The following is a 57,671-nucleotide window of genomic DNA, read 5'->3' as shown; positions in this document are numbered from 1 at the left end:
CGGCTCGATGAAGATCTGGCCCTCGTCGTTGGAGGCCGAGCCGATGACGTTGCCGTGGAAGTCGTACGCGCGGCGGAACCACGCGCCGTCCCAGCCGTGCTCGGCGATGGTGCCGGCCATCTTCTCCGCCGCGTTCTGGTAGCCGGTCGGGTCGTCGCCCTTCTGCAGCGCCAGCCCGGCGAGCTCCTTCGCGGCGAGGACGAACTGCCCGGCGATGAACACGGACTCCGCGACCCCGCCGGTGGCGTTCTCGGTGGTCTGGAACGGCTCGCCGGGCGTGTCGGAGAAGCAGTTGAGGTTGAGGCAGTCGTTCCAGTCGGCGCGGCCGATCAGCGGCAGGCCGTGCGGGCCGAGGCGCTCCAGGGTGTACCGCAGGGACAGCTTGAGGTGCTCGTACAGCGACTGCTCGCTGCCGGGCGCGTTGTCGAACGGGACCGGCTCGTCCAGGATGCTCAGGTCGCCGGTCTCCTTGACGTACGCCGACACGCCGAGGATCAGCCAGAGCGGGTCGTCGTTGAAGCCCGACCCGATGTCGTTGTTGCCCCGTTTCGTGAGCGGCTGGTACTGGTGGTACGCCCCGCCGGTCGGCAGCTGGGTCGCGGCGATGTCGAGGATCCGCTCGCGGGCCCGCTCCGGGATCATGTGCACGAAGCCGAGCAGGTCCTGGTTGGAGTCGCGGAAGCCCATGCCGCGGCCGATCCCGGACTCGTACAGCGAGGTGGACCGGCTCATGTTGAAGGTGACCATGTTCTGGTAGGCGTTCCAGATGTTCACCATGCGGTCGGTGTCGGTGTCCGGGGTCTGCACCCGCAGCCCGCCGAGCAGCTCCTCCCAGCGCGCCGCGAGGGCGGCGAAGCCGGCGTCGACCGTCGCCTGGTCGAGCCACTCGGCGATCTTGGCCTGGGCGCCGGCCTTGTTGATGGTCTGCGAGCCGGGCGGGTCGAACTTCGCGTCGCGGGGGTTCTCCCAGTACCCGAGGACGAAGCCGATCTCGCGGGTCTCCCCCGGCTGGAGGGTCAGCTTGACGTGGTGGGAGCCGTGCGGCTGCCAGCCGTGCGCGATCGAGCCGGTCGACTCGCCGCGTTCGACGACGAGCGGCCGGTCCCAGGAGCGGTACGGCCCGAGGAACGCCTCCCGCGCGGTGTCGAAGCCCGCCAGGGGCTCGCCGCAGGCGAAGTAGGCGAAGTGGTCGCGGCGCTCGCGGTACTCCGTCTTGTGGTAGATGACGCCGTCGACGACCTCGACCTGGCCGGTGCTGAAGTTGCGCTGGTAGTTGGTGGCGTCGTCCTGGGCGTCCCAGAGACAGAACTCGATCGAGGAGAAGGCGGACAGGGTCACCGCGGTGTCGCGCTCGTTGGTGACCTTGAGCCGCCACACCTCGAGGGTCTCCCCGAGCGGCACGAAGTAGAGCGTCTCGGCCCTGATCCCGCGGTACCGGGAGGCGATGCGGGTGTACGACAGCCCGTGGCGGCACTCGTAGTCGTCGAGCTCGGTCTGCGTCGGCTGCCACGTGGGCGACCAGAAGGTCTCCTCGTCCCGCAGGTACAGGTACCGGCCGCCGAGATCCATGGGGGCGTTGTTGTACCGGTAGCGGGTGAGCCGGCGCAGGCGGGCGTCACGGTAGAACGAGTAGCCGCCGGCGGTGTTGGAGATGATGCCGAAGTACGCCTCGGTGCCGAGGTAGTTGATCCAGGGCAGCGGGGTGTCTGGTCGGTCGATGACGTACTCGCGGCGTTCGTCGTCGAAGTGGCCGAAGCGCACGGGGTGCCTCCTGCTGGGGGTAGAGACTGCGCTGGACACGGCCCCGGTCAGGCCGACTCGCGGACGACGAGGTGCGTGTCGAGGACAGTCGAGTGGGCCGGCCCGCCGGCGATGCGGGCCAGCAGGAGCCTGGCCATCTCGCGCCCCATGCCCTCCACCGACTGATGCACGGTGGTGAGCGGCGGCTGGGTCTGCCGGGCCACGGCGGAATCCTCGAACCCGACCACGGCCACGTCGGCGGGCACCCGGCGGCCCAGCTCACGCAGGGCGCGGATGGCGCCGGCGGCCATCAGGTCGGAGGCGGCGAAGACCGCGTCGAGACCGGGGTTGAGATGGATGAGGCGGTGCATCGCGTCGGCCCCGCTCGCCTCGCTGAAGTCGCCGTACGCGATGAGTCGCTGATCGTTCGGCAGGGACGCCAGGCGCAGCGCCTCCCGGTAGCCACGGAGGCGGGCGATGCCCACCGCCATGTCCTGCGGTCCGGCGATCACCGCGATGCAGTGGCGGCCGAGACCGATCAGGTGCTCGACGGCGGTGCGGGCACCGCCCTCGTTGTCGTTGTCGACGTAGGCGACCTCGTTGTCACCGTTGTCGTCTTCCGCCTCGAGCATGTGCGCGGGGCGGCCGCCGAGCACGGTCGGCAGTCCCCGCTTGGTCAGCAGCGCCGGCAGCGGGTCGTCGTCGTGCAGCGACAGCAGCAGTACCCCGTCGACGTGCTGGTCCGACAGGTGCCGCTCGACCATCAGGCGCTGCGACGGCGACTGCGCCATGGCGAGCCACAGCTGCAGGGACGTGTCGGCCAGGACGTTGCTGACGCCGCGGACGATGCCGGCGAAGAACGGCTCGCCGAAGACCCGCTCCTCCGACTCGGACACCACGAGGGCGACCGACTCGGTGCGGCGGGTCACGAGGGCGCGCGCGGCCCGGTTGGGCACGTAGCCGAGCTCCTCCACGGCGCGCGCGACGGCGGCGCGGGCCTCCGGGCTGACCTGCGGCGAGCCGTTGATCACCCGGGAGACCGTGCCCCGCCCGACGCCGGCGAGCGCGGCCACCTCGTCCAGCGTCGGGCGGCGCACGTTACTCGCCGAGACCGTTGTGCTTGATGACCTCGCGGAACCGGTGGCCGCTGGCCTTGATCGTGCGCTCCTGCGTGTCGTAGTCGACGCGGATCATGCCGAAGCGCTTCGTGTAGCCCCACGCCCACTCGAAGTTGTCCAGCAGCGACCAGGCGAAGTAGCCGCGCAGCGGCGCCCCGGCGGTGATCGCGTCGTGGCAGGCCCGGAAGTGGGCGTCGAAGTAGGCGACCCGGTCGGTGTCGTCGACCGAGCCGTCGGGGCCGACGGTGTCGATGTACGCGGCGCCGTTCTCCGTGATGTAGAGCGGGACCGCCGGGTAGTCGCGGGCGACGCGGGTCAGGGTCTCGGTGAGCCCTTCGGCGTCGACCTCCCAGCCCATGTCGGTGACCGGGACCCCGGGGCGCTTCAGGAACCGGACGGTCTCGCTGCCCGGCCACGACGTCGGTGCCCGCCAGTACGGCTCGGCGGGGACGTCGGGGTCCTCGCCGGCGACCACGTGCCGGCTGTAGTAGTTGATGCCGAGCAGGTCCAGCGGCTGCGCGATACGCGCCATGTCGCCGTCGCGGACGAAGCCGAAGTCGCTGATCCCGGCGAGGTCGGCGACGACGTCGGCGGGGTACGAGCCGAGCAGCACCGGGTCCAGGAAGATCCGGTTGGCCAGGCCGTCGATGCGGCGGACCGCGTCGAGGTCGTCGGGCTTGCGCTCGTCCGCCGCCGAGATCGCGTACAGGTTGAGCGTGATGCCCAGCTGCGCGCCCGGGTCGGCCGCGCGGATCGACTCGACCGCCTGGCCGTGACCGAGCAGCAGGTGGTGCGTCGCGGCCAGGGCGTCGGGTGCGTGCTGGCGGCCGGGCGCGTGGACGCCCGACGCGTAACCGAGGAACGCCGAGCACCACGGCTCGTTGAAGGTGGTCCAGTGCCGGACCCGGTCGCCGAGCGCGCCGTGCACGAGCATGGCGTAGTCGGCGAACCGGGCCGCGGTGTCCCGGGCGGGCCAGCCGCCCGCGTCCTCGAGCTCCTGGGGCAGGTCCCAGTGGTACAGCGTCACCCAGGGGGTGATGTCGTTCGCCAGCAGCTCGTCGACGAGCCGCCGGTAGAAATCCAGGCCCTTGGCGTTGGCCGGCCCCGACCCGCCCGGCTGCACGCGGGGCCACGCGATGGAGAACCGGTAGGCGTTGACGCCCAGGTCCTTCATCAGCCCCACGTCCTCGCGGTAGCGGTGGTAATGATCGCAGGCCACGTCGCCGGTGTCCCCGCCCAGCGTCTTGCCCGGGGTGTGGCTGAACGTGTCCCAGATCGAGGGGGTGCGGCCGTCCTCCTTGGCCGCCCCCTCGATCTGGTACGACGCGGTCGCCGCACCCCACACGAAACCGGGTGGGAACGTCAGCGGGTCGATGCTGGTCACGCCTTGACCGAACCTTCCATGATGCCGCCGATGATCTGACGGCCGAACGCGATGAACACGAGCAGCAGCGGCACGATGGCCAACGCTGTCCCGGTAAAGACTTGCACGTAGTCGGTCTTGTAGTAACCGGTCGCCAGGATGTTCAGTGAAACTTGCACGGTCGGGGTGTCGCCGTTGAGCACGACGTACGGCCACAGGAAGTCGTTCCAGGTCTCCATGAACGTCAGCAGGCCCAGCACCGCGGCGGCCGGACGCAGCGCCGGCAGCACCACGGACCAGTAGGTCCGCCACGTGGAGGCGCCGTCGACCCGGGCGGCCTCGATGAGCTCGTCGCTGATCGCGGACTCCGCGTACTGCCGGATCATGAACACGCCGAAGCCCTTGACCAGGAACGGCACGATGACCGCCTGCAGGGTGTTGGTCCAGTCGAACTTCACCATCAGCAGGTACAGCGGGATGATGTTGACCTGGGTCGGGATCATCATCGTGAGGATGATGATCAGCAGCAGGGCGTTCTTGCCGCGGAACTTGAGCTTCGCGAACGCGAACCCGGCGAGGGTGGAGAAGAACACCACCGACAGGGTCACGCACGACGACACGATCGCGGAGTTGATCAGGCCGTAGACGAAGTTCGCGTCGGTGTTGTCCAGCACGCGCGAGGCGTTGTCGAAGAAGTTCGGCCCGGGCGTGAGCGGCGGCGGGATGTCCGTGACGGCGCTGTTGTCCCGCGAGGCCACGATGAACGACCACACGATCGGGAACACCGACAGCACGATCGTGATGATCAGCGCGAGGTACGTCAGCGGGCTGGCGTCCCACAGCGCGGCCGAGGCGCTGCGGACCTTGCCCCTCTTCCCCGACGGCGGCGTGCCCGGCACGCTCCGGGGCCTCGTCATGGTCGTGCTCATGAGGTCTGCCCCTTCACGGACCGGCGCACCAACGCGAAGTTGATCAGTGCGAAGATCAGGATGATCACGAACAACAGCCAGGAGATCGCGGCGCCGCGGCCCACGTTGTAGTTGTTCGTGAACGTGGTCTCGTAGATGTACATCGCGACGGTCTGGAACTCGTTGAGCGAGCCACCCTGGATGCGGCCGTAGTTGAACAGCAGCGGCTCGGTGAACAGCTGCATGCCGCCGATCGTCGAGATGATCACGGTGAAGAGGATGGTGGGCTGGATGAGCGGCACGGTGATCCGCCAGAACCGGCGGGCCGCGGACGCGCCGTCCAGCGACGCCGACTCGTACAGCTCCTTCGGGATCGCCTGCATCGCGGCCAGGTAGATGAGCGCGTTGTAGCCGGTCCAGCGCCAGTCGACCATGAACGCGATCGCGGTCCACGACGACCAGCGGTGGTTGCGCCACTCGACCGCGTCCAGCCCGACGGTCTGCAGCAGCCAGTTGGCCAGGCCGTACCGGTCGGCGAAGATCAGGCCGAACACGATGCCGACCGCGGCGACCGAGGTGATGTTGGGGATGAGCACGCCCATGCGGATCGCGGTGCGGGCCCGCATCTTCTTGTTCAGCCAGCTCGCGATGAGCAGTGCCAGCACCAGCTGCGGCACGGTCGCGACGATGAACAGGCCGAACGTGTTGTAGATGACGATCCAGAAGTGCTCGTCCATCAGGATCTTGCGGTAGTTCTCGAGCCCGACGAAGCCCGCGTCGCCGCCGGTCAGCGTGTTCTTGCGGGTCGAGAGGATCGCGGTGTAGATCAGCGGGTACGCGCCGAACACCGCGAACAGCACGAAGAACGGTGCCACGAAGAGGTACGGCGACAGTCGCAGGTCGAGCCGTCCGACCCGCACGGAGCGCCGCGACGGCTGCTTCGACGGCCCGGCGGGTGCGCGCCCGTGGCGAGGTCCAGCGACCTCGCCGACGTTGGTTGCCATGGGGGGTGGATCCCTTCCGATCAACGGGCTATGTGGAGGACGGAGGCGGCGTCAGGTTCGACGCCGCCTCCGCCGTCAACGTTCGGATCAGCCTTCGGCGAGTGCCTTGCTGTCCTTGATGGCCTTCTCCCAGCCCGCCTGGGCGCTCAGCTTGCCCTGCTCGGCGGCCTGCATGGCCGGCTCGAACCCGTTCTCCCACAGCGCCTGGTGCTTCGGGCCGAGGTAGATCGGCTTGAGGTCCTTCGCGGCGGCGGCGTAGATCTTGCCGACCGGCGCGTTGTTGAAGTACTCGTTCTTCGCCTCGGTGATCTTCGGGTCGTCCAGCGCGGCGATCGACGAGGGCAGCGGGCCCGCCTCGGCGAACGCGTCCAGGCCACCCTGCTTGCCGGTGATGAACTTGATCAGCTCGAAGGCCTGCTTCTTGTGCTTGCTCTGCTCCGGGATCGCGAGGTAGGAGCCGCCCCAGTTGCCACCCTTACCGGGGATGGTCGCGATGTCCCACTTGTTCTTGCCGGCGTCGCCGGCGCGCTCCTTGATGACACCCGTGTACCACGGCGGGCACGGCACGGTCGCGAACGCGGCGTTCTTGAACGCGGCGTCCCAGTCGGCCTGCCAGCGGGCGAGCTTGGCGGTCAGGCCCTTGGCGGCCATGTCCATGCCCAGGTCGTAGGCGTCCTTGACGGCCTTGTTGGTGTCACCGATGTACTTGTCGCTCTTGTCGTAGAACCAGCTGTCCGCGTTCTGCATGATGTACGGCTGCATGACGCTGGTGGCCGAGTCGGTCCAGGCCGCGCCGGTGTTCTTCGACTTGAAGATCTCGCCCTGCTTGACGTACTCCTGCCAGGTCGGCCACAGCTTGCTGACCGCGTCGCGGTCAACCGGCAGGCCGGCCTTCTGGAAGAGGTCCGTGCGATAGCACATGGCCAGCGGGCCGACGTCGGTGCCCAGGCCGACGAGCTTCTTGCCGTCCGCGGTGAAGGCGTTCTTCCACTTGAAGGACAGGTAGTCCTTCTCCAGCGACGCCGCACCCAGGTCGAGCAGGTTGGCGAAGCCCTTGTTGTCCTTCAGGTACTGCAGCAGCATGCCCTCTTCGAGCATGACCACGTCACTCGCGCCACTGCCGGCGGAGATCCACTGGGCGAGCTTCGGCGCGAAGTCCTTGGTCTGGCCCTCGTTCTTGACGTCAACCTTGATGTTCGGGTTGGCGGCCTCGAAGTCCTTGACCGCCTGGTTGAAGCCCGGCGTGCCGAAGTAGGACAGCGAGATGGTGACCGGACCGGTGCCGTCCGCACTCGGCTCGTCGTCCTTCTTGGCGCTGCATGCGGTCATACCGAGGGTAAGACCCACGGTGAGCGCGGCCGTGGCGATCGAACGCAGACGGCGCGAGGTGACGCTCATCCTGACCCCTCTCTCAGGTCGTGATGGGTGTGGTGGGGGTGTGATGCATCGACGGCGGACCCGGGTGTGAAGTCCGTCGTTCGGGTGTCGCGGGTATGGCGGGTCGAGCATTTGAGTGGCTCCCATGGCCGCGGGGTGTGTCACCGGCCACAGCCACGGGAGCGCTCCCATGAGACTGGCGCCTCGCCCGCCACGTGTCAATGGGGCAATGGGAGCGTTCCCATTTCGTTACCGCAAGATTTCAGGCAGTTGATTTGTCCGCCTTTACCGCGATATGCGCGCTCTATGTCCGCGACACGGAGCGACCAGCATCAATCCGGGCCCGCCAGGCGCTTCCATCGATCTCGATCACGCCCGCGTCATTTCATGAAAGGAACACCCGTCGATCTCCGGCGCCGCGTGGACATCGACGGTGGCGAGTCACCCGAACGGCACCCGGCGCAGCGGGCACCGGTCAGGACCGACCCGCGCTCACGTCATGCGGCGCAGCAGGGTGCTGGCCAGGGAGGGGTCGAACGCGTCCGGGTCGAAGGGGCGGCCGAGCCACTCGCGCATCGCCGCGTGGTCGGGGTGGGCCGGGTCGGCCAGGGCGGCCACGAGGTCGCGGTACCCGTCCGGGCCGCCCACGTCGTCGGGCGGGCAGGCGCGCTCCCCCGCCACGCACGCCGGGTACGCCGCGTCCAGGTCCGCCGGGTACACGTCCTCGACGGTCAGCTCGTGCTCCCACCAGTCGCCGAAGTCGTACGTGTACCGCAGCCGCCCACCCTTCTGGGCCACGGCGTCGAGGCGGGTGTCGAGCTCGTCGCGGACGTCGAGCAGGCCGTCGGGGTCGGGCACTCCGTACTGCATACCGTCGATGTCGAAGACGTGCAGGTGGCGGTCGCCCCAGCCCATCGCGAACTGCACGACCCGGTGGACCCGGTCGAGGGTGAACCCGCCGGGGACGAGGACCCGACGCCAGACGGTCGGCTCGACGCCGTCGAGCGTGATGCGGAGTTGGATGATCGCGCGCGCCATGGTGCAGTCATTGTTGACCGGGCCGGCGCCGCGGCGCACGCTGAAGTCGTGATCTGTCCTGCGTGTCGGGAGAAACGGCATGCCGACTGCCCGGGCGGCAACCGGTGCGACTGCCAGCACCGCACGCCGGCACCCACGCCACCGGTGACGGGACCACCCGGCGAGTGAACGTAGGGTTGCTGGGTGCAGCAGCTGTACCCGGAGCCGGGCCCCGTCGACCAGGACACCCTCATCGACCTGTACGCGCCGCCGCCGGATCCCTCGCTGCGGGTGAACTTCGTGTCGAGCCTCGACGGCGCGGGCACGCTGCGCGGCAGGTCGGCCGGGCTGTCGGGACCCGAGGACAAGCGGGTCTTCGGGATCCTGCGGATGCGCTGCGACGCGCTGCTCGTCGGCGCCGGCACGGTCCGCGAGGAGGGCTACCGGGCGCTGCGCCTGGACGAGCAGCGCCGCCGCTGGCGGCTGGCGCACGGCATGAGCGAGTTCCCGACCCTGGTCGTCGTCTCCGGCCGGGCCGACCTGGACCCGGCCCAGCCGGCGCTCGCCGACGCCCCGGTGCGGCCGGTCGTCGTGACGACCCGGCAGGCGGACGCGGGGCCGCTGCACGACGTCGCCGACGTCGTCCGGGCGGGTGACGGGCACGTCGACCTCGCGGCGGCCGTCGCGGCACTGCGCGAGCGCGGGCACGCGCACATCCTCAGCGAGGGCGGCCCGACCCTGTTCGGGTCACTCACCGTGGCGGGGCTCGTCGACGAGCTGTGCCTCACGCTGTCGCCGTTGCTCACCGGTCCCGGGGCGGGCAGGATCACCGCCGGACCCGAGCACGACGTCCCGGAACACCTCACGCTGCGTCACGCCCTGCTGGCCGATGGTCAGCTGCTGCTGCGGTACGCCCGCTGACCCACATCCACATCGTTGTCCACAGACCTGTGGACAAAGGTCCCCAACCTGTGGACAGCCGACTGGTTTGCCCCGTTTTGGTGGCGTGAACGCCCGTGAACGCATCCACAAGCGGGCGTGGTGACTTCGATCCGCCGGTGGTCTTGGGGCACGATGCACAGGCGAACACATGTACTGGGGGTCGAGCATGGAGCCTGGCACGGACGCGGCGAAGGACGGGCCGATCGTCGGTCGGGTCCTCGGCACGGCCGACGCGACCCCGCTGACGTTCTGGGTCGCCGTGAACGAGGACGCGTACCTGCAACTGGACGACGTCGTCATCACCGAGCGTGAGCTTCCCGGCCAGCCGCCGGTGAAGATCGCCGGGGTGGTCACCGCGGTCCGGGCCCGGCACGAGGGGGTCGTGTTCGACTCCGACGTGTTCCTCGTGGCCGACGGCACGCTGCCGGCGACCGTCCAGGAGGCCGCCGAGATCACCACCACCCGGGTCGACCCCGAGGTGTACGTCCCGCCGACGCCGGGCGCCGTCGTGCACCGGGCGCAGGGCGACGCGCGGGCCGGCGCGCTGTACTTCGACCGGATGGACCGCACGATCCCGATGGGCTTCGGCCGCGACGGCGCGGCGATGTTCCTCAACGCGGACTTCCTCGACGGCAGCCGCGGCGCGCACGTGTCGATCTCCGGCATCTCCGGGGTGGCGACGAAGACGAGCTTCGCCACGTTCCTGCTCTACTCGGTGTTCCGGTCCGGCGTGCTGGGCGGCGCCGGCGAGACCGCCAACACACGGGCGCTGATCTTCAACGTGAAGGGCGAGGACCTGCTGTTCCTCGACCACCCCAACAGCCGCCTCGACGCCACGACCGAGGAGCAGTACGCCCGGCTCGGCCTGGTCGCCGGGCCGTTCCCCGACGTGCGGGTCTACGCGCCGCCGCGGGCCGGCGACTCCTCCGGCACGCCCGACGTCAGCAGCCGGCTCACCGGCGTCGACAGCTTCTACTGGACGCTGCAGGAGTTCTGCGCCGACCGGCTGCTGCCGTACGTGTTCGCCGACGCCGACGACGAGCGCCAGCAGTACACGATGGTGGTCCATTCGGTGACGGCACACCTGGCGCGCGTCGCCCAGCCCGCCGAGGGCGGCGTCGCGGTGGACGGCACCCGGCTCAACTCCTACGCCGACCTCGTCGACTTCCTGGTCGAGCAGCTCAACGACGACGCGACCCGCGGGCAGTGGGCGGGCAGCGCGGTCGGGCTCGGCACCGTCAACGCGTTCGCGCGCCGGCTCATCGGCAGCAAGAAGGACCTGTCCCGGCTCATCCGCGGCGACCTGGCCACCCGCCGGCCGCACGCGGTCAACACCGCCGAGAGCGCCCAGGTGACCGTGGTCGACCTGCACAACCTGCCGGACCGGGCGCAGCGCTTCGTGGTCGGCGTGACGCTGCGCAGCGAGTTCGAGCGCAAGGAGAAGGCCGGCACCGCCAAGCCGCTGCTGTTCGTGGTGCTCGACGAGCTGAACAAGTACGCGCCGCGCGAGGGCACCAGCCCGATCAAGGAGGTGCTGCTCGACATCGCCGAGCGCGGCCGCTCCCTCGGCGTGGTCCTGATCGGCGCGCAGCAGACGGCGAGCGAGGTCGAGCGGCGCATCGTGGCCAACTCGGCGATCCGCGTCGTCGGCCGGCTCGACCCGGCGGAGGCGTCCCGGCCGGAGTACGGGTTCCTGCCGCCCGCGCAGCGGCAGCGGGCCCTGCTCGCCAAGCCCGGCACCATGTTCGTGTCGCAGCCGGAGATCCCGGTGCCGCTGTGCATCGAGTTCCCGTTCCCGTCGTGGGCGACCCGGCCGGCCGAGGCGGGCCCGCCACCCAGCGCGACGCTGCGCTCGATCGCGCAGGCCAACGACTCGTTCGCGGTCGTCGCGAGGGTCGGCGGCGGCGGTATCAGCGACGACGAGATCCCGTTCTAGAGAGGACAACCACCGGTGCGGATCCTGCACACCTCGGACTGGCACGTCGGCAAGGTCCTCAAGGGACAGTCGCGGGCCAACGACCACATCGCGGCCCTCAAGGCGATCGTCGACGTGGCCGAGGCCGAGCAGCCCGACCTGGTGATCGTCGCCGGCGACCTGTACGACTCCGCGAGCCCGCCCGCCGACGCCACGAAGATCGTGACGCGCGGACTGTCGGCGCTGCGCAAGACGGGCGCCGACGTGGTCGTCATCGGCGGCAACCACGACAACGGCCAGGCCCTCGACGCGCTGCGGCCGTGGGCGGAGGCCGCCGGGATCACCATCCGCGGCGCGCTGACCAGGCCCGAGGAGCTGCTGCTGGCGGGGTCCACGAAGGGCGGCGAGCAGTGGCGGCTCGCCGCGCTGCCGTTCGTGTCGCAGCGGTACGCGGTCCGCGCCGCCGAGATGTTCGACCTGAGCGCGGCGGAGAGCGCCCAGTCCTACGCGCACCAGATCGGCGGCCTGCTCGCGACCCTCGCCCAGGGCTTCGGCCGGGACACGGTCAACCTGATCACGGGGCACCTGACGGTGATCGGCGCGACCATGGGCGGCGGCGAGCGCGAGGCGCACACGATCATGGGCTACGCGGTGCCGGCGTCGGTCTTCCCGTCCTCGGCGCACTACGTGGCGCTCGGGCACCTGCACCGCGCGCAGGCCGTCAACGGCCCCTGCCCGATCCGGTACAGCGGCAGCCCCCTGCCGATCGACTTCGGCGAGGAGGAGAACTTCTCCGCCGTCGCCGTCGTCGACGTCACCACGGGCACCGCGGCGCGGGTGCGGGAGGTGTCGCTGCCGGTCGCGACCCCGCTGCGCACGGTCCGCGGCACCCTCGCCCAGCTGGCCACGCTGGACACCGGCGACGCGTGGCTGCGGGTGTACGTGTCGGAACAGCCCCGGGCGGGGCTGCGCGAGGAGGTCCAGGAGCTGCTGCCGAGGGCCCTGGAGGTGCGCATCGACCCGAAGCTGCTGCCGGATTCGGCCGCCGCCGGGCGCGCCGCCGCCCGGGCCGGCCGCTCCGCCGGCGAGCTCTTCTCCGACTACCTCGGCCAGAAGGGCCACGCCGACGAGGCCACGGTGCGCCTGTTCCACCGGCTGCACGACGAGGTCCAAGAGGCCAGGAACTGAGGGTGAGGAGCTGACATGCGGCCCATTCGTCTGGACATGGACGGGTTCACCGTGTTCCGCCGGCCGACCACGGTCGACTTCACCGACACGGACTTCTTCGCCCTCGTCGGCCCGACCGGCTCCGGCAAGTCGACGATCCTCGACGCGATCACGTTCGCCCTGTACGGCACCGTGCCCCGGTGGGGCGACCGGCGGGCCATCGCCAACGCGCTCGCGCCGTCGGCGACCGAGGCCAGGGTGCGGTTCGTGTTCGAGTCCGCGGGCGTGCGCTACGTGCTGGCCAGGGTGGTCCGCCGGGACGGCAAGGGCGCGGTCACCACGAAGCACGCCGGGCTGGAGGCGCTGCCGCACGGCTTCGACCTGTCCCGGTTCGACAGCGGGCTGAGCGCCGAGGACATGGGCACCGTGCTCGCCGGCACCCCCAACGAGGTCGACCTGGCGGTGCAGAGCGTGATCGGGCTGCCCTACGAGCAGTTCACCAAGTGCGTGGTGCTGCCGCAGGGCGAGTTCGCGGCGTTCCTGCACGCCAAGCCGGCCGAGCGGCAGAAGATCCTGGTGAATCTGCTGGGTCTGGACGTGTACGGGAAGATCCGCGAGCGTGCGACCGCCCTCGCCGGCACCGCCGAGGCGAAGCTCAAGGTGCTCACCGAGCAGCTCGCCGGGATGGCCGACGCGGACGACGCGGCGCTCGCCGCCGCGCTGGCGCGGGCCGCCACGCTGCGGTCGCTCACCGACGACGTGGACCGGGTCGGCCCGCAGCTGGCCGACGCGGCAAAGCTCGCGGTCGCCGCGGCGCAGACCCTGGCCGGCCTCGACGCGGAGATCGGCCGGCTGACCGGGCTGCGGGTCCCGGCCGACGCGGGCACCCTGGCCGCCGGCGCGGCCGCCGCCCGCGGCGCGGTCGCCGCCGCCGTCGACGCGGCCCGCGCCGCCGAGGAGCGCGAGGACAAGCTGCGCGGCGAGCTGCAGGCGGCCGGGGACCAGACCGCGCTGCGGCGGCTGCTGGACGCGCACGGCGAGCGCGAGCGGCTCGCCGCCGAGGCGGCCACCGTGCACGAGACCGTCGCCGCCGCCGAACGCGAGCACGGCAAGGCGGCCGGGGCCCTGGCGACCGCCCGTACCAAGGCGAAGGACGCCCTCGACGCGCTCGAGGCCGCGCGGGAGGCCTACCAGACGGCGGTCGCCGTGGACCGTGCCGCCGCGCTGCGCCCGCACCTGCGGGTCGGCGACGACTGCCCGGTGTGCACCCAGCCGGTGCGGGTCCTGCCGGAGCTGCCGCACGAGCCGGCGGTCGCCGCGGCCAAGGCGGCCGGCGACGCCGCCCGCAAGCGCAGCGACGCCGCCGAGCGGGTCGTCGCCGAGCAGGACAGGATCGTGCGGGACCTGGACCGGGGGCTCGCCGCCGCCCGGGCGCACGCCGAGCAGGTCGACGCCCGGCTGGCCGGGCTGGACCGGGCGCTGGACGGCGCGCCGCCGCCGGACGCCCTGCGCCGCGACCTCGAGACGATCGCGAAGCTCCACAGTGGACTGGAGCGGGCCGGCGCGGAGGTCCGCAAGGCCCGCGAGGCGCACCGCAGGGCGGCCGGCGCCGCCGACCGGGCCGAGGACCAGCTGCGGGCGGCGTGGAAGGCGTTCGACGCGGCCCGCGACGCGCTCGCCGCGTTCGGTCCGCCGCCCGCCGACCGGGACGACCTCGCCGAGGCCTGGGCCACGCTGACCGGCTGGGCCGGCGCCGCCGCCGGTGAGCGGCAGGCCCGCCGCCCGGCGGCGGTCGAGGCCGTCACGGCCGCCGAGGCGCGGGTCGACACGGTCCGCGCCGAGCTGCGCGCGCTGTTCGCCGCGGCGGGGCTGCCCGCACCCGGCGGCGACCCGGCCCGGGAGGCCGCGATCGCCCTGGAGCGCGCCGAGGCCGCGCACCGACGGGTCGAGGAGCGCCGCGCGGACGCGGCGCGGCTGCGCGAGCAGCGCGACGAGGTCGTCAAGGAGGGCCAGGTCGCCAAGGCCCTCGCCCAGCACCTGCGGGCCGACCGGTTCGAGCGGTGGCTGCTCGCCGAGGCCCTCGACACGCTCGTCGAGGGCGCGTCGCGGACCCTGCGGGAGCTGTCCGGTGGGCAGTACGACCTCGGCCACGAGAAGGGCGAGTTCTACGTCGTGGACCACCACGACGCCGGTCTGCGCCGGGCGGTGCGGACCCTGTCCGGCGGCGAGACGTTCCAGGCGTCGCTGGCGCTGGCGCTCGCGCTGTCGGAGCAGCTGGCCGGCATGTCGACGTCGGCGGCGAGCCTCGAGTCGATCGTGCTGGACGAGGGCTTCGGCACGCTCGACCAGTCCACGCTCGACACGGTGGCCGCGACCCTGGAGGCCCTCGCCGCGCGCGGCGACCGGATGGTCGGCGTGGTCACCCACGTCGGCGCCCTCGCCGAACGCATCCCCGTCAGGTTCGAGGTCCGCCGCGACGCGCGCACGGCCCGGGTGGAACGGATCGGGCTGTGAGGTTCCACGTCGACGCCTGGGACCCCTCCTACGGGGTGGCGTTCGAGGCCGCCGACGGCCCGCAGGCGCAGAGCAGCGCCCAGATCCAGGCCGACGTGGAGCTGCCGGCGGCGGCGTGGCGGGCGGTCGACGCCCCGCCGGGGCTGCGCCCGCCCGGCACCGTGCTGGTCGTCGACGGCGTCCAGCGCATCGACGCGCGGGTCTGGGCCACCGACGACGACGGCGTCACGCACCCCGGCGTCGCCGCCTCGTACGCCGCCGGCGTGGTGCGCTGCGACCTGGACCGGGGCGCCGCCGCGATCGCCACGACCCGCATCGAGCGCGGCCTGTTCACCCCGTTCGAGCTGGCGCCGCCGCTGGTCGCCGGCGCCATCCGCTACCCGGCCCGGCGGGTCGCCCGGGGCGAGCCGAAGGACCTGGCGCTGGGCGTACAGCGGCACATGCGGGCGCTCGAGGTCGGCGTGTCCGGCGAGGAGCGCGACGACGGTGACCTGCTCATCGTCGACGGCCCGCTGCAGGAGCGGGCGCACCTGCCCCGCGCGCTGGGCTACATCAAGACGCACCGGGTGGAGTACCTGCCGCCGGAGCTGACCGCCGTCGTCACCACGCTGCGCGGCGGGCAGCGCTCCCCCGTGTTCCTGCTCGGCACGTCGTGGCACCGGTTCGCCTGGTACCTGCGGCTGCCCGGGCCCGAGGGCTCACCGTGGGCGGGCATCGTGCGGGCCGAGTGCTCCGCCGAGCTGCTGCCGGCGGACGCGGTCGCCCTGGCGCACCTGTCGGCGGTCACCCTGCCGCGCTTCGCGTCCAGCGCGTACAAGGACCCGCGGGCGCCGCAGAACCTCATCCCGATCGCCGGGCTGGAGCGTAAGCTGCGCGCCATGCTCGGCGACGCCCGCCTGCTGCACCGCGCCCTGGCCAGGGCCGCGGCCAGTGCCGCTGCCACCAGGGACGTGGCCCGGTGAGGACCTTCCCCACCCCGGACCGGTACGACCTGGCGGGCACCCTGGGCGGCCTGGCCCTCATCCACGGCGACCCGACGCTGTCGGTCGGCGCGAAGGTGGGCTGGTTCGCCACCCGTACCCCCGACGGCCCGGGGACCCTCAAGCTGGAGCTGTCCGGGTCGTCGCTCACCGCGACCGCCTTCGGCCCGGGCGCCGGCTGGCTGCTGGAGCGGGCCGACGCCGTCGCCGGGCTCCGCGACGACGTCACCGGCTTCGCCGAGCTGGCCCGCCAGCACCCCCTCGTGCACCGGCTGGCCCGCGAGCACGCCGGCCGGCGCATGGGCGCGACCGGCCGGGTCTTCCACCACCTGGTGCCGGCCGTCCTCGGCCAGAAGGTCACCGGCAAGGAGGCCCGCGACGGCTACGTGCGGCTGCTGCGGCACTTCAGCACCGACCCGGCGCCCGGCCCCAACCCGCGGCTGCGGCTGCCCCCGCCGCCCGAGGCGGTCGCCGCCGCGCCGTACTGGGTGTTCCACCCGTTCGGCATCGAACAGAAGCGCGCCGACACGCTGCGGCGGGTCGCGGCCGAGGCCGCCCGCCTGGAGCGCTGCACGACGGTCGCGGAGGTGAGCGCCCGGCTGCTCAGCATCCGCGGCGTCGGCCCGTGGACGGTCGCGGAGGTCACCCGGGCCGCCTTCGGCGACGCCGACGCCGTGTCCGTCGGCGACTACCACATCAAGAACGTCGTCGCCTACGCCCTGACCGGCGCCGCCCGCGGCACCGACGAGCACATGCTGGAGCTGCTCGCCCCGTACGCCGGGCACCGCGGCCGGGTCTGCGGCCTGTTCGCCGCCGCCGGCATCACCGCCCCGAAGTTCGGCCCGAGGATGCCGCTGCGCAGCTTCGCGACCTTCTAGCCGGTGTCGGGCGGTCCCGACCCGGGGCCTGCGGCACCGCGGATCCGGTTACTGTAGGACCGTGGATCTGCCGGTGATGCCGCCCGTTGAGCCGATGCTGGCCAAGAGCATTCCCGATCTGCCCAAGGCGGACGGGATGAGCTTCGAGCCGAAGTGGGACGGTTTCCGTTGCATCGTGTTCCGCGACGGTGACGAGGTCGAGCTCGCCAGCCGCGGCGGCAAGACGCTGACCCGCTACTTCCCCGAGGTCGTCGCGCAGGTGCGGGAGCAGCTGCCGCCGCGCTGCGTGGTCGACGGGGAGATCATCGTGATCCGGCGCGACTCGGGCGAGCCGAAGCTCGACTTCGAGCTGCTCGGGCAGCGCATCCACCCGGCGGCGTCGCGGGTCAACCTCCTCGCCGAGCAGACGCCGGCCTCGTTCGTCGCGTTCGACCTGCTCGCGATCGGCGACGAGGCGCTGGTCGAGGTCGGCTATGCGACCCGCCGCGCCCGGCTCGTCGACGCCCTGTCGGGCGTGCGGGCGCCGGTGCACGTGACGCCGGTCACGACCGACATCGACACGGCCCGCGACTGGTTCTCCCGGTTCGAGGGCGCCGGGCTCGACGGGGTCATCGCCAAGCCCGCCGGCGGGGCCTATGAGCCGGGCAAGCGCACCATGTTCAAGATCAAGCACGCGAGGACGGCCGACGCCGTGGTCGCCGGGTTCCGCTGGCACAAGGACGGGCCGATCGTCGGGTCGCTGCTGCTCGGGCTGTACGACGACGACGGCCGCCTGCACCACGTGGGCGTGTCCGCGTCGTTCACCCGGGAGCGCCGGGCGGAGCTGGTCGAGGAGCTCGCGCCGTACCGCGAGAACATCGCCGACCACCCGTGGAACTGGGCCGGTCAGCAGCCCGGCGAGGCGGCCGCGAGCCTGGACGCCGTGCCGGCCGACGGCGCCACCCGGCTGCCGGGCGGGCTGAGCCGCTGGACCGGCAAGAAGGACCTGTCGTTCGTGCCGCTGCGCCCCGAGCTCGTCGTCGAGGTCGGCTACGACGCGATGGAGGGCGACCGGTTCCGGCACACCGCCCAGTTCAAGCGCTGGCGGCCGGACCGGGAGCCGCGGTCGTGCACCTACGAGCAGCTGGACCGGCCGATCCGCTTCGACGTCGAGTCCGTGCTGGCGGGACGGCCTTGAGGCGCTCGCGGCTGCTGTCGGCGCTGGTGGTGGCGGCGCTGCTCGGCGGGTGCAGCGCGCCCGCGGCGCCCTCGCAGCAGGCGCGCCGGCTGGACGCGCCGGCGGCCGAGCCGTCCACGTCCTCGGCCGTGTTGGTCCCGCCGGCGCAGTGGACCCCGTGCCCCGACGTGTACAAGGGGGTCTTCGCCAACCCGCCGCAGAACGTGAAGTACGACTGCGCGACGGTGCGGGTCCCGCAGGACTGGCAGAACCCGGAAGGGTCCGGCACGTTCGACATCGCGCTGGTCCGCGGCCGGTCCACGACCCAGCGCGACCGGGTCGGGTCGCTGTTCATCAACCCGGGCGGACCGGGCGCGTCCGGGTTCGAGTACGCCGTCTACCGCTCGGTGTACCTGCCGGCCGAGGTCGTGCGCCGCTTCGACGTGATCGGCTTCGACCCGCGCGGCATCGGCCGGTCGTCGCCGGTGAAGTGCTTCTCCGACGCGGACCTCGACGCCAACTTCGGCATCGACCCGGACCCGCAGACGGACGCCGCGTTCGCCGAGTCCGTGGCGCTGACCCGCAGGCTCGCGCAGAGCTGCGGCGACAAGTACGGCGACACCCTGCGCTACTTCTCCACCGAGCAGACGGCCCGCGACATCGACGCGCTGCGGGCGGCGGTCGGCGAGCGGCAGCTGACGTATCTCGGGTACAGCTACGGCACGCTGCTCGGCGCGGTGTACGCGCAGTTGTTCCCGAAGAACGTGCGGGCCCTGGTGCTCGACGGGGCGGTCGACCCGACGCTGTCGATGCAGGACTCCGCCGAGAAGCAGGCGGCCGGGTTCGAGCACGCCTTCGACAACTTCAGCACCTGGTGCAAGGCCAACGCCAGCGCCTGCCCGATCGGCCCCGACCCGCGGGCCGTGGTGACGAAGGCGATCGCCGACGCGCGCACCAACCCGGTGCAGGGCAAGGGGCGCAAGGCGACGGCCGGCTGGGTGTTCACCGCGGTCGTGTCGTCGCTGTACAGCGAATCCAGCTGGCGGGTGCTCGCCCAGGCGATGCAGGACCTGCGCGGCGGCAACCCGGACAAGATGTTCCAGCTGGCGGACTCGTACGCCGAACGCGACCCGCAGGGCAAGTACACGAACATGTTCGACGCGAACGCTGCGGTGGGCTGCGCCGACAGCGACGACACGCCCACGGTCGAGCAGGCCAGGGCGTTGCAGCCGCAGTGGCGCGCGAAGTACCCGCTGTTCGGCGGCGCGCTCGCGCTGAACCTGATCTGCGCGCAGTGGCCCGGCAAGCGTGACCCGTACCCGGCGGCCGAGGCGACCGGCGCCGCGCCGATCGTCGTCATCGGCACGCTCGGCGACCCGGCGACCCCGTACGAGCAGGCGCCCGCCCTGGCGAAGATGCTGGGCGTCGGCACGCTCGTCACGTGGGAGGGCGAGGGCCACACGGCCTACCCGAAGACCGGCTGCGTGATCGACGCGGTCAACCGCTACCTCATCGACCTGCGGGTGCCCGCCGCCGGCCTCAGCTGCGACAAGTAGCGCTACTCGGCGGGCTGCACGGCCCTGGCCCGGCTCGGCTGCACGCGCATCGGCTCGCCCGGCATCTTCGGGTACTCCGGCGGGTAGGGCATGTCGCCCTCGCCGTTCGCGGCGTCGCGCTCCGCCCACTCCAGCAGCGGCGTGATGTCGTGGGCGACGTCGTCGATGCCGGCGTGCGCGTCGCCGAGCCGCGCGATCCGCTCCGGCACGGTGCGCAGGTCGAAGTCGTCGGGCTCGACGTCGGGCAGCTCCTCCCAGCGCAGCGGCGTCGACGCCGTGGCCCGGGCGTTGGCCCGCAGCGAGTACGCGCACGCGATCGTGCGGTCCCGCGCCATCTGGTTGAAGTCGACGAACACCCGCTCGCCCCGCTCCTCCTTCCACCACTTGGTGGTCACGAGGTCGGGCCGGCGCCGCTCGACCTCGCGGGCCAGGGCGATCACGGCCCGTCGGGCCTCCACGAACGTCCAGCGCGGCTGGATCCGCACATACACGTGCACGCCGCGCCCGCCGCTGGTCTTCGGCCAGCCGCGCCAGCCCAGCTCGTCGAGGACCGCCTTGAGCTCGCCGGCGACGACGGCCGCGTCGGCGAAGTCGGTGCCCGGCTGCGGGTCCAGGTCGATGCGCAGCTCGTCGGGGTGGTCGACGTGCCCCCGGCGCACCGGCCACGGGTGGAACACGATCGTGCCCATCTGCGCCGCCCACGCCACGTGCGCGAGGTCGGCGGGGCACAGCTCGTCGGCCTTGCGCCCGCTGGGGAACGCGATCTGCGCCGTCTCCAGCCACGGCGGCACCCCCTTGACGGGGACCCGCTTCTGGAAGAACGTCTCGCCGCCGATCCCCTCCGGGAACCGCTGCAGCGTCGTCGGCCGGTCGCCGAGCGCCCGCATGATCCCGTCGCCGACCGCGACGTAGTACTCGAAGACGTCGCGCTTGGTGAAGCCGCGCTCCGGGAACATCACCTTGTCGGGACTGGTCAACCGCACCGACCGCCCGGCCACCTCGATCTCCAGCGCACTGGCCATGCCAAGCACCCTACGCGCCGGGCGCGCCCGTGGGGGCCCGCGACACCGCTGCGTCACCGGCCGGGACCACTCGGTGCGCGCCGCGGGGCCGCGGAGGCGCGCGGGTCAGGACCGGCGGGCGGCCTGCGGGCTGGGGCGGCGGCGGGGGCGCGGCGCGGCCGGGCGGCCGTCCCGCGGGCCCTTACGGGACGGGTCGCGGTCCTGCTCCTCGCCCCGGTCGCCGAGCCGGGTCAGGTACAGGATCCCGGCCCCGCCGATGATGAACCCGAACCCGATCGTCGTCATCATCGACGACGTGCCGGTCACCGGCAGGACGCCGGCCGCGGTGCCGGTGGCCGTGCCCGCCCCGGAGCCCGCGGACCCGCCGGGGACACCGGTGCCGGTGCCGGTCCCGCCGGGGACACCGCTGCCGGTGCCGGTCCCGCCGGGGAAGCCGCTGCCGGTGCCGGTCCCCCCCGGTGTCGTGCCAGGTGTCGTACCCCCACCGCCGCCGGGCGTGGTGCCGCCACCGGGGGTGCCGTTGCCGGTGCCGCCGCCGGGGGTCGTGCCGCCGCTGCCGCCCGGCGTGCCGTTGCCTCCCGGCGTGCCGGTGCCCGCGCCGCCGCCCGGGGTCGTGCCGCCACCGCCGCCGGGCGTGCCGTTGCCGGCGCCTCCACCCGGGGTCGTGCCGCCGCTGCCGCCAGGAGTCCCGTTGCCGCTCCCGCCGCCGGGCGTCGCGCCGCCGCTGCCGCCGGGCGTGCCGTTGCCCTGGCCGTGACCACCGTGACCGCCGTAGCCCCCGCCTGCCGTGCCCGGGTGCAGCGGGCCGCCGGTGCCGACACCACCGCTACCGCCGTTGCCCTGGCCGTGACCGTTTCCGTAGCCGCTGCCGTGGCCGTTCCCGTGGCCGTGGCCCGCGCTGTGGCCGTGGCCGCTGCCCGCGCTGTGGCCGTGGCCGCCGTAGCCGGGGGCGTCGTCGTCGCCGGTGGCGTGGCCGGCGTACCGCCAGTCGGTGGTGTCGGCCGGGCCGTAGCCGGCGGGGGCGCCGCCCGGGTAGGACGTCTCGCCGGCGGCGCACAGCTCCATCGTGCCGCTCCACGACGCGCCGCAGCCCCCGACCCGCAGCTCCTGCGCCGCCTGCCCGGCCGGCCCGGCCAGCGCCGCCTGCGCCGCACCGGCCACCGGCGTGATGCCCGCGGCGCCGGCCGCGCCGACCGCAACCGCCTTGTAGAGCAGCCTCATCGTTGTCCTACCCCCATCGACCGCTGTGTCAGCAAAAGTCCGAATAACGGCTTTCGTCATCCAACGAGGCGGGGGCGCAGACGTCGCGCGTACCGTGCCAAAAAGGGGTTCGCAGGCTGTAATGGTCGCCCAGGGCCGCGCCGCCTACCGTTGAGGCATGACCGAGCCACTTGTCGACCTGCCCACCACCGATGCCGAGTGGCGCGTGCGGCTGTCCCCGGAGGAGTTCCGGGTGCTGCGCCGCGCGGGCACCGAGGCGCCGTGGAGCGGGGAGTACGTCAACACCAAGACCGCCGGCGTCTACCACTGCCGGGCGTGCGGCGCCCAGCTGTTCGAGAGCACCGCCAAGTTCGACTCCCACTGCGGCTGGCCGAGCTTCGACGACGCCATCCCGGGCACCGTGAAGGAGATCGAGGACCGCAGCCACGGCATGCTCCGCACGGAGATCCGCTGCGCCCGGTGCGACTCCCACCTGGGGCACGTGTTCCGCGGCGAGCGGATGACCGACAAGAACACCCGGCACTGCGTCAACAGCCTCTCGATCCGGCTCGACCCCGCCGCCGGGTAACGGCCGCACGACCTGCCGCGACCGCCGGACGGGCGGTCGCGGCAGGCCCCGTCACCCGCGGGTCTTCGCGCGGAAGCGCAGCGCCGACGCGGCGGTCGACACGGCCGTGAGCGCCAGGCACCAGGCCACCGCCTTCTCCGGCGCCGAGCCGACCGCCCGGTCCAGCGGCAGGCCGCGCAGGCGCTCCACGATCGGCGTGACCGGCTGGCTGGCCGCGAACCCGCGCAGCCACGAGGGCATCGTGCCGGACGACCCGCCGGCCGAGCCGGGCGAACACCGCGTCCCCGCCATCGCGGTCGGCCGGCTCCAGGACGGGCACACCGCGCGATGCGACGCTCACCTACGGTCAGTCACCCGGAAAGCTCGCCGGCTCGTGCCGGTTCACGGGACCCGGCGGGCCCGCGGCACCCGGCATACTCAAGGTGCCGGACGAGACACCGCCCGCACCTCCGGACCGACCCGCGTCCCGGACGGCTCAGCGGTCCCGGTCGACCGCCGGGAGCGCGCCCAGGCGCCCCCGACCGTCCGTGACGCGTTGATAGGGTGCGACGGTCATCTCAAGGGAACGGCGGATCTCGTGGCAGTAACCGTGGAACGACCCACGTCGGCGGCACCGACGTCGGCGCCGGCCCGGCGAAAGCCGCCCGCCTGGGCGCCACCGGCGGTGCTCGGTGTGCTGGTCCTGATCGGCCTGGCGATCTACGGCGTGCCGGTCTGGACCACCGCGATCTTCGCGGGCTACGTCACGCTGGGTCTCATCCTGCCGGGCATGCTGCTGTGGCGGGCGGTCCGCGGCCGGCCCGGCTGGTTCGTCGAGGACGTGGCCGCCGGCCTCGCCGTCGGCTATTCCTGCGAGGTCGTGGTGTACATCGGCGCCAGGTCGATCGGCCTGCCGCTGCTGACCGCCGCCTGGCCGGTCGCCACGATCGCCGTCTTCCTGCTCGTGCCGGGGCTACGGCGGCACTGGCGCCGCACCGACCGGGCCGAGGAGAAGACCCCGTTCTGGTTCTCGGCGGTCCTGTCCGGATCCGCGCTGGTGCTCTTCTACTGGAGCGTCATCCGGTTCTTCCGCACCCACGACCTCGCCGAGCCCGGCATGCTGAGCCCCGACGGCGACTCGCCGTTCCACCTGGCGCTGCTCGGCGACGCCAAGCACCACATGCCGCTCGCCTCGCCGTGGCTGCCCGAGCAGCCGGTGCTCTACCACTGGTTCGTCTACGCCGAGATGGCCTCCACCTCGTGGATCACCGGGATCGAGCCGCAGGTGCTGCTGCTGCGCCTGTCGCCGCTGCCGATGGTCTTCGGGTTCCTGGTGCTGATGGCCGTGCTCGGCAAGCGGCTCACGGGCGCGTGGTGGGCCGGCGTCGCCGCCGCGGTCACCACCTACTTCGTGCTCACCCCGACGCCGTACCAGTGGCGCCTCGACGGCTGGTTCTCCACCTTCGGCACGAACGCCTACGAGGACGGCTCGTCGCTGCGGGCCCAGATGTGGACGAGCCCGACGCAGACGTTCGGCGCGATCCTCTTCGCCGGGCTCGCCCTGGTCCTCGTCGACGTGCTCACCGTCGCCAACCGCAAGCGCTGGGGCCTGGTGGTGCTGCTGACCGCGGCCGTCACCGGCGGCAAGGCGACGTTCCTGCCGATGCTGCTCGCCGGCCTGCTGCTGGTCGTCGCGGTGCGCCTGCTGACCCGCCGGAGGGTCCACCCCGGCGCCCTGATCGCCTCCGGCATCGCGTTCGTCGCGCTGCTGTTCGCGCAGTTCGTGCTGTTCGGCGGCGCCGCGCAGGGCCTGGCGATCGACCCGCTGCACTTCGCGCAGATCTCCGGGGCGTCCTACACGGCCGAGTACGCGATGCCCAACCTCGGGTCCACGTGGCGGCTGGTCCTGGTCGCGCTGATCACGTTCGCCTGCTGGGCGTGCATCTGGCCGGGCCTGATCGGGCTGGCCCGGCTCGCCAGGCGCCGCCGGCCCGACCTCACGATCTCCGCCGACCCGGTCATCCTGATGTTCGGCATCGGGCTTTCCGGCATCGGGGCGCTGGTGGTCCTCGGGCACGAGGGCGGCGCCGAGGGCTGGTTCATGGTGTCCGGGCGGCCGTACCTGTCGCTCGCCGCCGTGGTCGGCCTCGCCCTGATCACGCCGGCCGACGTGCCGAAGCGGCGGATGCTCATGTGGGTGTACGGGGCGATCCTCGCCGGCGCCGCCGCCCTCGTCGTGGTGCACGAGGCCAACCCGAAGTGGACGCCCCGCCCGTCGACCGTCGGCGGGCCGGCGCATTCCGCGTTCCACCTGGTCTGGCCCTACCTGGCGGTGTTCGCGCTGCTCAGCGTCGCCGCGTATGTCGTGCACCGCTCGTCGTTCCCCGCCAAAGGCACCGCCTACGCCAGCCTGCTCGCCGGGGTCTGCCTGGTCACCACGCCGCTGCACCTGTACGAGACGACCCGCGAGGCCAACCACACCGGCTGGCGCGGCGTGGTGCAGTACGAGCCGTTCATCCCGAAGGGCACCAAGGACGCCGGCCGGTGGCTGCGCGACCACTCCGACCCCAGCGATCTGGTGGCCACCAACGCGCACTGCGTCATCACCAGCATCAGCCCGAAGGACAAGTGCGACAACCGGCACTTCGCCTTCTCCGCGTACTCCGAGCGCCGCTTCCTGATCGAGGGCTGGGGTTTCACCAACCGCACGCACGAGGTGGCCGCCGCGACCGGCACCAACGCCGTCGAGGCCCCGTACTGGAACGAACAGTTGCTGGCGGACAACGACGCGGCCTTCACGGCACCGTCGGCCCAGACGATCGGTAAGCTGCGCGACCAGTACCGTGTGCGGTGGCTGTTCGTCGATGAGGTCCGCGCCGCCCCCGCGCCGACGCTGGGCGACTTCGCGCAGCTCAGGTACCGCGCTGGAGAGATCGCCGTCTACGAGATCCGCTGAGGGATGATGAACGACACTGTGACTGACGCCCCCGCGACCGAGCCGGCGGCGGCGGGCCGCCAGGCCCGCCTGGCCGAGGTGCTGGCCTGTCCCGCGTGCCACGCGCCGCTGCGGCTCGACGGCGGCGAGACGATCGTCTGCGCGGCCTGCGGTCACACCGGCCGGCGGCGCGGCGGGCAGCTGAAGTTCGGCGGGTTCGAGTCCGAGGAGCTCACCGCCGACGCGCTGAACCGGATCAAGGAGTTCGTCAAGAAGCGGTTCAACAAGGTGTATCCGACGGCGATCAAGGTCCTGTCGCCGGTGATGGACCGCAACCTGATCATGCCGTTCCTGCGCAGCTTCGACCTCGACCGCGACCTCGTCGCCGACTTCGGCTGCGGCACCCACCGCCGCGACCAGCGGGTCATCTGCATGGACGGCGGCACCTACCCCAACGTCGACATCGTCACCGACCTGCGCAAGGTGCCGCTCGCCGAGGGCAGCCTCGCCGGCGGGATCAGCATCGCCGTGCTGGAGCACGTGCCGGACCCGGCGGCGCACATCGCCGAGATGCACCGCCTGCTGCGCCCGGGCGGCCGCATGCTGGTGTTCGTGCCGTTCATGCAGCCGTTCCACGCCTCGCCCTACGACTTCCAGCGCTACACGGAGGTCGGGCTGCGTGAGCAGTTCCCGCAGTTCGAGGTGCTCAGCGTCAAGGTCGGCGCCGGGCCGACGTCGGGCATGCTGTGGACGCTGCAGGAGTGGCTGGCGATGCTGCTGTCGTTCGGCAGCATGCGGCTGTACCGGGCGATCCTGCCGCTCACCTGGATCCTCTCCCCGCTCAAGGTGCTGGACCTGCTGCTGGCCCGCCACCCCGCGGCGGCGGTGACCGCGAGCGGCTTCGTCATCGAGGTCCGCAAGCCTTCATGAGGGACGCGCGCCTGTTCGGCGGGGCGGCCGGCGACCTGTCCGGCAACCCGTTCCGCGCCGACCGTGACCGGATCGTGGCGTCGCCGTTCTTCGCCCGGCTCGGCGGCGTCACCCAGGTGATCAGCCCCGGCGGCTCCGGACTGCTGGTGCACAACCGGCTCACGCACAGCCTCAAGGTCGCCAGCGTCGCCCGCGGGATCGTGGAGCGGCTGCGCTCCCCCGCCGCCGGCGCGCAGCCGCTGCTGGAGAAGCTCGGCGGCTGCGACGCCGACGTGGTCGAGGCGGCGGCGCTCGCGCACGACCTCGGGCACCCGCCGTTCGGGCACCTCGGCGAGCGGGTCCTGGACCGGCTCGCCCGGCAGCGGCTCGGGCTGCCCGACGGCTTCGAGGGCAACGCGCAGTCGTACCGGATCGTGACCAGCACCGAGATCAGCGGCTCGACCGTCGGGCTGGACCTCACCGCCGCGGTCCGGGCGGCCATGGCGAAGTACCCGTGGACGCGGCGGACCTACCCTTCGCCGCACGTACACCTGATGCATCCGCCACCGCGCGGGGCCGGGGTGGACCCGGAGGACCCCGCGACCGGGTCGGTGAAGTTCGGCGCCTACGTGACCGAGCTCGCCGATCTGCGCCAGGCGCGGGCGCCGTTCGAGGGCCTGCTCGCACAGTGGCAGCAGACCGCGGAGGCGTCGGTGATGGACACCGCGGACGACATCGCCTACGCCATCCACGACCTCGAGGACTTCCACCGGGTCGGGGTCCTGCAGCAGGGCACCGTGGCCACCGAGCTGATCGCCTGGCAGCGCGACGCGACCGAGCTGCGCGCGCTGGACGTCGCCGAGCTGCGCCGCGCCGCCCGCCGGCCGGGGCGCTCGGTGGAGCTGCTGCGCCGCGACCTGTTCCGCAAGGACGGCTGGATCAGCGACGACGACGCGTTCTGGGCGGCGGTGGAGCACGTCCGCCACGAGCTGGTCGACGGCCTGCTCTCGGCGCCGTTCGACGGCTCGATCGAGGCCGAGCAGGGCGTCGCGCGGTTCTCGGCGCGCTGGACCCGCCGGCTCATCGACGCCATCCACGTGCTGCCCGACCCGCCGGTGCGCTGCGGGCACGTGGCGCTCGCCCCCGCCCAGTGGCACGAGGTGCAGGTGCTCAAGTTCGTGCACCACCGGTTCGTGCTCGAGCGGCCGGACCTGGCGCTGCACCAGCGCGGCCAGGCGCGGCTGCTGGGCGCGCTGGTCGAGGCGCTGCACGCGTGGCTGGTCGACCCGGACGAGGCGGCGCGGCTACCGCGACGGCTGCACGACCTGGTCGAGATGGCGCACGCCGAGGTGCGGGACCTGACCGCCGAGGACTACGGCGTGCCCGGCGGCGACTTCGACCCCACGGCGATGGCCCGCGGCCGGGCGATCGTCGACTTCGTCGCCGCGCTCACCGACGGGCAGGCGGTCGGCCTGCTCGACGCGCTCGCGGGACGGTCGCGGCAGCTGTGGACGGACGCCTTCGTATTGTGAGCCCATGTTCACGATTCGCCCGCTCACCCAGGCCGAGTACGACGTCCGCATCCCCGCGCTGAAGGCCGAGTACGCCGCCGACGAGGTCCGCGCCGGCCGCAGCGACCCGGCGGAGGTCACCGCGCGGGTCGAGCGGCAGTTCCAGGCGCTGCTGCCCGACGGCCTGGCCACCGAAGGGCAGCTGCTGTTCGCCGGCGAGGCCGACGGCGAGGTCGTCGGGTTCCTGTGGATCGGCATGCCGACCGCCGAGCGGGCGCAGGCGTGGATCTACGAGATCCAAGTCGAGGAGGCGCACCGCCGCCGCGGCTACGGCCGGGCGCTGATGCTCGCCGCCGAGGAGGAGCTGCGGGCCCGCGGCGTCACCCGGCTCGGCCTGAACGTCTTCGGCCACAACCCCGGCGCCCGGCACCTGTACGAATCGTTGGGGTTCGAGACGACTTCGCTGCAGATGTCGAAGGCACTTGGATAACCGTACGCATCAATAGGTTGCGCCCGTCACTCCTGTACCACTAGAAAGGGTCGGTGACCACCGAGAGTGATCTTCCGGCGACAGGGCGCCGCGTTCACTGGGGCCCGATCGGCGTGGCGGTCGCCGGCGTCGTCACGGTGGCACTGACCGCGATCCTGGTGTACCCGCTGACCCGGCCCACCCGGCCGACGTCGGCGGACGGGCTCACGCCCGAGCAGCGCCGCTCCGCGGAGATGGCCGGGCTGCCGGGCGCCGGCTCCCCCACCGCCTCCCGGTCCGCGTCGCCCTCGCCGTCGGTGTCCACGTCGCCCGGCGGGTCGCCGTCGACCGCGCCGCGGGTCGTGTCCCGGGGCGGCGGGAAACCGGCGGCCGGCAACACCGGGGTCATCGCCGGGACCACGCTGACGGTCCTCACCGGCGACCAGACGATCTCCGCCGACAACACCGTGGTGTCCAACGCCGACATCCGCGGGTACGTGCGCATCACCGGCAGGAACGTGACGATCCGCAACTCGGTCGTGCGCGGCGGGGCGGCGCGGTGCCCGGCCGCGGTCATCCAGGTCGAGGGCAGCGCCGTCATCGAGGACGTCGAGATCGCCCCGGCGAACCCGAACGCCTGCCTCGACGGGGTGTGGGCCACCGCGACGACGCTGAGCCGGGTCAACATCCACGGCACCGTCGACGGCGTGCGCGCCGGCACCGACGTCGTCGTGCAGGACTCCTGGATCCACGACCTGACGTACTACCGCAGCGGCGCCCCCGGCGGCGGCGAGACCATCAACGACGCCGTCGACACCCGCGGCGGCCGCCGCATCACGCTGCGGCACAACGTGCTGTACCCGGGCGCCGACGCCAACGCCGCGTACCAGGTCACCCAGGAGGCGGGCGCGAGCGGCGACATCCGGGTCGAGCGCAACTGGCTCGACGGCGGGCACTGCGTGCTGAACTTCGCCCACCGCGGCGGCGGCCCCACCCCGATGACCGGCATCGCCGTGGTCAGCAACCGCTTCGGCCGCAACAGCATGTTCGTGTGCCCGATCCTCATCAGCACCCAGACCACGCTGAGCACCAACTCGGGAAACGTCTGGGACGACACCGGCGCCGCCATCCCCGCACCCGACAAACACGATTAAATGATCGGGTGACTTCTGCTGAGCGCCTGGTCGTCATCGGCGGCGACGCCGCCGGGATGAGCGCCGCCTCCCAGGCCCGCCGCCGCCGCAAGCCCGACGACCTGCGCATCGTGGCCTTCGAGAAGGGCCAGCACGTCTCGTACTCGGCGTGCGGCATCCCCTACCTGGTCGCCGGCGACGTGGCCGACCCCGACGACCTGGTCGCCCGGACCCCGGCGCAGTTCCGCGACCTCGGCATCGACCTGCGCCTCGGCAGCGAGGTCGTCGGCATCTCCCTCGACGACCGGTCGGTCACCGTCCGCCCCACCGGCGGCGACCCCTACACCGAGCCCTTCGACCAGCTCGTCATCGCCACCGGCGGCGTGCCGGCCCGCCCCGACGTGCCCGGCGCCGGCGCCGCCGGCATCCACGGGGTCCAGACCCTGGAGGACGGCATCCGGCTGCTGTCGTTCCTCGAGGACCACCAGCCGCGCCGGGCCGTCGTCGTCGGCGCCGGGTACATCGGGCTGGAGATGGCCGAGGCGATGATCCGCCGCGGCCTGCAGGTCGCCCTGATCGACGCCGCCGACCAGCCGATGCGCACCCTCGACCCCGACATGGCGACCCTCGTCGCCGACGCGCTGCGCGGCCTCGGCGTCGACCTGCGGCTGTCCTGCCCGCTCGAAGGCTTCGACACCGCCGGGGACCGGGTCACCGGGGTGCGCACCGCCGAGGGGGTGCTGCCCGCGGACATCGTCATCCTCGGCCTCGGCACCCGCCCCAACAGCGGCCTCGCCGCCGACGCGGGCATCGCCGTCGGCGCGAGCGGCGGCATCACCGTCGACCGGCGCCTGCGCACCTCCGCCGAGGGCGTCTGGGCCGCCGGCGACTGCGTCGAGGTGCTGCACCTGGTCTCCCAGCGCCCGACCGCCATCGCCCTCGGCACCCACGCCAACAAGCAGGGCCGCGCCGCCGGCATCAACATCGGCGGCGGCTACGCCACCTTCCCCGGCGTCGTCGGCACCGCGGTCTCCAAGATCTGCGCGTACGAGGTCGCCCGCACCGGCCTGTCCACCGCCGAGGCCGCCGCGGCCGGCTTCGCCACCTTCTCCACCGTCACCGAGTCCACCACCCGCGCCGGCTACTTCCCCGGCGCCCTCCCCATCACCACGAAGATCATCGCCGAGCGCACCACCGGCCGCCTGCTCGGCGCCCAGATCGTCGGCCAGGAGGGCGCGGCGAAACGCATCGACGCCCTCGCCGTCGCCCTGTGGCACGGCATGACGGTCGAGGAGATGACCGGCCTGGACCTCTCCTACGCACCGCCCTTCGCCCCCGTCTGGGACCCGGTCCTCATCGCCGCCCGCAAGGCCGCCGAGCAACTGGCTACCCTCAAGCCGTGATCATGCACAGCGCGCCCTTCGCCTCGTTGGACGTCTTCACCCTGTACGCCCTCCTCCGCCTGCGCAGCGACGTCTTCGTCGTCGAGCAGCACTGCGCGTACCCCGACCTGGACGGCCGCGACACCGAGCCCTCCACCGTCCACGTCTGGCTCACCGACCCCCCGGACACCGTGCTCGCCTACCTGCGCGTGCTCACCGAACCGGACGGCTCGGCCCGCGTCGGCCGCGTGGTGACCGCCCCGACCCACCGCGGCCAGGGCCTGGCCGGCCGCCTGCTGACGGAGGCCGTGACGGTGATCGGCGACCGCCCCGCCACCCTGGACGCCCAGACCACCGCGATCCGCGTGTACGAACGCTTCGGCTTCACCATCTCCGGCCCCCCGTTCCTCGACGACGGCATCGAACACGTCCCCATGCACCGCCCCGCCCCGTAACGCCTCCGCCGCCCGCGGACGACGGACGCAGCCGGCCGACACCACCGGTGAGCGTGTTTTCGACCAGACGCGGACACCTCCGCCCGGCGAGCCCGGCGAACCGATCCGACCAGCCCCACGCGCCACGCCCAGGCACGGGCGGCCGGCACCCCGCGAACGCCCGTTTCACCGCAGCGGCGACTCGGACGCGGGGCGCCACCTCGCCAGCCCGGTCCGGCCGGTTGGAGACCGGCATCTCACCCCTGCGGATCAGGCGGACCAGCCACCGGCAGCACCGGCGACGACTCCACCGGCATCGAACCGGCATCGAACCGGCATCGAACCGGCCACGGAAACGGACCACACCACCGACGACCCGCCACAACGGCAGCGACCGGGCAGGCCAGCGCCGACCGGGCCACGCCAGCAGCGACCGGGACAGGCCAGCAGCGAGTTGACCAACCGCACCAGGCCACACTGCGCCGCGCCAGCGCGACAACCCACGCCACCGGCAGCAGGTCGGCAACGAACCGCCCGCCGGGAACAGGCCAGCCCACCCACAACGGAAACAGACCACACCACCGACCGCTCGCCACGACGGCAGCGACCAGCCAGACCAGCGGCGACCGGGCAGGCCAGCGCCGACCGGGCCACGCCAGCAGCGACCGGGACAGGCCAGCAGCGAGTTGACCAACCGCACCAGGCCACACTGCGCCGTACCAGCGCGACGACCCACACCACCGGCAGCAGGTCGGCAACAAACCCGCCCACCGGGAAGAGCCAGCCCAGCGGCCACGAACCAGACCGCACCACCGACGACCCGCCAGGTCGGCAGGACCAGTCACGACCGCAGCGACGGGCCAGACCAGCGGCGACCGGCCTGCCGCCGCCCGGCCGACGACCGACCGTGACACCGCACCGGCCAGACCGCCGGCCAGGCCAGGCCGTTGAAGGCCGGGCCCAGTCAAGGCCCAGGCCCAGTCAAGGCCCAAACCCAGTCAAGGCCCAGGCAAGGCCAGGCCAGTAGCGATGCCCGGGGTGTCCCGGCGAGCGAGGCGGTGCCCCGGCGAGAAGTGAGGCGGCGGCTACGGCAGGTTGGCGACCAGGTCGGCGATGTCGCGGCGGCGGCCCGTGTAGAAGGGGACCTCCTCGCGGACGTGGCGGCGGGCGGACGAGGCACGCAGGTCGCGCATCAGGTCCACGATGCGGTGCAGGTCGTCGGCCTCGAAGGCGAGCAGCCACTCGTAGTCGCCCAGGGCGAAGCTGGCCACGGTGTTGGCACGCACGTCCGCGTAGCCGCGGGCCATCTTGCCGTGCTCGGCGAGCATGGCGCGGCGCTCCTCGTCGGGCAGGAGATACCACTCGTAGGAGCGCACGAACGGATACACGCAGACCCAGGCGCGCGCCACCTCGTCGGCGAGGAAGGCCGGGATGTGGCTCTTGTTGAACTCGGCCGGGCGGTGCAGGGCCAGCTGCGACCAGACGGGCCGCAGGTGGGTGCCGAGGGCGGTGCGCCGCAGCGCCGCATACGCCTCCTGGAGGGCCTCGGCGCTCGGGGCGTGCCACCAGACCATGAGGTCGGCGTCGGCGCGCAGGCCGGCCACGTCGTAGGTGCCGCGGACCACGACGTCCTTGGCGGCCAGGTCGGCGAGGAACGCGGTCGCCTCGGCCGCGATCTCGGTGCGCGAGGCGGGGTCGAGGGGGGTCGCAGCCTGGAACACCGACCACATCGTGTAGCGGATCGAGTCGTTGAGCTCGCGGATGCGGGCGGCGTTGCTGCTGGTCATGGTCGTCATCCTTCCAGGGCGTGGATCAGCGCGTCGGCGGCGGTCCACCCCGATGTGACGCAGGCGGGGATGCCGACGCCGTCGTAGGCGGCGCCGGCGACGGCGATCGCCGGGTGGGCGGCGAGGGTGGCGCGCAGCGCGGCGACCCGGTCGCGGTGGTGTGGCTCGTACTGCGGGAGGCCGCCGCCCCAGCGGAAGACGGCGGCGTCGACCGGGTCGGGCAGGCGGTCGGTGCCGAGGAGGCGGGCCACCTCGTCGCGGACCAGGTCGAGCAGGTCGGCGTCGGTGCGCTGCAGCTGCTGCTCCTCGCCGGCGCGGCCGACGGAGGCGCGCACCACGGTGAGGCCGGGGCGGCGCAGGTGCGACCACTTCTGGTCGAAGAACGTGACGGCCTTGACGGCGAAGCCCTCGGTCGCCGGCACCAGGAACCCCGACAGCTCGGGCAGCTTGGTGGCCGGCAGCGCCAGCGCGGCGAGGGCGACGCTGGCATAGCCGAGCGGCACGCCGGCCACCCCGTCCACCGTGGACAGCAGGCGGGCGGCGGGAGCGGCGGGCACGGCGAGGATCACGCCGTCGGCCTCGACCGTGGACGGGTCGCGGGTCGAGCCGACGGTGAGGCGCCAGCCGGCGCCGTGCCGGTGCAGCTCGCGCACGGGCAGGCCGAGCCGGACGTCGGGCAGGGTGGCGGCGACCGCGTCGACGAGCCGGCTCATGCCGCCGCGCACGGCGCTGAACACGGGCGCGCCCGGGGTGACCCGCCGCGCGGCCAGGGCGGCGCGGACGGCGCCGGTGAGGGTGTCGGACCGCTCGGCCGCGTCGGCGAGGGCCGGCAGCGCCATGCGCAGCGAGAGCCGGTCGGCGCGGCCGGCGTAGACGCCGCCGAGCAGCGGCTCCACGAACCGGTCGACGACGAGGTCGCCGCGGCGCGGGCGGACCAGCCCGCCGACGGTCACGTCCTCGCCGGGGGCCAGCAGGGGGCGGCCCGACGGCCGGTCGGCCGGGTCCTCGCCGGCGGGGATGCCCATGAGGGTGCCGGCCGGCAGGTCGAGCAGGCCGCCGCCGGTCGCGACCGCGGCCTTGGCGGTGGCGGGGTGCACGAGCTCGTCGCCGAGCCCGACCTGCTCGGCGAGGCGCACCGCGGCGCTCGGGCCGCCGGCCGGGTCGCCGGACAGGAACGACTCGGCGCCCCGCTCGACCGGGCCGCCGGCCAGGGCGACGGTGCGCAGCTTGCCGCCGGGACGCTCGCCCTGGTCGAACAGCACCACGTCGAGGTGCGGGGCGCGCTCGCGCAGCCGGTGCGCCGCGGCCAGACCGGCGATGCCGCCGCCGATGACCGCGACCCGTCTGCCCACGCCCCCAACCATGCCCCGAGTCTATGGTCGGCATATGACAGAAACGCGAGTGGCCGTCGTCACGGGCGCGGCGCAGGGCATCGGGCGCAGGACCGCGGAGCTGCTGGCCGAGGAGGGCTACCGGCTGGCGGTGATCGACACCCGGCCGGTGGACCTCGACGGGCTCGTCTTCACCGGTGACGTGTCCGACGAGCAGGACGTCGCCCGGTTCGTGAGCGAGGTCGAGAGCGTGTACGGCGGCTGCGACGTGCTGGTGAACAACGCCGGCATCGCCTCGATCGCGCCGGCCGAGGACACCGACGCGGCGCAGTGGCGGCGGGTGCTCGACGTGAACCTGACCGGGCCGTTCCTGCTGTGCCGGGCGTTCGGGCGGCGGATGCTGGTCCGCGGCAACGGCTCGATCGTCAACATCGCCTCGGTGGCCGGGCTGATGGGGGTCGCCGACCGGGTCGCGTACAACGCCAGCAAGCACGGCCTGATCGGGCTGACCCGCACCCTCGCGGTCGAGTGGGGCGGCCGGGGCGTGCGGGTCAACGCGGTCTGCCCCGGCTGGGTGAAGACGGAGATGGACGACGAGTCGCAGGCGTCCGGGGCGTACGCGGACACCGACATCACCGACCACGTGCCGATGGCGCGGTTCGCGCAGCCGGAGGACATCGCCCGCGCGGTGGCGTTCCTCGCCGACCCGGAGCGCTCCGGTTTCGTCAACGGTGCCGCACTCTCCGTCGACGGCGGCTGGGCGGCCGACGGGTCGTGGCAGTCGCTGCGGCTGGGCAGCCGGGGGCGCTGAGGGAGGTCGTCACCGCGGCCGGTGTACCCGAAGTGCGTCGATATGTCGTCGGGTCGGGCGAATCTGACCAGCGGGATGTCCATCTGTGGGGCGAACCCCTCTGGAACATCTCGCCGGAGGCGAGCAGACTCTCTCGGATGAGCGACCTCGCGTCCTCCCGACCGTCACCGGACGAGCCGAGCGACCGCGCGCTGGACCCCGGCGCCGCCGGCGGTCACGCCGCGTGGGCCGCCGACCCACCCGGCGGCGAGCCGTGGCGCGCCGAGCCGTGGAGCACGGACCCGTGGCAGATCGGCGCCGGACAGGTGACCCCCGGCCAGGACGGGGACGCCTACGCGACGGACCCGCTCGCCGACGTCATCGCCGACCTGGCCGACCTCGCCGACCCGGCGGCCGCGGCCGCCGCCGCGGAGGCGGCCGCCGCGGCGCGGGCCACGCCCGTCGACGACGTGGAGCCGACCGCGCGGACGATCTCGGCGCTGCTGGCCGACGCGGCGACGTCCCCGGCCGAGCTCGCCGACGCCGTCGCCTGGTGCTACGACGACGAGGCGCTGCCGCTGCTGCTGCCGCTGATCCACCACGCCGACGCGCGGGTGCGGCGGGCGGTCGCCCAGGCGCTGCCGAGCGTGCTCGGCGAGGCACCGCCCGACGACACGGTGCGGGCGCTGCTGGTGCTGAGCAACGACCCCGACGACGACGTGCGGGACTGGGCATGCTTCGCGCTCGGCACCCAGCTGTCGGAGGTGGACGCGCCGGTGCTGCGCGAGGCGCTGCTCGTGCGGCTCGACGACCCGCACGACGACACCCGCTGCGAGGCGCTGCTCGGCCTGGCCCGGCGGCGCGACGAGCGGATCCTGCCGGTGCTGCAGGAGCGGCTGGCCCGCGACAACGTGTTCTCGCTGGAGATCGACGCGGCCGGCGCGCTGGGCCACCCGTCGCTGCACACGCTGGTGCGCGGGCACCTGTCCGGCTGGGACGACGACGTGGTCGCGCGGGTGTGCGCGGCGCTGCGGCTCACGGACCCCGACGGCGTCGGCGACGACCTGCTCGACGGGCTCGCCGAGTGGTTCACCGGCGGCGCGCCGCACGCCAGCGACGAGGACCGCTACTGGTGGTCGGTGACGCTGCAGCTGCTGGAGCACGCCGAGTACCGGGCGCCGGAGATCGCCGAGCAGGTCCACACCCGGCTCGCCGGCGAGGCCCGGGCCACGTCGCTCATGCTCGGCTCCCGGCTGGCCCAGCTCGCCGGCGACCACGGCTGGTGGCGCTGGAGCCCGACCTACTGAGCCACGGCCGGCACCGGCCCGAACAGCGCCGGCACCGCCCCGAGCCGCGAACGGCCCGGGCTACGCCGAGTGGACCAGCTCCACGAGACGGGTGAGCACGTCGGGGTCGGTCTCGGGCATGACCCCGTGCCCGAGGTTGAAGATGTGCCCGGGCGCCTTGCGCCCCTCGGCGATCACCCGCCGCGCCTCCTGCTCCACGACCTCCCACGGCGCGAACAGCACGCACGGGTCGAGGTTGCCCTGCAGCACCTTGCCGGGCACCCGCCCCGCCGCCGCGTCCAGCGGCGTGCGCCAGTCCACGCCGACCACGTCGGCGCCGGCCTCCGCCATGGCGGGCAGCAGCTCGCCGGTACCGACGCCGAAATGGATCCTCGGCAGGCCCGTGCCGGCCAGCCCGTCCAGGACGCGGCGCGAGTGCGGCAGGACGTAGCGGCGGTAGTCGGCCTCGGACAGGGCCCCCGCCCACGAGTCGAACAGCTGCACCGCGTGCACGCCCGCGTCCGCCTGGACCCGCAGGAAGGTCAGGGTGATGTCGGCGAGCCGGCCGCACAGCGCGTGCCAGACGTCGGGCGCGCCGTACATGAGCGCCTTCGTCTTCACGTGGTGCCGCGACGGGCCGCCCTCGACGAGGTAGCTGGCCAGGGTGAACGGCGCCCCCGCGAAGCCGATGAGCGCGGTCGGGCCGAGCTCGGCGAGCAGCAGCCGGATCGCCTCGGCGACGAACCCGACGGCGTCAGGGCTCAGGGCGGGCAGCGCGTCGACGTCGGCCATGGTCGCGACCGGCGCCGCGACGACGGGGCCGGTGCCGGCGACGATGTCCAGGTCGACGCCGGCGGCCTGCAGCGGCACGACGATGTCGCTGAACAGGATCGCCGCGTCGACGTGGTGGCGGCGCACCGGCTGCAGCGTGATCTCGCAGACCAGGTCTGGCCGCCGGCACGACTCGAGCATGCCGATGCCGGCACGCAGCGCGCGGTACTCGGGCAGGGACCGTCCCGCCTGGCGCATGAACCAGACCGGGGGGTGCGGCACCGCCTGACCGCGGGCGGCACGCAGAAGCAGATTGTCAGTCATAGCGAAGTCATCGTTTCACTGCGTGCACGGCGGCGGCGCGGCGGCACCCCCTGCGTGGGTTTGCGCCTTACTCTTCCGGTATGGCGCCATCGACCGCGACTCCCCTCACGTTCACCCGGGCGGTGGAGGACCTGCGCGCGGTCACGGCGCGGCCCGAGATCGAGCTGGAGGAGATGCCGGCGCCGCAGCGGCTCGCACCGTTCGCGCACGCGATGAGCGGCACGGTGCTGCGCGACGGCGACGAGGTCGCCACCGGCCGGCTGATCCTGCTGCACGACCCGGCCGGGCACGAGGCGTGGGACGGCACGATGCGGCTGGTCACGTACGTGACGGCGGAGCTGGAGGCGGAGCTGGCCGCCGACCCGCTGCTGCCCGGGGTCGGCTGGAGCTGGCTGACCGACGCCCTGGAGAGCCACGGCGCCGCCTACACGGCGATCGGCGGCACGGTCACCCAGACGCTGTCGACCCGCTTCGGCGACCTCGCCGGCCCGCCGACCGCGGCGGACCTGGAGATCCGGGCGTCGTGGACACCGACCGACGTGGACCTGCAGGCCCACGTGCACGCCTGGTGCACGCTGCTCGCCTCGACCGCCGGCCTGCCCCCGCCGGGCGTCACCGCACTGCGCTGACAACGAAGCCGACGACGAAGCCGACGACGAAGCCGACGACGAAGCCGACGACGAAGGGCGGGCCGCACGGCCCGCCCTTCGTCTACGCGTGGGATCAGATACCGAGCAGGCCCTCGGCCTCGTCGCACGGCTTGTCCATCTCGGTGAGCTTGTTCTGCAGCGTGGCCTTGTCGCCCTTGTTGGACGCGTCGAGCGCCTCGATCAGCAGCTTCAGGCAGGTGCCGATGACGTCACGCTGGCGCTTGGCCTCGGTGCTGTCAGCCGTCACGCCGCGCAGCTCCTGCTGGGCCTTGGTGAGCTCGTCGGCCTTGGCCTTGAGGTCGTTCTTCGTCTTGTCCAGCTCGCCCTGGGTCGCGGTGAGGCTGTCCTGGCGCTGCGACGCGAGCTTCTCGGACTTGTCGAGCTTGCCGCTCTTGTCGATGTACAGCCCGACGAACACGCCGGCCGCGATGATCGCGAGCGCGAGGAGGCTGGCGAGGATCGGCACCGCGACGCTCTTCTTCGGCGCCGGGCCGGGGGTCTGGTAGCCGCCCTGGGCGTACCCGGGCGGGCCGGAGACCGGGCCGTAGGCGACCGGCGGGCCGGACATCGGCGGCGCCGACATCGGCGGGTTCGCCATCATCGGCGAGGTCGGCGGCGCGGACACCGACGGCTCCAGGTTGTACGACGCGGGCTGCTCGCCGTAGGTGGGCAGCTGCTGGGTGCCCTGGTCGTACGGGTTGGGCTGCGGCGGCTGGCCGTAGCCCTGGTCGTGGGTGGGGGCGGGCTGCGGCGGCACCGGGGCGCCGTAGGGCGACTGCGGCGCGGCGGGCGGGTAGGCCCCCTGCGCCGCGTTCGGGTCCGGGTAGGCGTAGCCCTCGTGCGGGTTGCCCTGGGGGTTATTGGGGTAGGTCATCTCTTTCTTCCTCCTGATGATCCCTCCGGGCAGCGCCCCGGGCGGGGTCGAGCGGCCGCCGCGACCGGGACGCGACGACGTGGTGCAGAGTCGGCACGGCCTGCGGCAGGCCGTGGTTCTGGACGGTGGTGCAGGTCGGACGTGCCGGGTGCGGCGGGATCAGCAGATGCTGATCGTCTCGCAGACCACCGAGATCGGGATCGCCAGACCGATGCCTTCGGACTCCCGCGCCTTGAGCGTCGCGACGCCGACCACCTCCTTCTTGGCGTTGAACACGGGCCCGCCGGAGTTACCGGGGTTGATCGCCGCGTCGAACTGCATCAGGTTCTCGCCGCCGAGCGAACGGAACGCGCTGACGACGCCGGTGGTGACGGTGTCCTCGAGGCCGAGCGGGGCGCCGACGACGAGCACGGGCTCGCCGACCTTCGGCACCTGCGCCGCGGCGACGAGCCGGGTGAAGTCCTCGTCGGTGTGCAGCACCGCCAGGTCCTTGTCGGGGTGCGCCTCGAGGATCTTGGCCGGGAACCGCTGGTTGGTGCGCTCGATGCTGACGTCGCGCTCGCCCTTCTCGTAGGCCTCCTGCACGACGTGGTAGTTCGTGATGAGGTTGGTGCCGCCGCCCGAGGGCGCCTTGCCGAGCGCGAACGAGGTGCCGGTCGCGTACTTCGTGGTGACGCGGAACACGCTCGGCCGGACGCTCTCGGCGACGGCCGCGGCGTCGAGGTTGCCGCCCGTCTTGGCCTCGAGCTTGTCGGCGCGGTCCTCCAGGGCCCTGAGCCGGGTCTCGTCGCTCTGCTTGGCGGCGCTGGCCGCCTTCTCGGCCTTGTCCAGGCGCGACTCGAGCCGGACGATGAACGCGGCCTGCACGCCCACGACGACCAGCAGGAGCAGTGCCAGCGCCAGGGCGAGGGCGCCGCCGCGGCCGCGGCGGGCCCCGTCGGGGTGCTGCCCGGCGTGCGGCGGGACGCTGTGCGGCGGCGGCCCGGCGGGCGCGGAGACGGGCCAGGCGCTCGTCGGCTGGGCCGGGAAGCCGCCGGTGGCCGGGCCACCCGCGGGCGACACGCCGGCCGCCGGGAACGATCCGGTCGGCGTCATGCGTGGAGGAAGTGGACCGAGTCGCTCCGAGTCGTCGACGGATCGGTCCGTGTGGCGCGGACGATCGTACGAATCGGAGGTTCCGGAAGCCACCGGGTTGGAAGGGTCATACCCGGCCGTCATGCTTCTCGTTTCCTTCCTGTCACAATTCCACCCGTTTGTCCTGCGGCGCGGTCGGAGTGCGGCATCGCAGTCGGCCTCACCCTAAACTGCCCGCACAAGCCTCGCGACCTCCGTGGCAACCAACGGACACAACCGGAAGTACCAGTTCGGCTCGCGCACGCGACCGTACCGGGGCGGCCCGGGTTTGTCCGTCCCGCAACGGCGTGTCCCGGGCCACCCGGACGCCGCCGGAGCACACCGGAAACCGACGCGCCGGACCCGGCTGCATCGGCGTTCCGGTGCCGCAACGTACCGTGGTCCGGGTGACCGACGAACCCCCCGCGCGGCGTCGGGACGAGGAGCCAGACAGTCCGGACAAACCGGACGACAAGACCGAGCCCGTCCTGCTGACCGCCCCCCGAGACGGGACGCCCGAGCCGATCACCGACCGGGCCGAGCTCGCGCGCGCCGTGGAGCGCTTCGCTCAGGGCAGCGGCCCGGTGGCCGTGGACGCCGAACGCGCCTCCGGCTACCGGTACACGCACCGGGCCTATCTCGTGCAACTGCGCCGTGCCGGAGCCGGCACCGTCCTGATCGACCCCCTCCCCTTCGGACAACTGCCAGAGCTCGACGAGGTCATCTCGCCGACCGAGTGGATCCTGCACGCCGCCAGCCAGGATCTGCCCTGCCTCACCGAGCTCGGGCTGCGCCCCACCCGGCTGTTCGACACCGAGCTCGCGGCGCGCCTGTGCGGCTTCGAGCGGGTCGGCCTGGCCGCCCTGACCGAGTCGCTGCTCGGCTACACCCTCGAGAAGCACCACTCGGCCGCCGACTGGTCGACGCGGCCGCTGCCGACGTCCTGGCTCACTTACGCGGCGCTGGACGTCGAGCTGCTCCTGCAGCTGCGCGACACGCTCGCCGAGGAGCTGCACGAGCAGGGCAAGACGGAGTGGGCGGCGCAGGAGTTCGCCGCGCTGGTCGCCTCCGCCGGCGACCCGCCCCGGGTGCGCGCCGACCCCTGGCGCCGCACGTCGGGCATCCACCGGGTGCGCGGCGCCCGTGCCCTGGCCCGGGTCCGCGCGTTGTGGCAGGCCCGTGACGAGATCGCCGCGCGCCGCGACGCGAGCCCCGGCCGGGTCCTCGCCGACGCGGCGATCATCGCCGCCGCCGAGGCCGACCCGAAGGACGAGCGCTCGCTGCTGGCCCTCGCCGGCTTCGGCGGGCGCTCGGTGCGCCGGCTCGCGCCGACGTGGCTGGCCGCGCTGGCCGACGCCAGGGCGCTGCCGGACAAGGAGCTGCCGACCACCCCGCCGTCGGAGGGGCCTCCCCCGCCGCACCGGTGGGCCGAGCGCGACCCCGTCGCGGCGGGCCGGCTGGCCCGGTGCCGGGAGCTGGTGACCAGCCTGGCCACCGCCCACCGGGTGCCGCCGGAGAACCTCATCACCCCGGACTCGGTCCGGCGCCTGGCCTGGTCGCCGCCGGAGGAGCTCACCGAGGAGGCGGTCGCCGCGGTGCTGTCCGGCTACGGCGCGCGCCCGTGGCAGGTCGCGCTGGTGACGCCGGGGCTGACGGCGGCGCTGGAGGTGCCGGCCCAGTAGCGGGCGGACGACAACGGACGGGCACGGGGCAGGTGTGGGCGGATCCACAGGCGCACCGGACTTACTGGCGAGTAACATTGCCGGTAATTCGTCGCTAGGAGGACACCCGTGCCCCGTCCCGTCCGCGACGTCGTCTTCGTCGACGGCGTGCGCACCCCGTTCGGCAAGGCCGGTGGGATGTATGCCAACACCCGCGCCGACGACCTCGTCATCCGCTGTATCCGCGAGCTGCTGCGCCGCAACCCGCAGCTGCCGCCGGAGCGGGTCGACGAGGTCGCGATCGCGGCCACCACGCAGACCGGCGACCAGGGCCTGACCATCGGCCGCACCGCCGCCCTGCTGTCGGGTCTGCCCAAGACCGTCCCGGGCTATGCGATCGACCGCATGTGCGCCGGCGCCCTGACCGCGGTGACCACCGTCGCCGGCGGCATCGCGTTCGGCGCCTACGACGTCGCGATCGCCGGCGGCGTCGAGCACATGGGCCGCCACCCCATGGGCGAGGGCGTCGACCCCAACCCGCGGATCCTCGCCGAGAAGCTGGTCGACCCGTCGGCGCTGGTCATGGGCGCCACCGCGGAGAACCTGCACGACCGGCTGCCCGGCATCACCAAGGAGCGGGCCGACCGGTTCGGCTACGCCTCGCAGGTGAAGACCGCCGCCGCGTACCAGGCCGGCAAGCTGCAGCCCGACCTGGTCAGCGTGGCGACCCGCGACCCCGAGGCGGGCTGGGGCCTGGCCACGGTCGACGAGGCGCCGCGCGAGACCAGCCTGGAGAAGCTGGCGACGCTCAAGACCCCGTTCCGGCCGCACGGCAAGGTCACCGCCGGCAACGCCGCGGGCCTCAACGACGGCGCCACCGCCGCCATCATCGCCGCCGAGGACGTCGCCCGCGAGCTGGGGCTGCCGGTCGGCATGCGCCTGGTCTCCTACGGCTTCGTCGGCGTCGAGCCGGAGGTCATGGGCTTCGGCCCGGTCCCGGCGACCGAGAAGGCGCTGCGCCAGGCCGGGCTGAGCATCGACGACATCGGCCTGTTCGAGCTCAACGAGGCGTTCGCCGTGCAGGTGCTGGCGTTCCTGGACCACTTCGGCATCGCCGACGACGACCCGCGGGTCAACCCGTGGGGCGGCGCGATCGCCGTCGGGCACCCCCTGGCGTCCTCCGGCGTGCGGCTCATGACGCAGCTGTCCCGGCAGTTCGCCGAGCACCCCGAGGTCCGCTACGGCCTCACCGCCATGTGCGTCGGCATCGGCATGGGCGCATCCGTGATCTGGGAGAACCCGAACTGGAAGGGCGACAAGTGAGCGCGGCCATCTCGAACCCCAACGAGGTCGTGACCAAGGCGCTGCTGCGCTTCGTCACCCTGCCGAGCCGGGAGCGCGCCGCGCTCATCACGCTCGACAACGGCTTCGACCACACCAAGCCCAACTCGTTCGGCCCCGGCGGCCTGGCCAGCCTGGACGCGGCGATCGACGAGGCCGTCGCGGCCGCGCCGAAGTTCATCGCGATCACCGGCAAGCCGTACATCTTCTGCGTCGGCGCCGACATCACCGGCATGCCGCTCATCACCGAGCGGGAGCAGGCCCTCGAGCTCGGCCGGTACGGCCACCGCGTGTTCCGCAAGCTCAAGGACTCCCCGGTGCCCACGTTCGCGTTCGTCAACGGCGCGGCGATGGGCGGCGGCCTGGAGGTGGCGCTGCACTGCCACTACCGGACCGTGTCCTCCGGCGCGGCGGCCCTCGCCCTGCCCGAGGTCGCGATCGGTTTGGTGCCCGGCTGGGGCGGCACGCAGCTGCTGCCGAACCTCATCGGCATCGCCCCGGCGGCGCAGGTCATCCTGCAGAACCCGCTGACGCAGAAGACGCTCAAGCCGGCGCAGGCCCGCGAGCTGGGCATCGCCGACGAGATCTTCGAGCCGGCCGACTACCTGGAGCGGTCCCTCGCCTGGGCCGAGGGCGTCGTGGACGGCACCGTCACCGTCACCCGGCCCGAGATCGACCGGGACATGTGGGACGGCGTGCTGTTCTTCGCCAAGCACCAGCTCGACGAGCGGCTGCACGGCGCGGTCAACTCCGCCAACAAGGCCATCGAGCTGCTCGCGCTGGCGAAGGACGCGTCCTTCGAGGACGGCACCGCGGCCGAGGACGAGGCCCTCGCCGACCTCATCATGGGCGACCAGGCCCGGGCCAGCCTGTACGCGTTCGACCTCGTCCAGCGCCGGGCGAAGCGGCCCGCCGGGGCGCCGGACAAGGGGCTCGCCCGCGACGTCAACAAGGTCGGCATCGTCGGCGCCGGGCTCATGGCCTCCCAGCTGGCGCTGCTGTTCGTGCGCCGGCTCGAGGTCCCGGTCGTGCTCACCGACCTCGACCAGGCCCGCGTCGACAAGGGCGTCGGCTACGTCCACGCCGAGATCGACAAGCTGGTGTCCAAGCGGCGCCTCGACCCGGGCAAGGCCGCGAAGCTGCGCGGCCTGGTGAGCGGCTCGGCCGACAAGGCCGCCTTCGCCGACGCCGACCTGGTGCTGGAGGCCGTGTTCGAGGACCTGGGCGTCAAGAAGCAGGTCTGGGCCGAGGTCGAGAAGATCGTCCGGGACGACTGCGTGCTGGCGACCAACACCTCCTCGCTGTCGGTCAGCGAGCAGGCCGCCGGGCTCGCCCACCCGGAGCGCGTCGTCGGGCTGCACTTCTTCAACCCGGTCGCGATGATGCCGCTGCTGGAGATCGTCCGCGCCGACCAGACCGACGACGCGACGCTCGCCACCGCGTTCGCCGTCGGCAAGGCCCTGAAGAAGTCCTCGGTGCTGGTCAAGGACGCCCCGGCGTTCGTGGTCAACCGGCTGCTGACCCGCTTCCTCGGGGTGGTCACCGCGGCCGTCGACAACGGCACGCCGATCGAGGTCGCCGACTCGGCCCTGGACCCGCTGGGCCTGCCGATGCGGCCGATGGTGCTGCTCACCATGGTCGGCCCGGCCGTCGCGCACCACGTGGCCGAGACGCTGCACACGGCGTTCCCGGACCGCTTCGGCGTCTCGGCCAACCTGGGCCGGGTGGTCGAGGCCGGCAAGCGCGGCTTCACCGACGCCGAGGGCAACCCCGACCCGGAGGTGCTCGCGCTGCTGCAGGTCGGCGACGCGCCCTCCACGGCCGAGGAGCTGCGCGACGAGGCGACCGCCGCCCTGGCCCGCGAGATCCGGCTCATGCTCGACGAGGGCGTGGTCGCCGACCCGCGCGACATCGACCTGTGCATGATCCTCGGTGCCGGCTGGCCGATGCACCTCGGCGGCATCACGCCGTACCTGGACCGCGAGGGCATCTCGGAGAAGGTGACCGGGGTACGGTTCCTGCCGCCGGGCGTGGCGAACGCCCCGTAGGTTCACCCGATCGAGGGCACATTCGGTAAATATCGGTAACGGACCCCGCCGGCGCCTAGCGTTGGCGGGGTTCGCGCGCAGTCCCCCCGGCTGCACGGATCACTCGTCCCCGGGGGTGCACCATGCGCAAAATCATGTCCGTTGCCGTCGTCGTCCTGGCCACGCTGACCCCGGCGGTCGACGCGCACGCCGCGGAGAGCGCCACGGTCGTCTCGCCCAAGCGGCCCTTGAACGTGCGGGCGGGCAGCGCGGTGTGGACCGCCCAGCTGCGCACCCTGCCGCACGGCGCGTCGGTCGCGATCGACTGCCAGGTCAAGGGCCAGCTGATCAGTGAGGGCTCGGTCCGGGTCACCGACCGGTGGGACCGGCTCACCGACGGCTCCTACGTCTCCGACGCGTGGATCCGCCGCCCCGGCACGCCGGTCCCGGCCTGCGGCCCGGCCGCCCCCGTCGCGCCCGCCGCCGTCGCCGCCGCGGTCACCACGACCACGGGCAGCGTCGCCACCGGCGGCACCCCGCTCAAGGCCCGCACCGCCCCCTCGCACGGCGCGCCGCTCGTCGCCGCCCTGCCCAACGGCACCGCGCTGACCCTGGTCTGCCAGGAGCGCGGCGAGAGCATCGCCGGCTCGCAGCGGGTCACGTCGATGTGGGACCGCCTGCCGGAAGGCACCTACGTCTCCGACGCATACGTGCGCCGCGGCGCGACCCCGCCGCCGTGCGCCGCGGCGAACCAGCCAGTCGCCGCGCCCGCCGCACCCGCCGCCGGCGGCTGGACCAGCCCGCTGCCGGGCTTCCGGGCCCGGCCCGGCTTCCGTACCTCGAACAACCCGAACCACATCGGTGTGGACCTCATGTCCTTCACCGGCACCCCGATCCACGCCGCCTCGGCCGGCACGGTGGTCGAGGTCGTGTGCAACATCGAGGCCGGGCACAGCTGCGACCAGACCGGCAGCCCGTCGGTCGGCGGCTGCGGCTGGTACGTCAAGCTGCAGCACGAGGGCGGCATCTCCACCCTGTACTGCCACATGGTCCGCCGGGCCGTCGTCCAGCCCGGCCAGAAGGTCAAGGCCGGGCAGGTCATCGGGTACGTCGGCAGCTCCGGCAACTCCTCGGCCCCGCACCTGCACTACGAGGTGCACATCAACGCCCCGCCGACCGGCCCGCAGAACGCCATCGACCCGATCCCGTTCATGCGCACCCACGGCGCCCCGATCGGCTGAGTCAGCCCGCCCGGTGCCGGCCGGGGCGGTCGGGGCCGCGCTTGGCGGCGTACATGGCCTGGTCCGCGGTGCGCAGCACCTCGTCCGGGTCCTCGCCGGGGCCGGCGAGGTGCAGCCCGACGCTGGCGCCGATGCGCACCTCGTGACCGGCGACGTCGAACGGCTCGGCCAGCACCTCGCGCAGCCGCACCGCCAGGGTCCCGGCGTCCTCACCGCCGACCACGCCGGGCAGGAGCAGCACGAACTCGTCGCCGCCGACGCGGGCGAGCACGTCGGTCGGGCGCAGGCAGGACGACAGGCGCTCGCCGACCTGACGCAGCAGCTCGTCGCCGGCCTCGTGACCGAGCTCGTCGTTGACGGGCTTGAAGCCGTCGAGGTCGACGAAGAGCACCCCGACCGGGGTGTGCTGCAGTGACGCGGTGAGCCGCTCCTGCAGGCGGCGGCGGTTGGGCAGGCCGGTGAGCGGGTCGTGGTGCGCGTCGTGGGCGAGGCGGTCCTGCATCTCGCGGCTGTCGGTGATGTCGCGGGCGTTGATGACGATGCCGTCGAGCGCCGCGTTGTGCAGCTGGTTGGAGGCGGTGAAGTCGAACCAGCGGTGGTTGCCGTCGGCCTGCGCGACCCGCACCTGCATGCGCTCCAGGCCGCCCCTCTCGGCCAGCAGCGCGGCGAAGCGGTCCCGCACCTGCTCGCGGTCGTCGGGGTGCAGCAGGTCGAAGACGGACGAGCCGACCGCGACGAAGCCGAGGATGCGCTGGCCGCTGGGGCTGGAGTACACCACGGCGCCCTCGCGGTCCAGGACGGTGACGACGTCCGGCGCGTGCTCGACGAGCGCGGCGAAGCGCTCCTCGGCGCGCCGGCGCACCAGCTGCGAGCGGTACCCGAGGACGGCGAGGCCGGCGACGCCGACGAGGAGCATGGTCAGCAGCGCCAGGTTGATGGTGAGGCTGCGGTTGCGCACCGGACCGTCGAAGGTCGCCGTCGACTGCGCCCGCACGTACGCCCAGCCGCCCGGCAGCCCGCCGTGCACCGCGGCGATCATGGAGCGGCCGCCGGCACGGTACGTGACGAACACCGACTCGGTCGAGCGCAGCTGCCTGATGACGGCGGAGTCGACGACGGTGCCGACCGCGTCGGGGTCGCTGGACGCGCCGACGGTGCCCGAGGAGTCCACGACCAGCGACAGGTGCGACGGGTCGCTGAGCTTCTCCAGATACGCCTGCAGCTGGCCCTTGCGCACGGGGATGAAGCCGTAGATCAGCGCGGTCGGGTCGCTGCCCACGACGATCGGCACGGCGACCGCCTGGACCAGGGTGTCCTTGACCGTCATGAGCGAGGAGAAGCCGGGCCGCCCCAGCGCCAGCCCGGAGATCAGCGGCTTCCAGCCGATCGCGTCCCGGTCGGGGAACAGGTTCGCCGGTTTCGTGGCGTTGATCGGGTTGCCGGTCAGGTCGGTGATGGTCAGCCCGTACGTGAAGAACGTCGACTTGTTCGCGTACTCGATGAGGGCGGCCCGGTCACCGGCGTCGCCGGGGGTCAGGCTCAGCGGGCGGCTGGTGACGAAGTCGTTGAGCTCCTTCGCCGACACCAGCAGCAGCTGCTCGACCAGGCTGCCGTTGTTGGTGGCGAGGGCGAGCGTGTCGGCGCGGTGCACGGTCTCCGCGGCCCGCAGCGCGGACCGGTTGACCGAGATGCCGACCGCCCCGATCGCGAGCAGCAGGGCGGCGCTGACGCTGACGACGAGCCAACTCCGCAGCCGCATGCAGTTTCCTCCGACTCGTCCTGTGGAGGTCTGATCGGCGGCGGCGGGGGCGGAACTGAGAAAGTGTGCGACCGGTCACAGCCCGGCGGTCAGGCGGCCGGTTTGACCGAGGCGGTGCCGGTCAGGACCGGGGTCACCGCGGCGGCCGGGAGGCTCACGGTGACCTCGAGACCGCCGCCGTCCAGGGCGACGGCGCTGACCCCGCCGCCGTGGGCCTCGCAGACGGCGCGGACGATCGACAGGCCGAGCCCGGAGCCGCGGGCCCCGGTGCGCTCCCGCCCGCCGCGGCGGAACGGCTCGAACAGCGCCGGCACGTCGGCCGGGTCGACCTCGAAACCGGTGTTGCCCACGACGAGCCAGGCGAGGGTCTCGTCGGTGCCGGTGCGCACCCAGATCCGCCCGCCGAGGTGGTTGTACCGCACCGCGTTCTCCACGAGGTTGCCGGCGAGCCGCTCCAGCAGGCCCGGGTCGCCGACGACCCGCGCCGGGGCGAGGTCGGTGGTCACGTCGAGGGTGAGCCGCTGGATCTCCTTGCCCATCGCCGACATGGCGACGGTGACCCCGGTGGCCAGGTCGGTCGGCACCTTCCGGCCGAGCCGGCGCCCGGCCTGCGCCTCGGTCCGCGCCAGCAGCAGCAGCGACTCGACCAGCGCGTTGGCCCGCATGGACGCGTCGCGCACCACGTTGGACATCCGGCGGAACTCCTCGACGTCGGCGTCCGGGTCGTCGAGGGTCACGTCGACCTCGGTGCGCATCACGGCGAGCGGGGTACGCAACTCGTGGGAGGCGTTGGCGACGAACCGCTTCTGCGTCTCGAACGCGTCGCTGATCCGGTCGAGCATCGCGTCGAACGTCTTGGCCAGCTCCGACACCTCGTCGTCGGCGCCGTCGTAGTTGATCCGGGCGTCGAGGGTCTCCCCCGTCAGCCGCTGGGCGGTGGTGGTGACCTTCTGCAGCGGGCGCAGCGCCCGGCCGGCCACGACGTACGCGCCGGCGACCCCGACCGCGCCGATGAGCAGCAGCGCGAGGCTGCCCCGGGTCACCAGCTCCCACTCGGCGGCGTCGGCGAGCTCGGTCTGCCACTGCCGGGCGTCGACCTCGGTGCCGTCCTGCAGCACGATGCGGGTCCCGGGCCGCAGCTCGTCGGCCGGCCTGATGGCGCCGTCGACGAGGATGTACGCGAGCACCACGAGCACCAGCCCGGCCCCGACGAGCAGGATGCCGTTGAGCAGCGTGAGGCGCAGCCGCAGGGTCGGGCGGAAGACGGCGGCGCGGCGGGCGTCGTACACGGTCATTGCGGTGAACCCTGGGGTGGCCTCGTGCGGTATCCGGCGCCGACGACGGTCTCGATGAGCGCCGGGTCGCCGAGCTTCTTGCGCAGGGTCATCATCGTGACCCGCACGGTGGTGGTGAACGGGTCGGCGTTGGCGTCCCAGACCCGCTCCAGCAGCTCCTCGCTGGACACGACGGCGCCGCGGGCCTTGAGCAGCTCCTCGAGCAGGCCGAACTCCTTGCGGGTCAGGTCCAGCGGCTGCCCGCCCCGGGTCGCGACCCGCTTGGCCTGGTCGAGCACGAGGTCGCCGATCGTCAGCACCGGCGGCGCGGCGGGGGTCGCCCGCCGGCCGAGCGCCTGCACCCGGGCGACCAGCTCGTCGAACGCGAACGGCTTCGGCAGGTAGTCGTCGGCGCCGATCTGCAGCCCCTCCACCCGGTCGGCGACGCTGCCGCTCGCGGTGAGCATCAGCACCCGGGTCAGCGCCCCGGACGCGACGAGGTCGGCGCAGATGTCGTCGCCGTGCATGCCGGGCAGGTCCCGGTCGAGCACGACCACGTCGTACCGGGTCACCATCGCCATCTCGTGGCCCTGGGTGCCGTCGTAGGAGACGTCGACCGCCATGCCCTGGCGGCGCAGCCCCCGCACGATCGCGTCGGCGAGGTGCCGTTCGTCCTCGACCACCAGCACGCGCACGCCACATCACCCCCCACCGGTCCGGCCAGTGTCAGGCACCGGCTGTGAAGTCCGCGTGAGCCAACGTATACCGCACCGCTGGCGACCATGGCCCACGCCAGGCACCCTGGTGAGGTGGAGGAGCGGCTGATCGATCTCGGGGTGGTCACCGACGACGCGGACCAGCTCGACACCGGGCCCGCTCCCGTGGTCCCCGGCCGCCGCCAGTGGCCGTTCGTGATGGTCCTCGCGCTGTTCGCGACGCTCGCCGGCGGCTCCGGCGCGAGCACCTCGGTCGAGTCGCTCGGCGTCCTCGCGGAGCACACCCTCGGGTTCGTCGCCGACCGGGGCGCACTGTACGCGCTGCGCGAGGAGCCCGCGGTCACCGCGTACGACTGGGGCACCGGCGAGGAGCGGTGGAGCCGCTCGATCCCGTCCAACGCCGGGCAGGTGTACCTCGCCGCGGACCGCGCGTACATCCGGCACCGCCCCTGCACCGACGCGGTCGGCTGGACCCTGGAGCGGCTCGACCCGGCCGACGGGCACCAGCAGTGGCTCGCCGCCGGGGCGCCCGTCTCGGTGCTGCGCGTGGAGGACCGGCCGGTGCTGCTGCTCGTCGACGAGCGCGCGACCACCTGCCCACCGGCGGTGCCGCTGCGCAACAGCCCGCAGACGCCGGTGCACCTGGCCGCGGTCGACGCGGAGACCGGCGCGGTGCGGTGGGAGTTCCAGATGCCGGCCGGCGGCCGGCTCGTCTCCCCCGACGTGCCCGGCAACGACTGGTTCGCGATCTGGTACCCGGGCGGCCGCACCGAGGTCCGTGCCGCCGGGACGGGCGCGGTGACCAGCACGGCGCAGGTCCCGGAGCTCGCCGACGGCCCGCCGCAGAGCGTGCGCATCGTCGGCGACATGCTCGTGATCGTCGCCGTCCGCCTCGACGGGGCGATGATCACCAGCTACGGGCACGCGCCGCTGACGTACCGGTGGCAGCAGCTGTTCCAGTCCGCCGAGCCGGTGCCGATCGCCGAGCTGGCCTACGGCCCGGTGGTCGTCGCGTGCGGCCCGATGGTGTGCGTGCCGAACTGGCGCGACATCGCCGTGCTCGACCCGCGCACCGGCGAACAGCGCTGGCGCCGCACGATCCAGCTGGACGCCGTCGGCGCCGGCGTGCTCGTCGCCCGCGACCGCGAGGACTTCATGCGCATCCGGATCGTCGACTGGCAGACGGGCGTGGACCGCAGCCAGCTCGACGGCTGGGGCCTGGTGCCGATGGCGACCGACGGCAACGACGACGCGGCCGGCACCGCCGCGGCCGCCGGCACCACCTACGCGGTGGTCCAGCGGCCGGACGGGGACGGCTCCCGGATCGCCCGGGTCAACCTGCACACCGGCGAGGTGGAGGTGCTCGGGCACCTGCGCCCGGCGCCGTCGCGGTGCGCGCTGCGCGGGCACCGCCTGTCCTGCCTCGCCGGCGGCGACGCCGTGCACCTGTGGAAGCTGTGAGTCACCCCCGCCCGCTGCCGGGCACCCGGGGAAGCTGTGAGTCACCCCCGTCCGCTGCCGGGCACCTGGGGGAAGCTGTGAGTCACCCCCTGCCGGCCGCCGGCTCGCCGGCGTGCACCACCAGGGTCGTGCCGGCCTGACCGGCCGCCTGCAGGGCGCGCAGCCGCAGCAGCGCCGGGCGGTCCTCCAGCAGCTTCGCCGTGTTCGCCAGCGAGCGCAGTGCGGCGGCCTCGCCCCGGGCGCGCTCCAGCTCGGCCCGGCCCCGCTCCTTCGCCAGGGCGGTGTCGGCGTACGCGCGGCGCAGGTCCCCGGGGAGCATGACGTCCCGCACGGTCAGCTCCAGCACGTCGACGCCGACGGCGCGGGCCGCGGGCGCCAGCGCGGCCGTCAGCCGGGCCGGCAGCCGCGGGCGGGCCGCGATGACCGACTCGAGGTCGGCCTCGGCGACGGCGGCGCGCAGCTCGACCTGGGTGCGCAGGTACAGCTCCTGCACCGGGTCCTGGGCCGCGGTGACGAACAGGGCCGGGTCGGTGACGGCGATGCGCAGCGTCGCGGAGACCTTGACCACGAGCCGGTCGGCGGTCAGCATCTCCTGCCCGTTGACCGGCACCAGCCGGGGCCGCAGATCGACGCGCTCGAGCCGGGTGCCGCGGCGCCGGTACCGGTGCCGCCCGGGCTCCAGCACGCCGGCGAGCCGGCCGTGCTCGAAGCGGACGACCCGCTCGTACTCCATCACGGTGACCTTGGCCATGACCTGACTCCTGGTTGGTACGCGGCGGCCGCGGGCGGGGAGCCCGGCGCCGCCGGGAGCCGCAGGGCCCGCGGTCGCCGGGCACGTGATCGGGTGGTGCTGCTGAGGACTTGAACCCCTGGGATCCGCGGCGCGGCGCGGAACACCGTCCGGCGATGCCGTGGTGCCGCTTCCTGCCGCGCCTTCCGGCGCCGAGACTACGGCCCGGGTGCGCGCGCACGCACCCCGATATCGGCGCCTTACGGCAGCCGCAGCAGGACCACCTCGTCGGCGTCGGTGCCGCAGGCGACGAGCGGGCCGTCGATCTCGCAGCCGACGAGGGTGCCGGGCACCGACGCCGACGGTGTGGGCGCCGGCCCGCCGTCGGACCAGGCGAGCAGCGTGTCGCCGTCGGTGCGCAGGCCGAGCAGGACGCGGGCGCCGTCGGCGGCGAGGAACCGCCACCCCGCCGGCACGGTGCGCCCGGTGTCCGGCGGCAGGGCCGGCGCGCCGCCGGGCGCGACGAGCAGCGAGGGTTTCGGCACCGTCCACAGCACCGCGCCGCCGGCCGGGTCCACGGCGACGGTGCGGTCGCCGTTGACGCACAGCGCCGCGCCGCACGGCAGGACGGTGAGCGGCCCGCTCTGACCGGCCGGCACCAGGGTGCTCCAGCGCCGTTGCAGGTCGCGCGTGTACGCGGTGAGCCGCGTGCCGCCGGTCGCCGCGTCCCACCGGGCGACGAGGAGCAGCTCACCGACGGCGGCGACGAGGTCGTCGGCGGGACCGGCGACGCCGGCGACGGGGGCGGTGCGCGCGCCGGTGGTCAGGTCGACGGTGCTGAGCCCGCCGTCCGGATCCAGCAGCGCGGCCCAGGTGGCGCCGGCGGCGGCCGAGTCGACCGCGACGCGGGTGCCGGCCTCGACCGCGGTGTCCCAGCGCACCAGGCCCGCGGTGTCGATGAGCTGCCAGCGCAGCACCCCGGCGAGCGGGGTGTTGTCGGCGAGGGCGCGGCAGCCGTCGGACCACAGGCTGCGCATGACGACGGTGCCGGTGCCGCCGGGCGGGGTGCGGACGGGCACGCCGACGGCCCGCCACTGCTCCCGCCCGGTCGCCCTGGTCACGGCGACGGTGGTGCCGGTGACCCCGGAGCGGCACAGGTCCGGGGAGAGCACCGCGAGGTCGCCGCGGACGTCGACGGCGGAGAGGCTGGCCAGCCCGTCGGGGGTGAACGACCAGCGCAGGGATCCGTCGGCGGCGTCGAACGCCTCGACGGGCGTGGGGGTGCGGTCGCTGTCGAGCACGAACAGCGCCCCGCCGGCGACGTGGAACTCGCCGTTGCGCAGCGGCTGGCGGGTCACCTCGTGCGGGCGCCCCGGTGGCGGCGCCGAGGACAGCAGGCTCAGCAGCAGCGCCAGGACCCCGGTCAGGACCCAGCCCCTGGGCAGGCCGACGGCCGCGTCGTCGACGTGGTCCCAGCTTTCGTCGATGACGCCCAGATCGATGGTGACCGTGCTCACCGGCACGGCTCCATTGTGCGCGGATCAGTGCCGGTTGGGCAGTCGCCACACGGACATGCCGCCCACCACGACGCACGCGAGCGTGCGGCCGTCGGCGGAACACTCGGGGTTGCCGAACCAGTTCTCCGCGCGGGCGAACACGGTGATCAGCCCGGTCGCCGGGTCGAGCTCGCCGAGCACCGCGGTGCGCTTGTCGTCCGAGCGCCACAGCAGCGGGCGGGCGCCGCCGGCGGGCAGCGCGTACCAGCCGGTGAACGTCCTGACGAGGGCACCGGTGCGGGCGTCGACGATCCCGGCCACCCGCGGCCCGGTCGCCACCGGGTCGCGCCAGGAGCCGACCAGCAGGCGGTCACCGGCGAAGTGCAGGACCCCGTCCGGTCCCGCCAGGTGCCAGCGGCGCTCGCCCGTGGTGCTGTCCAAGGCGTCCAGCCCGCCGCCGGTGCCGGTGCACAGCAGCCGGTCCGTGCACCGGAAGAGGCCGTTGTTGAGCTCGCCGGGCCAGCGGAACAGCCGCCGGCCGGTGGTGAGGTCGTACACGACGGCGCCGCGCTCACCGTCGGGGTACACGACGACCCGGTCGGTGGGGCGGCCGGAGCCGTCGAGCCAGCCGGCGCTGAACATCGCCGAGGTCCCCGACCAGTCGAGCTGGTAGGTCGCGGTCACCGCGCCGGTCCGCGCGTCCCGCCGGGTCAGCTGCCCGGTGCGGCTGAGCACGTCGAACCGGTTGACCTGGGCCTGGTACAAGTCGGCCCAGCTGAGGTTGACGTCGGAGCCCTCGGCGACGGTGACGTCCCAGACCGTCGCGCCGGTGCGCAGGTCGAGGCCGAGGTACCGCTGCGGCGGCCGCGCCCCGGCGTGGTTGACGCCCGGGTCGTCGCCGGCCACGTAGACGACCTGGCCGGGCGGTTCCTCCGGGGCCTCCTCGACGACCATGACCCGGGCGTTGATGCCGTCGAACGTGACCCGGGGCCGCGACCACAGCTCCCGGCCGGTCGCCGCGTCGAGCACGAGCAGGACGCTGGAGTCGCCGCGGCCCGTGCGGTCCTCGCTCATCAGGATCACCACGTCGGGGCCGGCGACGATCAGCTGCTGGTCGACCTCGGCCGGGCGCTGCCAGAGCATCGCGCCGTCGGTGGCCCGCCGCGCCTCGATCATCGGGCCCGGGCTGGTCAGCTGGTACCGGGCGAGGAAGACCCGCCCGCCGGACGCCTGCGCCCGCAGCACCTGGAAGTCGACCGTGAACAGCAGGCCGGTGTCCGGGCGCGGCCCGCCGGCCGCGAGCAGCCCGAGCGCCAGGACCAGCGCGGCGGCCACGGCCAGCCACCGCGCCGGCGGGCGCCATCGCGGCGCGGGCGGCTCCGGCGGCTCCCACGGGGTGCTGACGTCCAGCTCGATCACGGTCTCCGGCACACGGACCAGATTGTCACGGGCGCCGCCGGGCCGCGCGTCCGCGCTCACCGGCGCTCCGGCAGGCGCCAGACCGTCGCGCTGCCCACCATGACGCAGGCGAGGGTGGCGCCGTCGACGCTGCAGTCGGGCGCGCCGTACCAGTCGCCGGCCCGGCCGAACACGGTGATCCAGCCGGTCGCCGGGTCGAGCTCGCCGAGCAGCGCGGTGCGGATGTCGACGGGCCGCCACAGCACGATCCGGCCGGTGGGCCCGCCGAGGACCAGCTGCCACCCGGTGAGCTCCTGCAGGACGGCACCGGTGCGCGCGTCCGCGACGGCGACCCGCCCGGGCGTGGAGCCCTGCGCGTACATGCTGACCACGAGCCGGTCCCCCACGGAAGCGACGACCTCCGGGTACCCGTCGAGCCGCCACACCGGCCGGCCGGTGGTGACGTCGTAGGCGGCGAGGCCGGTGCCGGCGCCGGCGCAGAACAGCGTGGCGGTGCACTGGTGGAGCCCGTCGTACATGGCGGTGTCGGTGCGGAACAGGGCCCGGCCGTCGGCGAGGTCGAACACGATCCCGCCGCGCCCGCCGTCGGGGTAGACCACGGCCCGGCCCGGCGTGCGCCCGGGGTCGCCGCCCGGGCCGCTGAGCCACACCGAGCCGGTGCTGAACATGGCGGGCGTGCCGGACCAGTCCAGCTGCCGGGTCGCGACGACCCCGCCGGTGCGCACGTCCCGGCGGGTCAGCAGCCCGGACGGGTCGAGCTGGTCGACGGCGGTGACCTGACCCGTCGGGTACCGGCCGGCCCAGGTGAAGTCCAGGGCGCTGCCGAGCGGCGGGGTGAGGCGCCACACCTCGGCGCCGGTGGCCGCGTCCAGCACGGCCAGCTTCCGCTGCTGTGGCCGGCCGGCGTGGTTGACCTGCGGATCCGTCAGGTCGGGCTCGTCACCCGCGGTGAACTCGACCACCCGGCTCTGGTCCGGCAGGTCCTCGACGACGACCAGGCCGTCGTGGGTACCGACGAGCACCGCCTCCGGCCGGGTCCAGCGCTGCCGCCCGGTGACCGGGTCGAGGGCGATCAGGGTGCTGGTGAAGCCGCGGTCCGACTCGCCGTGCAGGACGAGGATCAGCGTGCCGGCGCTGCTCGCCACGTAGTGGTGCTGCAGGTCGACGGGGACGCTCCACAGCACGGCGCCGTCCGACCGCCGGCGGCCCTCGATCCGCGGGTCGCTGGCGGGCTGCCGGAAACGGCCGACGAACAGCAGGTCCCCGGCGACGACGACGCTGCGGACCTGGTCGTCGATCCGGTACAGCGGCCCGGTCGACGGCGCCGCACCGGACGCGGCCGCCCCGGCGGCGACGGCCACGGCGACCGCGCACACGGCCGCCCACCGCAGCCTCCGCGCCCGCCCCGGCCGCTGCCCGCGGGGCGGGTCCGGCGGCTCCCAGGGGCTGCTGAGGTCGAGCTCGATCACCGTCTCAGCCACGTAAGCCAGAGTCGCACGGCGGCCGCCCGGTTGCGTACCCCGCGCCGCCCACGCGAAACGGCGGACCCATCGCTGGATCCGCCGTCCGGGGTGGCTACGGTCAGCGCCTGGCGCGCGCCGCCGGGACCGCCGGCTGCTCCGCCGCGTCGAGGCGGCTGACCCACTCGGTGACCTGGCGCGCCACGTCCTGCGCGGTCAGGCCCAGCTCGGACAGGATCTCGGCGCGCGTGCCGTGCGGGTGCCAGCCCTGCGGCACGCCGAGGTCGCGCAGCGGCACCCAGACGTCGGCGTCGCGCAGCGACTTGGCGATCGCGTCGCCGACCCCGCCGGTGCGGATGCCGTCCTCGACCGTGACGACCAGGCGGTGCTCGCGGGCCAGGCCGACCAGCTCGACCGGGACCGGGCGGACCCAGCGCGGGTCGACGACGGTGACGCCGTAGCCCTGCTCGGCGAGCCGGGCGGCCGCGTCCACCGCCAGGTGCGCGAACGCGCCGACACTGACCAGCAGCACGTCCTTGCGCTCGTGCTCGCTGAGCACGTCGACACCGCCGAAGCCGTCGACCCCGCCGACGCGGCGCACCGCGGGCAGGTCGGCGGGGACCGCACCGGTCGGGAAGCGCAGGATCGTCGGGCCGTCCTCGATGCTGACGGCCTCGCGCAGCTCCTCGCGGACGGTCTGCGCGTCGCGGGGCGCGGCCAGCCGCAGGCCCGGCACCACGCCGAAGACCGACATGTCCCAGATGCCGTAGTGCGACGGGCCGTCGGGGCCGGTGATGCCGGCCCGGTCGAGCACGAACGTCACCGGCAGTTTGTGCATCGCCACGTCGAGCAGGACCTGGTCGAAGGCCCGGTTGAGGAACGTCGCGTAGACGGCGACGACCGGGTGCAGGCCGCCGATCGCGAGACCGGCCGCGGACGTCGCCGCGTGCTGCTCGGCGATG

Annotated in this window: 47 protein-coding genes (2 of these 47 only partly in view); 24 read left to right on the top strand and 23 right to left on the bottom strand. The window is 73.6% G+C overall.

Features of this window, described 5'->3' with window-relative positions:
• The 7 genes from OP18_RS07730 to OP18_RS07700 form a co-directional block, all read right to left on the bottom strand.
• Nucleotides 1-1,761 carry the 5' portion of a glycoside hydrolase family 94 protein gene (locus tag OP18_RS07730; protein WP_033358014.1) on the bottom strand. 675 nt of this gene lie to the left of the window's left edge, so only the first 1,761 of its 2,436 coding nucleotides appear in the window; it begins with the start codon at nucleotides 1,759-1,761; its stop codon lies off the left edge, out of view.
• A 47-nt stretch (nucleotides 1,762-1,808) separates the two neighbouring features.
• Nucleotides 1,809-2,837, bottom strand: coding sequence for a LacI family DNA-binding transcriptional regulator (locus tag OP18_RS07725; protein ID WP_033358013.1), 1,029 nt, complete (start codon nucleotides 2,835-2,837; stop codon nucleotides 1,809-1,811).
• A 1-nt stretch (nucleotide 2,838) separates the two neighbouring features.
• Nucleotides 2,839-4,242, bottom strand: a complete 1,404-nt coding sequence (locus tag OP18_RS07720) for a GH1 family beta-glucosidase (protein WP_033358012.1) — start codon at nucleotides 4,240-4,242, stop codon at nucleotides 2,839-2,841.
• A complete protein-coding gene (locus tag OP18_RS07715; RefSeq protein WP_245635287.1) occupies nucleotides 4,239-5,138 on the bottom strand; it encodes a carbohydrate ABC transporter permease in 900 nt (299 codons plus the stop codon). Before OP18_RS07715 ends, OP18_RS07720 begins: the two co-directional genes overlap by 4 nt.
• Nucleotides 5,139-5,146: 8 nt before the next feature.
• Nucleotides 5,147-6,133: a carbohydrate ABC transporter permease gene (locus OP18_RS07710; protein WP_052386343.1), complete on the bottom strand. Its 987-nt coding sequence runs from the start codon at nucleotides 6,131-6,133 to the stop codon at nucleotides 5,147-5,149.
• 87 nt (nucleotides 6,134-6,220) lie between these two features.
• Nucleotides 6,221-7,462, bottom strand: a complete 1,242-nt coding sequence (locus tag OP18_RS07705; RefSeq protein WP_245635282.1) for an extracellular solute-binding protein — start codon at nucleotides 7,460-7,462, stop codon at nucleotides 6,221-6,223.
• A gap of 540 nt (nucleotides 7,463-8,002) precedes the next feature.
• The gene (locus OP18_RS07700; RefSeq protein ID WP_033358091.1) at nucleotides 8,003-8,548 is read right to left on the bottom strand and encodes a plasmid pRiA4b ORF-3 family protein; all 546 of its coding nucleotides are present in this window, start codon (nucleotides 8,546-8,548) and stop codon (nucleotides 8,003-8,005) included.
• A gap of 183 nt (nucleotides 8,549-8,731) precedes the next feature.
• Between OP18_RS07700 and OP18_RS07695 the strand changes: the two genes are divergently transcribed.
• The 8 genes from OP18_RS07695 (at nucleotide 8,732) to OP18_RS07660 (ending at nucleotide 19,635) form a co-directional block, all read left to right on the top strand.
• Complete coding sequence (locus OP18_RS07695; RefSeq protein ID WP_033358010.1) at nucleotides 8,732-9,448, top strand: pyrimidine reductase family protein; 717 nt, start codon at nucleotides 8,732-8,734, stop codon at nucleotides 9,446-9,448.
• Between the two features lie 187 nt (nucleotides 9,449-9,635).
• Nucleotides 9,636-11,405, top strand: a complete 1,770-nt coding sequence (locus OP18_RS07690) for an ATP-binding protein (RefSeq protein WP_033358009.1) — start codon at nucleotides 9,636-9,638, stop codon at nucleotides 11,403-11,405.
• Between the two features lie 15 nt (nucleotides 11,406-11,420).
• Complete coding sequence (locus tag OP18_RS07685; protein ID WP_033358008.1) at nucleotides 11,421-12,572, top strand: exonuclease SbcCD subunit D; 1,152 nt, start codon at nucleotides 11,421-11,423, stop codon at nucleotides 12,570-12,572.
• A gap of 15 nt (nucleotides 12,573-12,587) precedes the next feature.
• On the top strand, nucleotides 12,588-15,065 hold the full coding sequence (locus OP18_RS07680; protein WP_033358007.1) for an AAA family ATPase: 2,478 nt from the start codon (nucleotides 12,588-12,590) through the stop codon (nucleotides 15,063-15,065).
• Nucleotides 15,062-16,027, top strand: a complete 966-nt coding sequence (locus OP18_RS07675; protein WP_033358006.1) for a hypothetical protein — start codon at nucleotides 15,062-15,064, stop codon at nucleotides 16,025-16,027. The genes OP18_RS07680 and OP18_RS07675 overlap by 4 nt, the downstream gene beginning before the upstream one ends.
• A complete protein-coding gene (locus tag OP18_RS07670; RefSeq protein ID WP_033358005.1) occupies nucleotides 16,024-16,923 on the top strand; it encodes a DNA-3-methyladenine glycosylase family protein in 900 nt (299 codons plus the stop codon). Before OP18_RS07675 ends, OP18_RS07670 begins: the two co-directional genes overlap by 4 nt.
• 76 nt (nucleotides 16,924-16,999) lie before the next feature.
• Nucleotides 17,000-18,100 carry an ATP-dependent DNA ligase gene (locus OP18_RS07665; RefSeq protein WP_389251622.1) on the top strand — a complete coding sequence of 367 codons (1,101 nt, stop codon included), beginning with the start codon at nucleotides 17,000-17,002 and terminating at the stop codon, nucleotides 18,098-18,100.
• Nucleotides 18,097-19,635 (top strand): alpha/beta hydrolase, encoded by a 1,539-nt coding sequence (locus OP18_RS07660; protein ID WP_033358003.1) that lies wholly within the window; start codon nucleotides 18,097-18,099, stop codon nucleotides 19,633-19,635. The genes OP18_RS07665 and OP18_RS07660 overlap by 4 nt, the downstream gene beginning before the upstream one ends.
• Nucleotides 19,636-19,637: 2 nt before the next feature.
• Here OP18_RS07660 and ligD read toward each other — a convergent pair whose 3' ends face one another.
• Nucleotides 19,638-20,657, bottom strand: coding sequence for a non-homologous end-joining DNA ligase (gene ligD, locus OP18_RS07655; protein WP_033358002.1), 1,020 nt, complete (start codon nucleotides 20,655-20,657; stop codon nucleotides 19,638-19,640).
• A gap of 105 nt (nucleotides 20,658-20,762) precedes the next feature.
• The gene (locus OP18_RS52130; RefSeq protein ID WP_052386342.1) at nucleotides 20,763-21,878 is read right to left on the bottom strand and encodes a hypothetical protein; all 1,116 of its coding nucleotides are present in this window, start codon (nucleotides 21,876-21,878) and stop codon (nucleotides 20,763-20,765) included.
• A gap of 157 nt (nucleotides 21,879-22,035) precedes the next feature.
• Here OP18_RS52130 and msrB point away from each other — a divergent pair, with 157 nt between their 5' ends.
• Complete coding sequence (gene msrB / locus OP18_RS07645) at nucleotides 22,036-22,446, top strand: peptide-methionine (R)-S-oxide reductase MsrB (protein ID WP_033358001.1); 411 nt, start codon at nucleotides 22,036-22,038, stop codon at nucleotides 22,444-22,446.
• A gap of 51 nt (nucleotides 22,447-22,497) precedes the next feature.
• Here the strand turns inward: msrB and OP18_RS07640 are convergent, their stop codons facing one another.
• Nucleotides 22,498-22,686: an ABC transporter permease gene (locus OP18_RS07640; RefSeq protein WP_156089342.1), complete on the bottom strand. Its 189-nt coding sequence runs from the start codon at nucleotides 22,684-22,686 to the stop codon at nucleotides 22,498-22,500.
• Between the two features lie 349 nt (nucleotides 22,687-23,035).
• On the opposite strand from OP18_RS07640, the gene OP18_RS07635 reads away from it, so the two are divergent.
• From OP18_RS07635 to OP18_RS07600, 7 genes are read left to right on the top strand one after another with little or no spacing between them, the layout of a single operon-like run.
• A complete protein-coding gene (locus OP18_RS07635; protein WP_156089341.1) occupies nucleotides 23,036-25,381 on the top strand; it encodes a hypothetical protein in 2,346 nt (781 codons plus the stop codon).
• A gap of 18 nt (nucleotides 25,382-25,399) precedes the next feature.
• Entirely contained in the window at nucleotides 25,400-26,290 is an 891-nt protein-coding gene (locus OP18_RS52125) for a methyltransferase domain-containing protein (protein WP_052386341.1), read from the top strand.
• Entirely contained in the window at nucleotides 26,287-27,801 is a 1,515-nt protein-coding gene (locus OP18_RS07625; RefSeq protein ID WP_033357998.1) for a deoxyguanosinetriphosphate triphosphohydrolase family protein, read from the top strand. The genes OP18_RS52125 and OP18_RS07625 overlap by 4 nt, the downstream gene beginning before the upstream one ends.
• 4 nt (nucleotides 27,802-27,805) lie before the next feature.
• Nucleotides 27,806-28,270 carry a GNAT family N-acetyltransferase gene (locus OP18_RS07620; RefSeq protein ID WP_033357997.1) on the top strand — a complete coding sequence of 155 codons (465 nt, stop codon included), beginning with the start codon at nucleotides 27,806-27,808 and terminating at the stop codon, nucleotides 28,268-28,270.
• A gap of 53 nt (nucleotides 28,271-28,323) precedes the next feature.
• Nucleotides 28,324-29,403: a hypothetical protein gene (locus tag OP18_RS07610; protein WP_156089340.1), complete on the top strand. Its 1,080-nt coding sequence runs from the start codon at nucleotides 28,324-28,326 to the stop codon at nucleotides 29,401-29,403.
• Between the two features lie 8 nt (nucleotides 29,404-29,411).
• Nucleotides 29,412-30,785 carry an FAD-dependent oxidoreductase gene (locus OP18_RS07605; RefSeq protein WP_033357994.1) on the top strand — a complete coding sequence of 458 codons (1,374 nt, stop codon included), beginning with the start codon at nucleotides 29,412-29,414 and terminating at the stop codon, nucleotides 30,783-30,785.
• Between the two features lie 2 nt (nucleotides 30,786-30,787).
• Nucleotides 30,788-31,219: a GNAT family N-acetyltransferase gene (locus OP18_RS07600; RefSeq protein WP_033358088.1), complete on the top strand. Its 432-nt coding sequence runs from the start codon at nucleotides 30,788-30,790 to the stop codon at nucleotides 31,217-31,219.
• A 1,064-nt stretch (nucleotides 31,220-32,283) separates the two neighbouring features.
• Here OP18_RS07600 and hemQ read toward each other — a convergent pair.
• Both hemQ and hemG read right to left on the bottom strand, forming a co-directional pair.
• On the bottom strand, nucleotides 32,284-32,985 hold the full coding sequence (hemQ, locus tag OP18_RS07595; protein ID WP_389251590.1) for a hydrogen peroxide-dependent heme synthase: 702 nt from the start codon (nucleotides 32,983-32,985) through the stop codon (nucleotides 32,284-32,286).
• A 5-nt stretch (nucleotides 32,986-32,990) separates the two neighbouring features.
• Nucleotides 32,991-34,349: a protoporphyrinogen oxidase gene (gene hemG / locus OP18_RS07590; protein WP_033357992.1), complete on the bottom strand. Its 1,359-nt coding sequence runs from the start codon at nucleotides 34,347-34,349 to the stop codon at nucleotides 32,991-32,993.
• Between the two features lie 22 nt (nucleotides 34,350-34,371).
• On the opposite strand from hemG, the gene OP18_RS07585 reads away from it, so the two are divergent.
• Both OP18_RS07585 and OP18_RS52120 read left to right on the top strand, forming a co-directional pair.
• Nucleotides 34,372-35,127: an SDR family NAD(P)-dependent oxidoreductase gene (locus OP18_RS07585; protein ID WP_033357991.1), complete on the top strand. Its 756-nt coding sequence runs from the start codon at nucleotides 34,372-34,374 to the stop codon at nucleotides 35,125-35,127.
• 137 nt (nucleotides 35,128-35,264) lie between these two features.
• Nucleotides 35,265-36,413 carry a HEAT repeat domain-containing protein gene (locus OP18_RS52120; RefSeq protein WP_052386340.1) on the top strand — a complete coding sequence of 383 codons (1,149 nt, stop codon included), beginning with the start codon at nucleotides 35,265-35,267 and terminating at the stop codon, nucleotides 36,411-36,413.
• Between the two features lie 60 nt (nucleotides 36,414-36,473).
• Here the strand turns inward: OP18_RS52120 and hemE are convergent, their stop codons facing one another.
• Nucleotides 36,474-37,487 carry a uroporphyrinogen decarboxylase gene (gene hemE, locus OP18_RS07575; RefSeq protein ID WP_033357990.1) on the bottom strand — a complete coding sequence of 338 codons (1,014 nt, stop codon included), beginning with the start codon at nucleotides 37,485-37,487 and terminating at the stop codon, nucleotides 36,474-36,476.
• 80 nt (nucleotides 37,488-37,567) lie between these two features.
• On the opposite strand from hemE, the gene OP18_RS07570 reads away from it, so the two are divergent.
• Nucleotides 37,568-38,116, top strand: coding sequence for a DUF3000 domain-containing protein (locus OP18_RS07570; RefSeq protein ID WP_033357989.1), 549 nt, complete (start codon nucleotides 37,568-37,570; stop codon nucleotides 38,114-38,116).
• A 94-nt stretch (nucleotides 38,117-38,210) separates the two neighbouring features.
• Here the strand turns inward: OP18_RS07570 and OP18_RS07565 are convergent, their stop codons facing one another.
• Both OP18_RS07565 and OP18_RS07560 read right to left on the bottom strand, forming a co-directional pair.
• Nucleotides 38,211-39,011 (bottom strand): hypothetical protein, encoded by an 801-nt coding sequence (locus OP18_RS07565; RefSeq protein WP_052386339.1) that lies wholly within the window; start codon nucleotides 39,009-39,011, stop codon nucleotides 38,211-38,213.
• 159 nt (nucleotides 39,012-39,170) lie between these two features.
• Nucleotides 39,171-40,106, bottom strand: a complete 936-nt coding sequence (locus OP18_RS07560) for a S1C family serine protease (protein WP_245635281.1) — start codon at nucleotides 40,104-40,106, stop codon at nucleotides 39,171-39,173.
• Nucleotides 40,107-40,531: 425 nt separating this feature from the next.
• Between OP18_RS07560 and OP18_RS07555 the strand changes: the two genes are divergently transcribed.
• From OP18_RS07555 to OP18_RS61770, 4 genes are all read left to right on the top strand, one after another.
• Nucleotides 40,532-41,806: an HRDC domain-containing protein gene (locus tag OP18_RS07555; protein WP_033358084.1), complete on the top strand. Its 1,275-nt coding sequence runs from the start codon at nucleotides 40,532-40,534 to the stop codon at nucleotides 41,804-41,806.
• 108 nt (nucleotides 41,807-41,914) lie between these two features.
• Nucleotides 41,915-43,108 (top strand): thiolase family protein, encoded by a 1,194-nt coding sequence (locus OP18_RS07550; RefSeq protein WP_033357988.1) that lies wholly within the window; start codon nucleotides 41,915-41,917, stop codon nucleotides 43,106-43,108.
• The gene (locus tag OP18_RS07545; protein ID WP_033357987.1) at nucleotides 43,105-45,174 is read left to right on the top strand and encodes a 3-hydroxyacyl-CoA dehydrogenase NAD-binding domain-containing protein; all 2,070 of its coding nucleotides are present in this window, start codon (nucleotides 43,105-43,107) and stop codon (nucleotides 45,172-45,174) included. The genes OP18_RS07550 and OP18_RS07545 overlap by 4 nt, the downstream gene beginning before the upstream one ends.
• A 134-nt stretch (nucleotides 45,175-45,308) precedes the next feature.
• Nucleotides 45,309-46,394: a peptidoglycan DD-metalloendopeptidase family protein gene (locus OP18_RS61770; RefSeq protein WP_052386338.1), complete on the top strand. Its 1,086-nt coding sequence runs from the start codon at nucleotides 45,309-45,311 to the stop codon at nucleotides 46,392-46,394.
• Between the two features lies 1 nt (nucleotide 46,395).
• Here OP18_RS61770 and OP18_RS07535 read toward each other — a convergent pair whose 3' ends face one another.
• The 3 genes from OP18_RS07535 to OP18_RS07525 form a co-directional block, all read right to left on the bottom strand.
• Nucleotides 46,396-48,153: a sensor domain-containing diguanylate cyclase gene (locus tag OP18_RS07535; protein ID WP_033357986.1), complete on the bottom strand. Its 1,758-nt coding sequence runs from the start codon at nucleotides 48,151-48,153 to the stop codon at nucleotides 46,396-46,398.
• 89 nt (nucleotides 48,154-48,242) lie between these two features.
• The gene (locus tag OP18_RS07530; protein WP_033357985.1) at nucleotides 48,243-49,448 is read right to left on the bottom strand and encodes a sensor histidine kinase; all 1,206 of its coding nucleotides are present in this window, start codon (nucleotides 49,446-49,448) and stop codon (nucleotides 48,243-48,245) included.
• Nucleotides 49,445-50,122: a response regulator transcription factor gene (locus tag OP18_RS07525; protein ID WP_033357984.1), complete on the bottom strand. Its 678-nt coding sequence runs from the start codon at nucleotides 50,120-50,122 to the stop codon at nucleotides 49,445-49,447. Before OP18_RS07525 ends, OP18_RS07530 begins: the two co-directional genes overlap by 4 nt.
• Nucleotides 50,123-50,236: 114 nt before the next feature.
• Here OP18_RS07525 and OP18_RS07520 point away from each other — a divergent pair, with 114 nt between their 5' ends.
• Entirely contained in the window at nucleotides 50,237-51,604 is a 1,368-nt protein-coding gene (locus OP18_RS07520; protein ID WP_162189752.1) for an outer membrane protein assembly factor BamB family protein, read from the top strand.
• An 82-nt stretch (nucleotides 51,605-51,686) separates the two neighbouring features.
• Here OP18_RS07520 and OP18_RS07515 read toward each other — a convergent pair whose 3' ends face one another.
• The 5 genes from OP18_RS07515 to dxs all read right to left on the bottom strand — a co-directional run.
• Nucleotides 51,687-52,355 (bottom strand): slipin family protein, encoded by a 669-nt coding sequence (locus OP18_RS07515; protein WP_033357982.1) that lies wholly within the window; start codon nucleotides 52,353-52,355, stop codon nucleotides 51,687-51,689.
• 239 nt (nucleotides 52,356-52,594) lie between these two features.
• Nucleotides 52,595-53,851: a PQQ-binding-like beta-propeller repeat protein gene (locus OP18_RS07510; RefSeq protein ID WP_156089338.1), complete on the bottom strand. Its 1,257-nt coding sequence runs from the start codon at nucleotides 53,849-53,851 to the stop codon at nucleotides 52,595-52,597.
• Nucleotides 53,852-53,875: 24 nt separating this feature from the next.
• Nucleotides 53,876-55,309 (bottom strand): outer membrane protein assembly factor BamB family protein, encoded by a 1,434-nt coding sequence (locus OP18_RS07505; RefSeq protein WP_033357980.1) that lies wholly within the window; start codon nucleotides 55,307-55,309, stop codon nucleotides 53,876-53,878.
• Entirely contained in the window at nucleotides 55,306-56,730 is a 1,425-nt protein-coding gene (locus OP18_RS07500; RefSeq protein ID WP_162189751.1) for an outer membrane protein assembly factor BamB family protein, read from the bottom strand. Before OP18_RS07500 ends, OP18_RS07505 begins: the two co-directional genes overlap by 4 nt.
• A gap of 100 nt (nucleotides 56,731-56,830) precedes the next feature.
• Nucleotides 56,831-57,671 carry the 3' portion of a 1-deoxy-D-xylulose-5-phosphate synthase gene (dxs, locus tag OP18_RS07495; RefSeq protein ID WP_033357978.1) on the bottom strand. Its footprint extends 1,115 nt past the window's final position, so 841 of the gene's 1,956 nt are visible here — the last part of the coding sequence; its start codon lies beyond the right edge, outside the window; its stop codon occupies nucleotides 56,831-56,833.

The sequence above is a fragment of the Dactylosporangium aurantiacum genome (genome assembly GCF_000716715.1).
Classification (GTDB): domain Bacteria; phylum Actinomycetota; class Actinomycetes; order Mycobacteriales; family Micromonosporaceae; genus Dactylosporangium; species Dactylosporangium aurantiacum.
Note: the sequence above shows the minus strand (reverse complement) of the source record. Positions and strands in the feature narration are given on the sequence as shown.

What these genes read in the sequence shown, in the direction of transcription:
- OP18_RS07715 (WP_245635287.1), bottom strand. Translation starts at nt 5,138, where the DNA reads ATGACGAGGCCCCGGAGCGTGCCGGGCACGCCGCCGTCGGGGAAGAGG.
- OP18_RS07710 (WP_052386343.1), bottom strand. Translation starts at nt 6,133, where the DNA reads ATGGCAACCAACGTCGGCGAGGTCGCTGGACCTCGCCACGGGCGCGCA.
- OP18_RS07705 (WP_245635282.1), bottom strand. Translation starts at nt 7,462, where the DNA reads ATGACCGCATGCAGCGCCAAGAAGGACGACGAGCCGAGTGCGGACGGC.
- OP18_RS07700 (WP_033358091.1), bottom strand. Translation starts at nt 8,548, where the DNA reads ATGGCGCGCGCGATCATCCAACTCCGCATCACGCTCGACGGCGTCGAG.
- OP18_RS07690 (WP_033358009.1), top strand. Translation starts at nt 9,636, where the DNA reads ATGGAGCCTGGCACGGACGCGGCGAAGGACGGGCCGATCGTCGGTCGG.
- OP18_RS07680 (WP_033358007.1), top strand. Translation starts at nt 12,588, where the DNA reads ATGCGGCCCATTCGTCTGGACATGGACGGGTTCACCGTGTTCCGCCGG.
- OP18_RS07665 (WP_389251622.1), top strand. Translation starts at nt 17,000, where the DNA reads ATGCCGCCCGTTGAGCCGATGCTGGCCAAGAGCATTCCCGATCTGCCC.
- ligD (WP_033358002.1), bottom strand. Translation starts at nt 20,657, where the DNA reads ATGGCCAGTGCGCTGGAGATCGAGGTGGCCGGGCGGTCGGTGCGGTTG.
- OP18_RS52130 (WP_052386342.1), bottom strand. Translation starts at nt 21,878, where the DNA reads ATGAGGCTGCTCTACAAGGCGGTTGCGGTCGGCGCGGCCGGCGCCGCG.
- msrB (WP_033358001.1), top strand. Translation starts at nt 22,036, where the DNA reads ATGACCGAGCCACTTGTCGACCTGCCCACCACCGATGCCGAGTGGCGC.
- OP18_RS07640 (WP_156089342.1), bottom strand. Translation starts at nt 22,686, where the DNA reads ATGCCCTCGTGGCTGCGCGGGTTCGCGGCCAGCCAGCCGGTCACGCCG.
- OP18_RS07625 (WP_033357998.1), top strand. Translation starts at nt 26,287, where the DNA reads ATGAGGGACGCGCGCCTGTTCGGCGGGGCGGCCGGCGACCTGTCCGGC.
- OP18_RS07620 (WP_033357997.1), top strand. Translation starts at nt 27,806, where the DNA reads ATGTTCACGATTCGCCCGCTCACCCAGGCCGAGTACGACGTCCGCATC.
- OP18_RS07600 (WP_033358088.1), top strand. Translation starts at nt 30,788, where the DNA reads ATGCACAGCGCGCCCTTCGCCTCGTTGGACGTCTTCACCCTGTACGCC.
- hemQ (WP_389251590.1), bottom strand. Translation starts at nt 32,985, where the DNA reads ATGACCAGCAGCAACGCCGCCCGCATCCGCGAGCTCAACGACTCGATC.
- hemG (WP_033357992.1), bottom strand. Translation starts at nt 34,349, where the DNA reads ATGGTTGGGGGCGTGGGCAGACGGGTCGCGGTCATCGGCGGCGGCATC.
- OP18_RS07585 (WP_033357991.1), top strand. Translation starts at nt 34,372, where the DNA reads ATGACAGAAACGCGAGTGGCCGTCGTCACGGGCGCGGCGCAGGGCATC.
- OP18_RS52120 (WP_052386340.1), top strand. Translation starts at nt 35,265, where the DNA reads ATGAGCGACCTCGCGTCCTCCCGACCGTCACCGGACGAGCCGAGCGAC.
- hemE (WP_033357990.1), bottom strand. Translation starts at nt 37,487, where the DNA reads ATGACTGACAATCTGCTTCTGCGTGCCGCCCGCGGTCAGGCGGTGCCG.
- OP18_RS07570 (WP_033357989.1), top strand. Translation starts at nt 37,568, where the DNA reads ATGGCGCCATCGACCGCGACTCCCCTCACGTTCACCCGGGCGGTGGAG.
- OP18_RS07565 (WP_052386339.1), bottom strand. Translation starts at nt 39,011, where the DNA reads ATGACCTACCCCAATAACCCCCAGGGCAACCCGCACGAGGGCTACGCC.
- OP18_RS07560 (WP_245635281.1), bottom strand. Translation starts at nt 40,106, where the DNA reads ATGACGCCGACCGGATCGTTCCCGGCGGCCGGCGTGTCGCCCGCGGGT.
- OP18_RS61770 (WP_052386338.1), top strand. Translation starts at nt 45,309, where the DNA reads ATGTCCGTTGCCGTCGTCGTCCTGGCCACGCTGACCCCGGCGGTCGAC.
- OP18_RS07535 (WP_033357986.1), bottom strand. Translation starts at nt 48,153, where the DNA reads ATGCGGCTGCGGAGTTGGCTCGTCGTCAGCGTCAGCGCCGCCCTGCTG.
- OP18_RS07530 (WP_033357985.1), bottom strand. Translation starts at nt 49,448, where the DNA reads ATGACCGTGTACGACGCCCGCCGCGCCGCCGTCTTCCGCCCGACCCTG.
- OP18_RS07515 (WP_033357982.1), bottom strand. Translation starts at nt 52,355, where the DNA reads ATGGCCAAGGTCACCGTGATGGAGTACGAGCGGGTCGTCCGCTTCGAG.